The sequence below is a fragment of the Parabacteroides caecihominis genome, from assembly GCF_023656785.1.
Taxonomy (GTDB): domain Bacteria; phylum Bacteroidota; class Bacteroidia; order Bacteroidales; family Tannerellaceae; genus Parabacteroides; species Parabacteroides segnis.
Genome location: NZ_JAMOKS010000041.1, coordinates 1 through 57,452, shown reverse-complemented (window position 1 = coordinate 57,452; position 57,452 = coordinate 1). Strand labels below are relative to the sequence as shown.

The 57,452-nt window shown below is 44.7% G+C and carries 41 protein-coding genes; 25 read left to right on the top strand and 16 right to left on the bottom strand.

The genetic code is table 11. From position 1 onward, the window contains the following. Positions 1–203 precede the first annotated feature (203 nt). From NBH14_RS24530 to NBH14_RS24495, 8 genes are all read left to right on the top strand, one after another. Complete coding sequence (locus NBH14_RS24530) at positions 204–752, top strand: RNA polymerase sigma factor (RefSeq protein ID WP_186957822.1); 549 nt, start codon at positions 204–206, stop codon at positions 750–752. 65 nt (positions 753–817) lie between these two features. After that, positions 818–1,900, top strand: coding sequence for a FecR family protein (locus NBH14_RS24525; protein ID WP_186957821.1), 1,083 nt, complete (start codon positions 818–820; stop codon positions 1,898–1,900). Positions 1,901–2,021: 121 nt separating this feature from the next. After that, positions 2,022–5,501 (top strand): TonB-dependent receptor, encoded by a 3,480-nt coding sequence (locus NBH14_RS24520; RefSeq protein WP_186957820.1) that lies wholly within the window; start codon positions 2,022–2,024, stop codon positions 5,499–5,501. A gap of 19 nt (positions 5,502–5,520) precedes the next feature. Further along, on the top strand, positions 5,521–7,308 hold the full coding sequence (locus NBH14_RS24515) for a RagB/SusD family nutrient uptake outer membrane protein (RefSeq protein WP_186957819.1): 1,788 nt from the start codon (positions 5,521–5,523) through the stop codon (positions 7,306–7,308). Between the two features lie 160 nt (positions 7,309–7,468). Then, complete coding sequence (locus NBH14_RS24510) at positions 7,469–8,410, top strand: endonuclease/exonuclease/phosphatase family protein (protein ID WP_186957818.1); 942 nt, start codon at positions 7,469–7,471, stop codon at positions 8,408–8,410. 40 nt (positions 8,411–8,450) lie between these two features. Then, a complete protein-coding gene (locus NBH14_RS24505; protein ID WP_186957817.1) occupies positions 8,451–10,928 on the top strand; it encodes an outer membrane protein assembly factor BamB family protein in 2,478 nt (825 codons plus the stop codon). A 134-nt stretch (positions 10,929–11,062) separates the two neighbouring features. Further along, entirely contained in the window at positions 11,063–11,377 is a 315-nt protein-coding gene (locus tag NBH14_RS24500) for a nucleotidyltransferase domain-containing protein (protein WP_186957816.1), read from the top strand. After that, the gene (locus tag NBH14_RS24495; RefSeq protein WP_186957815.1) at positions 11,374–11,781 is read left to right on the top strand and encodes a HEPN domain-containing protein; all 408 of its coding nucleotides are present in this window, start codon (positions 11,374–11,376) and stop codon (positions 11,779–11,781) included. Before NBH14_RS24500 ends, NBH14_RS24495 begins: the two co-directional genes overlap by 4 nt. 38 nt (positions 11,782–11,819) lie before the next feature. Here NBH14_RS24495 and NBH14_RS24490 read toward each other — a convergent pair whose 3' ends face one another. The 8 genes from NBH14_RS24490 to NBH14_RS24455 form a co-directional block, all read right to left on the bottom strand. Then, a complete protein-coding gene (locus NBH14_RS24490; protein WP_186957814.1) occupies positions 11,820–14,057 on the bottom strand; it encodes a glycoside hydrolase family 3 C-terminal domain-containing protein in 2,238 nt (745 codons plus the stop codon). A gap of 4 nt (positions 14,058–14,061) precedes the next feature. Then, a complete protein-coding gene (locus NBH14_RS24485) occupies positions 14,062–15,327 on the bottom strand; it encodes a glycoside hydrolase family 5 protein (RefSeq protein WP_186957813.1) in 1,266 nt (421 codons plus the stop codon). A 5-nt stretch (positions 15,328–15,332) separates the two neighbouring features. Beyond that, entirely contained in the window at positions 15,333–17,573 is a 2,241-nt protein-coding gene (locus tag NBH14_RS24480) for a glycoside hydrolase family 3 N-terminal domain-containing protein (protein WP_186957812.1), read from the bottom strand. A gap of 82 nt (positions 17,574–17,655) precedes the next feature. Next, on the bottom strand, positions 17,656–19,371 hold the full coding sequence (locus tag NBH14_RS24475) for a RagB/SusD family nutrient uptake outer membrane protein (RefSeq protein WP_186957811.1): 1,716 nt from the start codon (positions 19,369–19,371) through the stop codon (positions 17,656–17,658). A gap of 21 nt (positions 19,372–19,392) precedes the next feature. Further along, a complete protein-coding gene (locus NBH14_RS24470; RefSeq protein WP_186957810.1) occupies positions 19,393–22,608 on the bottom strand; it encodes a SusC/RagA family TonB-linked outer membrane protein in 3,216 nt (1,071 codons plus the stop codon). A gap of 217 nt (positions 22,609–22,825) precedes the next feature. Further along, entirely contained in the window at positions 22,826–24,532 is a 1,707-nt protein-coding gene (gene susR / locus NBH14_RS24465; RefSeq protein ID WP_186957809.1) for a SusR family glycan utilization regulator, read from the bottom strand. Between the two features lie 94 nt (positions 24,533–24,626). Beyond that, entirely contained in the window at positions 24,627–27,440 is a 2,814-nt protein-coding gene (locus NBH14_RS24460; RefSeq protein ID WP_186957808.1) for a M16 family metallopeptidase, read from the bottom strand. A gap of 13 nt (positions 27,441–27,453) precedes the next feature. Then, entirely contained in the window at positions 27,454–28,050 is a 597-nt protein-coding gene (locus NBH14_RS24455; protein ID WP_186957807.1) for an HU family DNA-binding protein, read from the bottom strand. A 329-nt stretch (positions 28,051–28,379) separates the two neighbouring features. Here NBH14_RS24455 and NBH14_RS24450 point away from each other — a divergent pair, with 329 nt between their 5' ends. The 17 genes from NBH14_RS24450 (at position 28,380) to NBH14_RS24370 (ending at position 48,439) form a co-directional block, all read left to right on the top strand. Further along, complete coding sequence (locus tag NBH14_RS24450; RefSeq protein ID WP_186957806.1) at positions 28,380–29,267, top strand: Fic family protein; 888 nt, start codon at positions 28,380–28,382, stop codon at positions 29,265–29,267. Between the two features lie 474 nt (positions 29,268–29,741). Then, positions 29,742–31,529, top strand: coding sequence for a tetratricopeptide repeat protein (locus tag NBH14_RS24445; protein WP_244050530.1), 1,788 nt, complete (start codon positions 29,742–29,744; stop codon positions 31,527–31,529). Between the two features lie 162 nt (positions 31,530–31,691). Beyond that, positions 31,692–32,078, top strand: coding sequence for a DUF3244 domain-containing protein (locus tag NBH14_RS24440; protein ID WP_128134582.1), 387 nt, complete (start codon positions 31,692–31,694; stop codon positions 32,076–32,078). 114 nt (positions 32,079–32,192) lie between these two features. Next, the gene (locus NBH14_RS24435; protein WP_186957804.1) at positions 32,193–33,497 is read left to right on the top strand and encodes a BSAP5b family pore-forming toxin; all 1,305 of its coding nucleotides are present in this window, start codon (positions 32,193–32,195) and stop codon (positions 33,495–33,497) included. A gap of 40 nt (positions 33,498–33,537) precedes the next feature. Beyond that, on the top strand, positions 33,538–35,220 hold the full coding sequence (locus NBH14_RS24430; protein ID WP_186957803.1) for a BSAP5a family pore-forming toxin: 1,683 nt from the start codon (positions 33,538–33,540) through the stop codon (positions 35,218–35,220). Positions 35,221–35,236: 16 nt separating this feature from the next. Then, entirely contained in the window at positions 35,237–35,665 is a 429-nt protein-coding gene (locus NBH14_RS24425) for a BSAP-5i family immunity protein (protein ID WP_128134579.1), read from the top strand. A gap of 162 nt (positions 35,666–35,827) precedes the next feature. Continuing rightward, positions 35,828–36,709 (top strand): hypothetical protein, encoded by an 882-nt coding sequence (locus NBH14_RS24420; RefSeq protein ID WP_186957802.1) that lies wholly within the window; start codon positions 35,828–35,830, stop codon positions 36,707–36,709. A gap of 283 nt (positions 36,710–36,992) precedes the next feature. After that, positions 36,993–38,105 carry a 6-bladed beta-propeller gene (locus NBH14_RS24415; protein WP_186957801.1) on the top strand — a complete coding sequence of 371 codons (1,113 nt, stop codon included), beginning with the start codon at positions 36,993–36,995 and terminating at the stop codon, positions 38,103–38,105. 18 nt (positions 38,106–38,123) lie between these two features. Further along, positions 38,124–38,468, top strand: coding sequence for a hypothetical protein (locus NBH14_RS24410; RefSeq protein ID WP_186957800.1), 345 nt, complete (start codon positions 38,124–38,126; stop codon positions 38,466–38,468). A 147-nt stretch (positions 38,469–38,615) separates the two neighbouring features. Continuing rightward, positions 38,616–39,326 carry a hypothetical protein gene (locus NBH14_RS24405; protein WP_186957799.1) on the top strand — a complete coding sequence of 237 codons (711 nt, stop codon included), beginning with the start codon at positions 38,616–38,618 and terminating at the stop codon, positions 39,324–39,326. Between the two features lie 298 nt (positions 39,327–39,624). Beyond that, positions 39,625–40,893, top strand: coding sequence for an ATP-binding protein (locus NBH14_RS24400; RefSeq protein WP_186957798.1), 1,269 nt, complete (start codon positions 39,625–39,627; stop codon positions 40,891–40,893). Positions 40,894–41,121: 228 nt separating this feature from the next. Next, entirely contained in the window at positions 41,122–44,367 is a 3,246-nt protein-coding gene (locus NBH14_RS24395) for a DUF2723 domain-containing protein (protein WP_186957797.1), read from the top strand. 3 nt (positions 44,368–44,370) lie between these two features. Then, positions 44,371–44,982 carry a polysaccharide deacetylase family protein gene (locus tag NBH14_RS24390; protein WP_186957796.1) on the top strand — a complete coding sequence of 204 codons (612 nt, stop codon included), beginning with the start codon at positions 44,371–44,373 and terminating at the stop codon, positions 44,980–44,982. Between the two features lie 98 nt (positions 44,983–45,080). After that, a complete protein-coding gene (locus NBH14_RS24385; RefSeq protein WP_233567318.1) occupies positions 45,081–45,389 on the top strand; it encodes a GIY-YIG nuclease family protein in 309 nt (102 codons plus the stop codon). A 62-nt stretch (positions 45,390–45,451) separates the two neighbouring features. Beyond that, positions 45,452–46,381, top strand: a complete 930-nt coding sequence (gene queG, locus NBH14_RS24380; RefSeq protein ID WP_186957795.1) for a tRNA epoxyqueuosine(34) reductase QueG — start codon at positions 45,452–45,454, stop codon at positions 46,379–46,381. A 3-nt stretch (positions 46,382–46,384) separates the two neighbouring features. Continuing rightward, positions 46,385–47,674 (top strand): S28 family serine protease, encoded by a 1,290-nt coding sequence (locus NBH14_RS24375; protein ID WP_186957794.1) that lies wholly within the window; start codon positions 46,385–46,387, stop codon positions 47,672–47,674. 51 nt (positions 47,675–47,725) lie between these two features. Then, complete coding sequence (locus NBH14_RS24370) at positions 47,726–48,439, top strand: DUF5036 family protein (protein ID WP_250817821.1); 714 nt, start codon at positions 47,726–47,728, stop codon at positions 48,437–48,439. A 15-nt stretch (positions 48,440–48,454) separates the two neighbouring features. On the opposite strand, the gene NBH14_RS24365 is transcribed toward NBH14_RS24370, so the two are convergent. The 8 genes from NBH14_RS24365 to NBH14_RS24330 all read right to left on the bottom strand — a co-directional run bounded on the left by NBH14_RS24365 (position 48,455) and on the right by NBH14_RS24330 (position 57,046). Next, positions 48,455–48,904 carry a YqaA family protein gene (locus NBH14_RS24365; RefSeq protein WP_010801064.1) on the bottom strand — a complete coding sequence of 150 codons (450 nt, stop codon included), beginning with the start codon at positions 48,902–48,904 and terminating at the stop codon, positions 48,455–48,457. Then, on the bottom strand, positions 48,889–49,899 hold the full coding sequence (locus NBH14_RS24360) for a hypothetical protein (RefSeq protein ID WP_186957792.1): 1,011 nt from the start codon (positions 49,897–49,899) through the stop codon (positions 48,889–48,891). Before NBH14_RS24360 ends, NBH14_RS24365 begins: the two co-directional genes overlap by 16 nt. Continuing rightward, a complete protein-coding gene (gene purD, locus NBH14_RS24355; RefSeq protein ID WP_186957791.1) occupies positions 49,900–51,168 on the bottom strand; it encodes a phosphoribosylamine--glycine ligase in 1,269 nt (422 codons plus the stop codon). A gap of 128 nt (positions 51,169–51,296) precedes the next feature. After that, complete coding sequence (locus NBH14_RS24350; protein ID WP_186957790.1) at positions 51,297–53,513, bottom strand: S9 family peptidase; 2,217 nt, start codon at positions 53,511–53,513, stop codon at positions 51,297–51,299. Beyond that, complete coding sequence (locus tag NBH14_RS24345; protein WP_009860321.1) at positions 53,497–55,095, bottom strand: THUMP domain-containing class I SAM-dependent RNA methyltransferase; 1,599 nt, start codon at positions 55,093–55,095, stop codon at positions 53,497–53,499. Before NBH14_RS24345 ends, NBH14_RS24350 begins: the two co-directional genes overlap by 17 nt. Positions 55,096–55,120: 25 nt before the next feature. Beyond that, positions 55,121–56,020, bottom strand: coding sequence for a serine O-acetyltransferase (locus tag NBH14_RS24340; RefSeq protein ID WP_186957789.1), 900 nt, complete (start codon positions 56,018–56,020; stop codon positions 55,121–55,123). A gap of 58 nt (positions 56,021–56,078) precedes the next feature. Next, on the bottom strand, positions 56,079–56,549 hold the full coding sequence (locus NBH14_RS24335) for a hypothetical protein (protein WP_009860319.1): 471 nt from the start codon (positions 56,547–56,549) through the stop codon (positions 56,079–56,081). A 20-nt stretch (positions 56,550–56,569) separates the two neighbouring features. Continuing rightward, positions 56,570–57,046 carry a pyridoxamine 5'-phosphate oxidase family protein gene (locus NBH14_RS24330; protein WP_186957788.1) on the bottom strand — a complete coding sequence of 159 codons (477 nt, stop codon included), beginning with the start codon at positions 57,044–57,046 and terminating at the stop codon, positions 56,570–56,572. Between the last annotated feature and the right edge of the window lie 406 nt (positions 57,047–57,452).

Here is a 57,452-nt window from a genome sequence, read left to right as displayed (position 1 = left end):
AGTTCTAACAGAACTATTTCCTAACTCTTTTAAGAGATAGATATATGTTTTAAGATAAATACTATTTATGGGTTTATGAATGATACAATCTTAATACTAATGCTTACTTAATTTTGATGTAATATGAGTGAAATACTATGTATCTATTTTTGCGCACCAATTATAGTTGAGACGCTATAACAAAATTATAAGCAATTGTTTATATGCAAATATCCGATGAGAAATTATGGGAATCATGTTTGACAGGGGATAAGGAGGCTTTCAAGGAAATCTATTGTCGCTTTTATTCTTTGTTGTATAATTATGGCTCCAAACTGGTTTCCGATAAGGATCTGGTAAAAGATTGCATTCAGGATATTTTCATTAAACTGATTCAGAACTATCCCTCTCTTTCTCCAACTCCAAATGTGAAAGGGTATCTGATCAAAGCCTTACGTAACAAATTGTATGATGCATTGGAAAAGGAAAAACCGACCGATGATATCACCCTGTATGAAGAAGTTTTTATAACAGACGAGTTATTCCCTTTACTCTCTTTCGACGATTCGGAAGTAGATGACCGTGCCAGACGTCTCATGCAGGTTTTTTCTTTGCTGTCCTCCCATCAGCAGGAAATTATCTATTTGTATTATGTAAATGAACTGAAGCATGAAGAAATAGCGGAGATAATGGGTATAAATTATCAATCTAGTAAAAATCTGTTATTCAGATCTTTATCTAGTCTTAAGAAATTATATCTGAAAAAAGATTGATTTTATTCAAAAAAAGTGAGTACCAAATGAGACCTCTCCCGTAATAGGGATAAAAGAGGTTACTTGTGGATAAAAAGCAAAACATATTAAATAAAAGATCATTTGAGCAGGCCGGGAAAGACCTACTCCGGAAAGTTCATGATGCAGAGTCTGATAACTTGCAGGAGGCACTGGCGTCGTGGCAGGAGATTGAAGCCCGGACGACTCAGCCACGCACTTCATTCAGATTACGTTCCCGTTATATATTGTCTGTGGCAGCTTCAATAGCTGTACTTCTTTCTGTAGGTCTTTATTTTTGGATGGATACGAAGAGTGATACTTCTATGTCGCTTGCCTTGCTTGAAAACAACACATCGTCTTTGTCCGGCGATGAGATTGTTTTGATCGAAAGCGATGATAAGATGCAATTGAAAGATGAATCATCGATCAAATATGATGTGGATGGGAAATCGAATGTGGAGCAGCATGTCGTAAAAAAGGAAATAGCAGAAGAAAAGAAAGAGAAAAAAGAGGAAATCAATCAGATTATCGTGCCAAAGGGCCGGCGGGCGGACATTACTTTTTCGGATGGAACGAAAATGTATGTCAATGCCGGAACACGTGTTTTTTATCCGGCAGTCTTCAAAACGGATAAAAGAGAAATACTGGTAGAAGGTGAAGTCTATCTGGATGTGGCGAAAGATCCTTCGCGTCCTTTCATTGTTAAGACGAACAGCTTTGATGTGAAAGTGCTCGGCACGCAGTTCAACGTATGCGCTTATAAAGAAGATGTTTCCGCCTCGGTCGTGCTGGTCAATGGGCAGGTGGAAGTCAATGCCGGAAAGAATAACAAGTCGATACTCTCTCCCAATCAAATGATGAAGATAAATGATAAAAGTGTGGATATAAAGGAGGTGGATGTTTTCGAATATATCTGTTGGAAGGATAATATGATGATGCTGAACGACCGGAAGGTAGGGGAGACGTTGGACCGGTTGTCGCGTTATTACGGTCGTAACATTTGGTATAATGAAGAGATTGGAAATATTCCTATTTCCGGAAAGTTGGATTTGCGGGAAAATATGGAAGATGTAATCAATATCATTTGCCAGTTAATGTTCCTTCAGTATAAGACAGATGCAAATAATAATATAATAATATCAAAATAAAATGCCTATGTAAAAGCCCTAGAGTTAAAAAAGAACCGAACGATACGGCCATATCATCCGGTTCTCAAATTTTTTGTTTAATCTATTAAATTATGTATCAAAGAAAAAACATTACAAATGTATGAAAAAGAATGAAGAGTTCAGCCGAAAACCGGCTCATTTTCTTAAAAGTGCATGTTTAGCCTTATGTCTGGTAAGTTATGGAGGATCTGCTATCTACGCAGCTTCTACTTATGCGGAACAAACCACGTTGACTGTCCGCATGAATAACCGGACTGTAAAAGATGTATTTTCTTACATCGAAAAGAACAGTGAATTTATTTTTGTGTATCATGGTTCAAACATCAATTTGAACAGAAGGGTAAATGTGGACGTAGACAACCAGACGGTTGAAACTATCCTGAAAAATATGTTTGCGGGAACGGATATTGAATATATCATCAATGACCGTCAGATTATTGTCCGCAAAAATGAAAAAACTAACAGGCCTGTTAGTTTTGCTGATGCTGAGTCTCAGCATCAGCAGCAGCAAAAGAAGGTAACCGTAACGGGTAATGTGAAAGATGCGACCGGTGAGCCGCTGATCGGTGTGAACGTGATGGTAAAAGGTACTACTATCGGCAGCATAACTGATGCTGATGGTAACTTCTCCATTTCTGATGTTCCTTCGAATGCTGTAGTTGCGATCTCTTATATCGGTTATAAAACGCAGGAAATCAGTTTGAGTGGCAAAACTGCCATCAATGTCGTTTTGAAGGAAGATAGTGAAGCTTTGGATGAAGTGGTAGTTATCGGTTATGGTACGCAGAAAAAAGTGGATTTGTCAGGAGCGGTTGCAACAGTACCGACCAAGGTGTTGGAAAACAGACCTGTGCTGACGGTAGGACAAGCTTTGCAAGGTTCGGTGGCCAACTTGAACGTATCCATCGGTAGTGGTCAGGCAACAGATTCGCCTAGCTTCAACATTCGTGGTACAACCTCTATCAATGGCGGTGATCCGCTGGTGGTTATTGACGGTGTGGTATCTTCGGCAGCCGAACTGAACCGCATGAACCCGACTGATATCGGTTCGATTTCTGTGCTGAAGGATGCTGCTTCTGCTGCTATTTACGGTTCACGTGCCGCTTTCGGTGTTATTTTAGTGACGACCAAGACGGCCGGACAGGAAAAGCTGACGGTCAATTACAACAACAACTTCGGTATGCGCAAGCTGACAGGTATGGCAGATGTCATTACCGATCCTTATATTGTGGCTTCAACCCGTAATACCATGTCTTATCCTTGGTACAACCTCTATAATGAAGAACAATTGGCGTATGCTAAGAAAGTGTCGGAAGTGCCGGGTACTTCTCCTTATTATCTGAATCAGGACGGCACTTATTCTTATTTCGGTAGCACGGATTGGTTTGATGAAGCATATAAGAATTTGGCATTCTCTACTAACCATACGATTGATGTTTCCGGTAAGACAGACCGTGTGAACTACTTTTTCTCTGCCAACTACAACTTCCAGGATGGTATGGTGAAATATGGTACGGATAAGTACAATAAGTATAACCTCCGCTCCAAAATGGATTTCAAAGTGACGGATTGGTGGACATTCGGTAATAATACCAGTTTTGTTAATTCTGATTATGATTCACCAAACTATTTGGGAGATTCTTATTATTGGGAAGTAAACCGTATTAATCCATTGGATGTGACTTATAACCCGGATGGTTCTTGGACAAAGGCTGGTAGTAGTGTGTTTGGTCGTTTAGTAGACGGAGGCCGTTGGAACCAGCAGAAAATGACTTTATCAACTCAGTTTACTACCAAGATTGACATTATCAAGGATGTCCTTTTTGTCAATGGTTCGTTCAACTATACAACGAATAAAAATGCTGAAGAAGGATATTCCTTACCGGTCGATTATTATGATGGTCCGGACAGACCTGCTAAGCAGCAAGACCCTGTATCTCGGGCTTATTTGAATCGTACTAACGCCCGTACATTGACGTTTGACGCATATGCCACTTTCCATAAGGTGTTCAATGAAAAGCATGATTTTACGGCGATGGTTGGTTTCAACCAGGAAGACTGGCGTTCGAATTATGCATCTGCAAGCCGTAAGGAATTGATTTCTTCGTCTTTGCCTACGCTGGGGTTGGCTTCGGGCGATATGAACGTGGGACAGAGCATTTCTACGTTGGCGATGCGAAGCGTGTTCGGCCGTTTGAATTATACGTTCAACAACAAGTATATCTTGGCTTTTAACGGCCGTTACGATGGGACATCCCGTTTCCCGCATGATGACCGCTACGTTTTCAACCCGTCCGGTTCTGTGGCTTGGGTACTTTCGGAAGAAAAATTCTTCGAGCCGGTACGTGATTATGTGGACTTCTTAAAGTTCAGATTCTCTTATGGTCGTTTGGGAAACCAAGATTTGAAAGACAATTACTATGCTTATCTGGCTACCATGGGATCAGGAAAGATCGGAGCTATTTTGGATGGTAAGCAGCCGGTGGGTGTTTCTGCTCCGGGGTTGGTTGCCGGCAACTTGACTTGGGAAAAGGTAACTACAGCTGACTGGGGTATGGATGTTACCCTGTTGGATAATCGTTTGTCAGCAACTGTCGATGGATATATTCGCCGAACAAAGGATATGTTGACGGCCGGTGCGGAGTTGCCAAATGTTTTAGGTGCCAGTGAGCCATTGGAAAATGCGGCAGATTTGAAGACAACCGGTTGGGATTTGACTATCAGTTGGCGTGACAAATTGCAATTGGCCGGTAAGCCGTTGAACTACGGGGTTAGCTTCAATATTGGTGATAGTCGTTCTTGGATTACCAAGTTTTCAAATGAGACAGGTACTTTAAAAGATTACTATGAAGGATGGGAAATAGGTTCTATCTGGGGGTTGGTAACAGAAGGTTTCTTTACTTCTCAGGAAGATATGGACAACCATGCCGACCAGACACAGGTCGCTTCTTATATCGGTACACGGCCGATTGCTCCGGGCGATTTGAAGTTTAAGGATTTGAATAATGACGGTAAAATTGATAACGGTTCATGGACCATTGACGACCATGGCGATTATAAGATTATCGGTAACAGCCGTGCCCGTTATGGTTTCGGGTTCAATTTGAATGCTGATTGGAACGGTTTCGACTTGAGTTTGTTTGTACAGGGTGTTTTGAAGAAGAATTACAGTCCGAGTGGTGACTTATATTTCTGGGGTATCTATGCACAGCCTTGGACGAACATTACGTATGGTAATTATTACGACCGTTGGACGGAAGAGAATCCGAGTCAGGATGCCTATTTCCCGCGTTTCAAATCGTATGTGGCAGAAGGTGGTGCTGAAGCGGCTCTTACTCAGACTCGTTATTTGCAGAATGCGACGTATGCCCGTTTGAAGAACTTGACATTTGGTTATACATTGCCGAAACAGTGGACGGAAAAAGCGAATATCCAGCGTTTGCGTGTCTTCTTCTCTGGTGATAACTTGTGTGAAATAACAGGTTTGTATAAGTATTATAAACTGGATCCGGAATGTTTGGGTGGACAGATGTATCCGTTGCAGCGTTCTTACTCATTTGGTTTAAATGTTACATTCTAATTTATAATTGCTGAAAGTTATGACTATTATTAAAAATATGATAAAAATAGCTGCGATAGGATTCGTCAGCATGGTAGGGTTAAGCGGATGTAACGATTCGTTTATGGACAAATATTCAGAAACATCCATTACGGAAGATGGTTTCTTCAAAACGCCTGGTGATTTGGAAATCTATACGAATAACATGTATGGATATATCTCTGCCGATTATTGGGATGTCGCATCCGACAATGTGATGTATGTGGAAGAAGCCGGTATCTATTCTAAAATGCGTGGTGAGTTGAATCCTAATAAAGCAGGAGCATGGAGTTGGGGGAGTATCCGTAATGTCAATTTCATGTTGGCAAGAACCAATAACGTTGTAGGTGATGTTGCGGAAATCAACCATTACATTGGTTTGGCTCGTATGTTCCGTGCAAAGTTGTATTACGATAAAGTGTTGTCTTATTCGGATGTGCCTTGGTACAGCCGTGATTTGCAGACAACCGATACGGAAGAATTGTTCAAGCCGCAAGACCCGCGTGCATTGGTTGTTGATTCTGTCATGGCCGATTTGGATTTTGCTGTAAAGAACATGAAGGACAACAGTAGCGGACGGACACGTTGGTATAGAAGCGGAGCTTTGGCTATGCAGGCTCGCATCGCTCTGGCAGAAGGTTGTTGGCGTAAATATCATCCGGAGTTGGGGTTGAATGATGCAGACCGCTTTTTCAAAGTGGCAGCGGATGCTTGTAATGCGATTATGAATACGGGCAATTATGAATTGTCTGTCGGTGAAGGGGCTTACGGGGCATTGTTTAACAGTCAGGATCTTTCGTCCAATAAGGAGATGATTATTTTCGAAGATTATAGCAATGAATTGGGACGTTTGCACGGTGCTGGTGCCCGTTTTGACTGGACTACCGGTTTGTCACGTGACTTGATGGAAGATTATTATGTGATTGAGGATGGTAAAGCCAAAAGGTTCCAGGATGTGCCGGATTATGACAAGAAGACATTCTTGGAAATCTTTGAAAACAGGGATCCCCGTTTGGGACAGACGTTTATGACACCAGGTTTCATTCGTCCGGGGTCAAGCGAGCCTCACCGTCAGAAAATAACAATCGGAGGGTATCCGCAGGTGAAATTTTCTCCAGGTACATTTGATCAATTGGAATGGGGTAAAGCTTATACAGACCTACCTTTGATCCGGTATGCAGAAGTCTTATTGATGTATGCGGAAGCCAAAGCGGAGTTAGGAGAATTGACACAGGATGATATTGACCGATCCATTAATCTGATCAGGGATCGTGCCGGTGTGCCTCGGGCCACTTTGTCGGAATGGTTGGCAAATATCGATCCAGTACAGGCAAACCGTTATCCGAATGTTACTTCTTCACAGAAAGGGGCGATTTTGGAAGTACGTCGTGAAAGACGTATCGAACTGGCTTGCGAAGGATTCCGTTTCGACGATTTGATGCGTTGGGGTGCCGGTAAATTGATGGAAAAAGCTCCGGAAGGTATGTACATTGGTAAATTGGGTTATATCGATTTGACAGGTGACGGACAACCGGATTATGCAGTGGTGGCAACACAGGCAGATGCCGATGCTATTCCGCAAGCAGATAAGGAGAAATACAAACTGAATGTAGAAATTTTGGAAGGTAATACCATTGAGTTGACCGGTGGCGATAAAGGCTATATCCGTTTGATTGCTCAGGTGAATAAATGGAAGTTCATTGAACCGAAGTATTATTACAGTCCGATAGCTACCCAAGATATTGTATTAAATAAGAATTTGGTTCAGAATAAGTATTGGGTTGAATAGTCAGGATCATTTTTTACTCTTTGAGTAGGAATGAATATATTGTATATCTCAAAAGTTACATTTATTATCATAAGTGTGAACTTTTGAGATATATTTTTGAATCACTTTAATCTTTCTATCTTTGTAGTTGAATTACTACTACATATCAATAGTTATATACATGAAAACACAACTTTTTACTAGTATTACATTTGTAATATTACTTTTAAGCTTGTTCTCTTCTTGTTCTGAGCAGAAGAAAGAACAACAACTCACTGTCCTTTCTTGGAATATCTGGCATGCGGGTCATTCCAAAACGTATGGTCAGAAAGCTTGTGACGGTATTATCGGCGTATTGAAGAAAAGCCAGGCGGATGTGATTTTGATGATTGAAACATACGGGGCTTCTGACCTAGTAGCCGATTCGTTGGGGTTTTATCACCGTCTGTTGTCGAGCAATCTTTCTATCTATAGCCGGTATCCGATTGTAAAGACGTTTACTTTCCCGGACCAGATCGCTACATTCAATTTCGGGGGAGTGGAGATCGATATGGACGGGACGCCGGTCCGCTTGTTTGATACCTGGATCCATTATTTGCCTGATGCACGTTTGGTTCCTACTGACAAGTCGGAAGAAGAAATTTTGGCCTGGGACGATGCCGGAACACGCGATGAAGAAATCCGAAAGATACTCGGAGCTTTGAAACCAATGATTGCAGAATCAGACAGTATCCCTATCGTCATGGGAGGTGATTTCAATAGCCACTCGCATCTGGACTGGACAGAGGCGACCAAAGATATGTATAATCACGGTGGTGCCGTTGTGAACTGGACTGTCTCCAAAGAGATGCAGGCTGCTAACTTTAAAGATAGCTTCCGTGAGATTAATCCCGACCCGGTGAAGAATATTGGAACAACCTGGCTGACGGATGCCGATTCGCTGGAAACAGTCAATCGCCAGGATCGTATCGACTTCATTTATTACCAAGGAAAGACGATACAGGCGATAGAGTCCCAATGCTATGACAATATTCTGGGTGAAGCATTTTCTTTCAAAGGGGAAGACTTCTTTTATGCTTCTGATCACGGGTTTGTGCTGACAACCTTTACGATTAGAAAATAGAAAACTTACTACTGATATTCTAAATAAACACATTAATAACATGAAGAAAACAATCTTGAGCATCGCCCTGCTGAGCGGCATCGCTTCTTTTGCCAATGCAGCCTACACTGGGCATGTCTTTGTCGATAAAAACAATAACGGAGTATTTGATAAAGGCGAGAAAGCCATGGCGGGAATCCTCGTTTCCGACGGCCTCAATGTCGTGAAGACGGCCGGCGACGGCTCTTTCACCCTGCCCGGGCATGAACGAGAACGTTTCATCTTTATCACCACTCCTTCCGGATATAAAACAAACAATAAACATTATCGCCGCATCGAGGGCGACCAAATGTCGTACGACTTCGGGCTGCAACCGTACAGCGGTGGTATCAAATCTGACGGTAGTCATAAATATGTGCATATCGCTGATACAGAGATATTCAACACCGACAATCATGGTGATTGGGTATCCAACGTTCGTGATTACACGGCTAATGAGGAAGCTGCTTTTATCATCCATACCGGCGATATCTGTTATGAGAACGGTTTGAAAGCTCATATCAAACTCATGAACACGGCCAATATGAACTGTCCTATTTTTTACTGTATCGGCAATCACGACCTGGTAAAAGGAAAGTACGGCGAGGAACTGTTCGAAAGTATCTACGGCCCCGTCTTTTACTCCTTTGATGCCGGTAGCGTGCATTATATTGTGACACCGATGGCGGGTGGCGATTACCAGCCGGGCTATACGAAGGAAGATGTCTATCGCTGGCTGAAGAACGATCTGGCGCAAATCCCGCAAGGCAAGCCCATTGTCGTATTCAATCATGACTTGCTGACTTACGGCGACCAGTTTATCTTCGGTATCAACGACCAGGAACAAATTAACTTGAATGACCATAACCTGAAAGCCTGGGTATACGGTCACTGGCATATCAATTACATAAAGAAACAGGGTAACGTCTACTCTGTCTCTACTGCTACCCTGGACAAGGGAGGTATCGACCATTCTACTAGCGCTTTCCGCGTGCTGCACGTGGACAAGAAAGGTGATTTCACCTCTGAATTGCGTTACACTTATCTTGATAAAAGTATCCAAATCTCTACTCCGGCCGAAGGACAAGTTCCGGTATTGGCTTCGGGTGCTGTGCCTGTGACAGTGAATGTCTATTCGTCAGTCTCTCCCGTGAAAGAGGTTTCTTATTCTTGTCAGATAGATGGAAAGACATTTGTCAGCAATCGTAAGTTGAGCCAGGCTACGGACTGGTGCTGGAACTCCGAAGTACCCTTTACGGCTGCTCAACGTGGGAAGATGGCTACCCTGAAAGTAAGAGCACTCTTCAACAATGGCGAAGTGGCGGAAACCGAAACGGTATTCACCTATCAACCAACAAATGTAAAACCGGATTTGTCAGCCGACTGGAATAACCTGTTAGGAACTCCCGAGCATGTTGCGACTGCTTCTTCGAGCGTAAACCCGCCTCTCGAAATGGCCTGGGTGAAGAATATTGGAGCCAATATCTATATGACTTCCCCATTGGTTTACAACGGTATGATTTATGTTGCCTCTGTCGATGAGAACCTGCAAGGTGATGCTCATATTTATGCCCTGAACGGACAAACGGGCGAGTTGCTTTGGAAATACCAGACACGTAATTCCATCAAAAACACTATCGCCATTGACAATGGTCGTGTGTTGGCACAAGACGCCCAGGGATATCTGTATGCCGTAGATGCCCAAAGCGGTAAATTAAGCTGGGAGAAACAACTGCCGGTAGCCGGCCTGCCTTCTTTGATCGAAGGTCTGGTTGCCTCCGACGGTGTTGTGTATGCCGGGACAGGCAAAGGTCTTTGTGCCATCGACACTAAAGACGGACGTGAGATCTGGCGCAATAAAGACTGGGGGCAGGGCGAAGGCACCACCACCACCTTCTCCGTAGGAAAGAATATGCTGATCGCCTCTTCCCAATGGCGTGCCCTCTACGGCAACGACCTGAAGACCGGCGCCTTGAAATGGACAGCCGACACTAACGGTCTGCGTAACCGCGGCGCATCGGCAGCCGTTCATGGTGACCTGCTCTACCTTATCTCCGACAAGTCTTTCTTTATCCTCGATGCCAATACAGGCCGTGTGATTGTTCGCAAGGAACTGCCTTTCAGTGTCGATGTAACCTCAACACCGTTACTGACAGATAAGGAGATCATCTTCGGCTCCGCAAAAGACGGTTTGGTCGCATTGGATAGCGAAACACTAGAGATTAAATGGAAGTTTAATACCGGAGATGCGTTGGTATATACTTCTCCTTACTCCCGTAAAGTATCTGCAACCATCGAGACAAGTCCTGTTTTATCAGGCAATACGGTTTATGTAGGAGCTTCCGACGGAACTATCTACGGCGTGAATAAGGAGACCGGAAGATTTGCCTGGAAGCATGCGACAGGCGCTCCGGTATTTGGTTCGGTAGCCGTTTCGGGGAATACGTTGATAGCGGTCGATTTCGGAGGAAACGTTTATACGTTCGTTGCCTCTGAATAAAAGCTTGATACTAAGCTTTGAATAGAGAGGTGCGTTTCCAAAACGGAGGCGCACCTTTTGTTTGTATATGACTGGAGGATTCTATATCTTTGCATTATTACTGATTATAACTGTATTAAAGAAACCATTGAGATATGAAACGTTCTGAAGTTGTAGAGTTAATAAAAGAGACTGTACGTCGTATTGCTCCCGGTGCAAAGACTATCTTGTATGGTTCGGAAGCACGGGGTGATGCCCGTCCCGACAGCGATATCGATCTTCTTATTCTGGTTGACGGTGATACAATGACACTGGCACAAGAAGAAGAAATAACGCTTCCTCTCTATGAGTTGGAGTTACGAACAGGCATCTCTATCAGTCCAATGATCGTTTTAAAAAAGTTATGGGATAACCGTCCTTTCAAAACTCCTTTTTATGTCAACATTATAAATGAAGGGATTGTATTATGAAAGAAATATTGGATGAAGAAAGCCGGAAAGCTTTGATAGCTTACAGGCTTCAACGGGCTTATGAGACGTTGAAAGAGGCAGAGGTCATGATACGGGAATCATTTTATAATGCAGCCGTTAACCGTATGTATTATGCATGTTATTATGCAGCTGTAGCTTTATTACTGAAATATGATATTCAGACTCAGACTAATAATGGTGTGAAAACAATGCTTGGGTTGCATTTTATTTCTACAGGAAAGCTGTCATTAAAAATAGGCAAGACTTTCTCTACTCTCTTTGAAAAGAGGCAGAGTGGCGACTATGATGACTTTGTTTATTGCGACCAAAGCTTGGTCGAAGAATTATACCCACAGGCCAGCCTGTTCATTGATTCAGTAAAAGAGATACTTACCAAGCCTTAAGCCGGATAAGCATCTCTTAGGGAAAGTACAGGGGGTACTTATTTCAATTCAAATGCTACTTTATTGCGAATATCTGTTGAGGAAGCACCGATCCATGCTTCGAACTTACCTGGTTCGGCGACCCATTCATGGCGGGTGTCATCGAAGAAACTCAACGCCTCTTTTCCGATGGTGAAAGTTACCTCCCGGGTCTCTCCCGGAGCCAGTTTTACCTTGCTGAAGCCTTTCAGTTCCTTTACAGGACGGGGCAGTGATGATTTCAGATCACTGATATATAGCTGTATTACTTCCGAACCTTCGCGACTGCCTGTATTGGTGACAGGTAGGGTAATGGTAAGCGTTTCATCCTGTCCCATCACTTTCTTGTCGGCTATGGCCTTTCCATAGGCAAAAGTGGTATAGCTTAGGCCATGACCGAAAGAGAACAGCGGTTTTGTCTTTTCCTTGTCCGCCCAGCGATAACCGACGAAGATTCCTTCGTTGTACTTCTGATCCACGATAGGGCTGCCGTCGTTGCGGGGAGTACCCGGATATTCACCCAGTTTATGCGCACCTACATCCTGCAAAGAAGCGGGGAAAGTAAACGGTAACTTGCCGGACGGATTTACATCTCCCGTCAATACCGAAGCAATGGCGCTACCTGCTTCCGACCCCAGATACCATGCCTGCACGATGGCGGGGACTTCTTTCACCCATGGCATGGCGATGGCGTTGCCTGAGATATTTACTACAATCAGGTTCTTGTTTGCCTTTGCCAGGGCGGCTATTACCTTATCTTGGCCGTAAGACAGACCTAATTCCTTACGGTCTGCATCCTCGCAGTCCTGATGCGCGCTCTTGTTCAGGCCGCCGATAAAGATGACGTAATCGGCATCTTTGGCTACGGCAACGGCTTCGGCTATCAACTCTTCCGGCGAACGGTTGTCCTCCAGGTCCTGGCCGGATTTCACACCGTTGTATTCACCGCTCGGGTCGCCTACATAACCACGTGCATAAATGACCTCCGCCTGGTCGCCCACCCGTTTCCGGATGCCGTCCAGCGGGGAGAGTTCGTATTTTACTTTCAGGGAAGAAGAACCGCCGCCTACAGTCATCATTTTGATGGCATTCTCTCCGATGACGGCTATTCTTTTTGCCTGGTTCAGGTCGATAGGGAGCAGGTTATTCCGATTCTGCAATAACACGATACCCTCTTCACCGATACGGCGGGCTGCGGCAAAATGGGCTTCCGAGCAGAGCGAGCCGTACGGACGGTTTCTATCCATCGTAGTGCGGTAGGCGAGGCGCAGAATGCGTCTTACCTTGTCGTCCAGTTCTTTTGTTCCGACTTTGCCTTCACGAATCAGTTTCAGGTAAGGATCTGCCAGATAATAATTGTCGTAAGCGTTGCTTGCTCCGTTGGACAATCCGTTGGTCCAGCTTCCGAACTCCATATCGAGTCCGTTGGTGATGGCTTCCTGCGTGTTATGAACACCTCCCCAGTCGGAGACGACAACACCGTCGAAACCCCATTCGCCTTTCAGTATGTCGTTCAGGAGGTACTGGTTATGGCAACCGTGCTGATTCTTATACAGGTTGTAGGAACCCATGATGGCCCAGGCATTTCCTTCCTGAACGGCCGCCTTGAAGGCGGGCAGGTAGATTTCATAGAGGGCACGGTCGTCTACGATGACGTTGGTCGTGTGGCGGTTTACTTCCTGGTTGTTGAGTGCATAATGTTTCACACAGGCTGCTACACCGTTCTGCTGGACGCCTTGCACATAGGGGACTACCATCTTTCCGGCCAGATAAGGGTCTTCGCCCATATACTCGAAATTGCGGGCGTTCAGTGGCGAGCGGTAGATGTTTACACCGGGGCCCAGCAAGACCGTTTTATTCCGGTAACGGGCTTCTTCACCGATGCTTTTACCATATAACCTGGCTATCTCCGGGTCCCAGCTGGCAGCCAGGCAGGTCAGAGCCGGGAAGGCTACGCAGGAGTCGTTGGTCCATCCCGCCTGCTCCCATTCATCCCATAAGACTTCGGGACGAATGCCGTGGGGGCCGTCGGTCATCCAAAATTCGGGAATGCCCAGGCGTGCGACGCCCGGCGAACAAAACTTGGACTGGGCATGTGTCAGTGCTACCTTTTCTTCCAGCGTGAGGCGTGACAGTGCATCTTCCACACGTTCTTCAATGGGTTTGCTACTGTCCAGATAAGTGGGGACTTCCTGCTGTGCCTGCCCGAAACCGGGTAGCAACAACAGGCTGCAAGCGATGTATTTGATTAGTTTCATGTTGTTATTGTGTCTTTAAACCTAGTGAGCGGATATATTCGTTTTGTATGACGCATTGCTGTATGCGGCTGTTCTCTATAAACTCCGTTAAAGCTGCTTTGGCTGTTTCCTGGTCCGGCCGGGCATCACGGATTTCCTGGTATGTGCCCCGGGGAGCTTCGGAGAAGGCAACGACAGCGTCCCAGCCGGCTGGTGCTTTGATGCCGGCAAAGGAGGATTTGTCGATTTTCTTGTACGGCCAGAACGTCCAGCCGATGTTGTTCTCTTCCATCACATGGCAGAAAGCGTTCTGCCAGGCTTCTGTATTATGTCCGATTTCGCCCATATACATGGGGAGGTTTACCCGGTCGCGGAAGTCGATGATCTCCTGAATGGCTGCTTTGGAGGCATCGCCTCCGTAACGATGGCAGGTATACATGATTTTATTGTCGAAGGTGGAGTCGATGAACGGGCGGAAGTTACCGTTCCACTGCGCGCCGCCCAGCAGGATGATATGGTTGGTGTCTGCCTCGCGGATGGCGGCTGTGGCTCGTTTATACAACGATTCCAGCTTGCCGTTCAACTCTTCCATATTGCTGAAATAAGGAGCGATAGGCTCATTTGCCAGTTCGTAGCCGAGGATAACCGGCTCGTTCTTATAATAGCCTGCAATCTTTTTCCAGATGTCGCAGAATAGCTGCTGGCTGGCTTCGCTCTCGAACAACCAGGGATACCCGTAGCTGTCGTCGATGTTATCGCCGGTCTGTCCGCCCGGAGCATCGTGCATATCGAGAATCAGGTAGAGGCCTGTCTCGCGGCACCAGCCGACTACACTGTCTATGCGGGCAAAACCGTCCTGATTGGCCGTCAATCCCATATAATCCTCGTCGGTGAAGAGTTTATAATGGAAGGGAAGACGGATGGTGTTAGCGCCGGTCGCCGCAATGAACCGTATATCGTCGCGGGTAATATAGTTATCTTTGAACGCTTTCCAGAACTCAGCGGTGAAGTCGGGACCGACCAGTTCGCAGAGCATCTGGTTGATACGTCCCGGCGAATTTGTCTTGTTGAAGCCAAACATATACCCTTCCGGGTTCAGCCAGTTGCCAAGGTTCGTCCCTTTGATAAAGAACTTCTGCCCTTTGGGGGTAATCAGGTCGGTACCGGAGATACGCATGAATGCTTCCGGCGGCAGGTCGGCCGTATCCGCATCTGCAGTGCCGGTGTGCTGCCGGCATCCGGTAACGGATACCAGCAGGAGCATGAGTATTAAATAGATATTCTTTTTCATGTCTGTTATTTTACTGTGAATGTTGTTTGTAATCCTTCGGCGCTGTTAGGGCCGACCCAGAGGTTAAACTCGCCCGGCTCGACTACTCTCTGCCGGTCGATGTTCCAGAAGGCCAGTTCTTCGACGGGGAGTGAGAAAGAGACTGTCTTTGTCTCACCTTGCTTCAGAGGAATCCGCCGGAAGCCTTTCAACTCTTTGACCGGGCGGGTGATGGAACCGGCTTTGTCCTGTACGTACAGTTGCACGACTTCCGTGCCTTCATACTTACCGGTATTTGTCAGGTCGAAGCTGATTTCCAGTGTTCCGTCGACAGCCAACTGATTCGTTGCCAATTGCAGGTTGTCATAGCCGAAGGTGGTGTAAGACAATCCGTAACCGAACGGGAACAAAGGGTCGAAACCGGCATCCATGTAGAAGGAAGTACAGCCCAGGGAGGTCTGCCCGGCTTCCTGCGGGATATCGTCTATCAACGTTTCCTGGCGGGAGGCAGGGCGGCCCGTATTGTTATGTGCATAGTAAACAGGTATCTGGCCTACCATCTTCGGGAAGGTAACGGGTGTTTTTCCGCTTGGTACCGTTTTTCCGAAGAGCAGGTCGGCAAGGGCCGGTCCGCCCATTGTTCCCGGATGGAAAGCGTAGAGAACGGCGTCGGACTGTTCGACTTCCTGCCCGATTGTCAGCGGACGGCCTGCCATAACCACCGTCACAAGCGGTTTCCCTATCTTTGCCAGGGAGGCTATCAGTTCACTCTGCGCTCCCTGCAAATGCAGGTCGGCTAACGAGTGCGCTTCGCCTGAGAGGATAGACTCTTCTCCGGCGCATACCAGTACGGCATCGGCACGCATAGCGGCATTCACGGCTTTGGCGATGCCGGCTGTATGCTTGTCGCGGCTATAACCTAATCCGGGTTCGTAGATGATTCGTACTTTATCGCCATACATTTCCGTTAAGGCTGCCAGTATTGTTTGCGTATGTTCCTTTTCTCCGTCGAATACCCAGGTTCCCATCTGGTCGTGGGCGGCATCGGCCAACGGTCCTATTACGGCAAGGGTACGTATCTTATCGGTAAAAGGTAAGGTTTCGCGGTCGTTCTTTAATAAGATAACCGATTGTTCTGCCGCCTCTTTGGCTTTTGCCAGGTGGGTGGGCGCATATTTTACTTGTTGGTCTGTGTCTACATAGGGGTTATCAAACAGTCCCAGGCGGAATTTAAGACGGAGGATGTTACGGACTGCCTCATCAATCGCTGCTTCCGATACTTTCTTCTCCTTGACAAGTTCTTCCAGGTTGCGGATAAACGTACCGCTTACCATTTCCATGTCGATGCCGGCATTCACGGATTTCATGGCTGCTTCTTTCTCGTCTTTGCAGAAACCATGGGAAATCATTTCGGCCGAGGATGCCCAGTCTGTTACCACCAGTCCGTCGTAATTCCATTCGCCGCGCAGCACATCTTTCAGGATGAAACTGTTACCTGTCGAGGGAATTCCGTCGTTATCATTGAAAGAAGTCATGAACGTGGCGCATCCGGCTTTGGCAGCCGCTTCGAACGGAGGAAAATAGACGTTGCGCAGCTGGCGTTCGGGAATAAAGGTGGAATTGTAATCGCGTCCTCCTTCCGATGCACCATAACCTACAAAGTGTTTGGCACAGGCTGCAACAGCCGTCGGATTGTTCAGGGAATCGCCTTGGAAACCTTTCACCATGGCTACCCCCATCACGGAGCTCAGATACGGGTCTTCACCGCAGCTCTCGGCGATGCGTCCCCACCGTGGGTCGCGCGATATATCGATCATTGGGGCAAAGGTCCAGCGGATGCCGTCGGCCGACGCTTCGACAGCCGCCACACGGGCACCGTCTTCCACCAGTTGCGGGTTGAAAGTTGCCGCCTGTCCCAACGGGATGGGGAAGATGGTTTTATAGCCGTGGATGACGTCGCGTGACATGAGCAGGGGAATACCCAGGTGGGATTCTTCTACGGCTATTCTCTGCGCTTTGTTTACCAGTTCCGGATCGGTCAGGTTTAACAGCGAACCGACATTCCCTTCCCGGATGAACCCGGCCATTTCTTCCAGGCCGCCGAAAGGACTTAGCTGGTTCATCTGGCCAATCTTTTCCTGCAAGGTCATTTGCTCTAACAAGGCGTTCACCCGGCTTTCAATATCTCCTTCTTGCGTTCCCTGGGGTTCTGCGCATGATAAGAATGGCAAAAGCAGCAGGTAGACAGATAATCGTTTTATTTTCATGGCATAGTAAGATAAGCAGGGATATCCTCCGGGATGAAACAGACTATTTCATTCTGAGGATATCCCTCTGTTTTATATTCGATTAATATGGATTCTGAACAGTAGCTCCATGGGATGATTCGATTTCAATCTGAGGAATCGGAAGATACTTTTTGTTCTCGGTCCACTGCGGACGCTGCGGAATAGCTGCTCCTGTCCCTGTCCATTTCAGTTCGCCGTTGATAACCAGGTTGAGAGGTTTACCGTCTGCGTTGGTTTTAACTTCGCCTTTCGGCTTGTCCTGCGTAACGGTACCTTCCGTGCAGACAAAACGATGGGCATCCTTTGTCACATAAATAGCACCGCCACCCGGTTTCAGGACTTCAGCGGCTTTACCGAAACGAACCAGGTCGAAATAACGTTTCCCTTCGCCCAGCAATTCTACACGGCGTTCCTGCATGATGGCTTCTTCGGTAATCGCTTTGGGACTCAGACCGGCACGTTCGCGTACCTGGTCGAAATAACCTTGTGCTTCTCCCGAATTGGTGCGCCATGCCAGTTCTGCTGCAACCAGCAGTGTTTCTGCATAACGATACAGATGAAAGTTGTTTTCCCAGTTCAGGTCCGCATCACCAGCCTGGTCAGCCTTACCGCCCGGACGGCCTAGATATTTGCGCAGGAAATAACCGGTGTTCTGATAACGGCCCGTATAATTCACAGCGATTCCCCTGTTCATCATTTCCTCCTGGTACGTATCCAGGTTCAGGACTGCTACATCCCGACGGATATCTCCCGGTTCAAAGGCTTCATATGCATCCCGGGTAATCACACAGAAACCCCAGCCACCTTCAAATTCAGTATACGGGCCATGTCCTGTTTCCTGGCCGCCGACGTAAGTCAAACCATCCACACCAATCATAGCAGGGATGACAGTACCCCCACAGGCCCCAGCGTCTCCCCAGCCGCGTTTACCACCGGCAGAGATGTAGTTGATATCGAGGATGATTTCGTCGGACCATTCCGTAGCATAAGTGAACAGGTCGTCGTAGTCCGTAACCAGCTTATATTGTCCCGAAGCGATAACCTCTTTTACATAACCCAATGCTTTGGAGTAACGGCTTTCGTCTTTCTGGTACATGACATAATCGGCATAGATCATGGCAGCGGCTGCCTGAGTCATTCGTCCGGCCCATGTGAGTTCACGTTTCATCGGAAGAATTTTGGAATCCAGCACCTCTTCCAGGTCGGTTACCATGTTATTGTATACTTCGTCTGCTTTCAACTGTTCTGCGATATATGGGAAAGTCAGATTCTCCGTATAAAATGGAACATTTCCCCAGGTTTTCCACAATACCAGGTAATACCAGTCGCGCAGTACCCGTCCTTCCGCGTTGTAAGACTTTTTATCTGCTTCGGAGATGTTTGCCTCTTCAGCATTGTCCATTAAGCGGATGGAGCGGTTGATGCCGGAGTAGGCAACGGTCCATGCTCCTTTTATGTCATTGGTAGGGCTACAGCCATACCAGGAGATTTCGTGAAGATAACCCTGGTCGGACGTGTCGCTGCCACCCGGGTAAATATCATCGCTTGCAGCATCCCAGGCAAGGTTCAGAGGGAACCAGCCGTTAAAATAATCGAACCACTGCATCGGGTCGTAAGCGGCTGCCATGGCTTCTATCATTTTGGCATTGTCAGTATAATACCCTGTGATGGGCACACTGCTTGCCGGTTCTTCGGTTAAGAAACTGTCGCCGCACGAAACAAGTCCTGATGCAAGTAGTATGGCAGCGGCGAAAGTATATAGTCTATTCTTTTTCATATCGATTCCGTTATTAAGTGATTAGAAATTAAGATTTAAGCCGACAGTGAATGTACGTGCCTGCGGATAATAGCCGCGGTCGATGCCGTTTGATTTATCTCCGGCTGCGTCTGTCGCATTTATTTCCGGGTCAAGACCTTTGTAAGAAGTCAGTGTCAACAAGTTCTCGGCAGCGACATAGAGACGAAGTCTGTCGACAAAGAATTTGCATGTCAGGTTCTTCGGCAAAGTGTAACCTATCTGCATATTTTTAATGCGGGCGAAACTGCCGTTGTGGACGTATAAATCGGATACTTTCTTCCAGTTGCCGTTCATATCGTCACCCGGGTAACAGAAGCGGGGCATTGTGTTGGAAGTACCTTCTCCATGCCAGCGTTTCATAAATTCCTGGGGTACATTAACGGAAGACACATCCAGGCGGCGGGTTACGTCCATAATATCCTGTCCCAATGAACCGGAAAACAAGACTGAAAAGTCAATGTCTTTATAAGCGGCCGTCAGGTTCAGACCGAAAGTCCAGTCCGGAGTACCTTTACCAATCATGGTTTTATCTTTATCGTCGATTGTACCGTCTTTGTCAAAGTCTACGAATTTCACATCTCCGGGAACGGCAAGCGGCTGCAATTTCTCTCCCTTGCTGTTTGTATAAGCGTCGATTTCCGCCTGATTCTGGAAGATACCGGCTGTCTTGTAACCGTAGAAGTAAGGATAAGGCATACCGTTCTCCGCACGGCCGACATTTCCCAGGATATGTACCTGGTCCATCATCTCGAAACCGTCGGCTGTGCCTAAGTCTACCAATTTGTTTTTCAAATAGGAGAGGTTGGCGTTGACGCCGAAACGGAAGTCCTTGTGGCTATATTTATAACCGACTTCAAATTCAACCCCTTCGTTTTTCATCGAACCGACATTCCCCCAGGGTTTGGATTCGCCCAGATAATTCGGTATGGCCATTTCTTTCAGCATACCGTTGGTCTTCTTCTGGTAGTAATCGACCGTAAAGGTCAATGCGTTACCCAGGAAGCCGAAATCGATACCGGCATCATACTGTTCTGATTCTTCCCACATCAAATCGGCATTAGGAGTGCCGGAAGGCTTGGAACCCATTACGATTTGTTGGCCTCTGCCATAAGCGCCGAAAGGATAGTTGTTATTCATCGATACATTCGCCGTGTAGCGGAAGTTACCGATAGCCTCGTTACCGTTCTTACCCCATGAAAGGCGTATTTTCGTATTGGTCAGCCAGTCCGGGCGTTTTTCCATAAACGATTCGTTCGTTAAATTCCATCCTAAAGAAACGGAAGGGAAAGTACCCCACTTGTTGTTTTCACCGAAGCGTGATGAACCGTCGCGGCGTACGGTGAGCTGCAACATATAACGTTCGGCGAAGTTGTAGCTTAAACGTCCGAAATAAGAAGCCAGCGAGTTCGGGTCGGTTAATCCTCCTTCGGTATTCCGGTTTCCGTTGTTCGGCAGGGAGGTCGTAAAGTCTATATTGGCCTTATCACCCATGTAGGCAATCAAATCTTTTGCCATACCGTACAGGCGGCGGCCTGTGTTGCGTTCGGCAGACTGTCCTAATACCACATTGAAAGTATGCTGGCTGATTGTTTTGTCGTAAGTCAACACATTTTCAATCTGCCAGGTATAGCCGCGGTTCATTTCGGACATCACGCTGGAACGTCCGTCTGCAATGGATTGGTTGCAGTTTCTGCCCAGATAATAAGGGTGATTCCATTCGTCATATCCCCAGAATGCAAGGTCGGAACCCCAGGAGAACTTATATTTCAGGTTATCCCAGATGCCGAGTTCGGCCGTCAGGTTGGCAATGACTTTGTCTGAATTGTTTTTTCTTCCGGGCTGTGCGGACATGCGGCCCAGCGGATTCGTAATTTCGTTGAAGTTTTCCGGAATCTGCAATACCTGTCCGGTGAGCTGGTCGCGTACAGGGTCGCCGTACTTGCTGCGGATATCTGCCGTATAGCCGTTTACGTGATCCTCATCCTGTGCATATACTTCCATGGTCGGGTCCAGGAAAAGGGCATCCCCCAGCGGAGAACCGGTCAGGTTACCGGCGCTTACCCCTATATTGTTTATACGGGAATAAGACATATTGACACCGACGGTCATTTTTCTTAACCAGCTGCGGTTCTTCGTTTCGTCGAATAAGGTATAAAGGGTATTGCTGCGGAATGAAAGGCGTTCGTAGTTGGAACGGTCGTAGTTTCCACCGATAATACCTTCCTGGTTATAATAACCGGCGGAGAAATAATAGCTTACTTTCTCGTTTGCCCCACTGATACTTAACTGATGGTTCTGTACGGGAGCGCCGTCGTTAAACAATACATCCTGCCAGTCGGTGCCTACACCCAGATTGGTGTTTGAAAAACGGTCGGTGCCGTTGGAATACTGTTGTGCTTCGTTCATCAGGGTCGCGTATTCGGACGCATTCAGCATACTGCGTTTTTTCCAGGCGGATTGCCAGCCATAAGAGAAGTCGTAAGACACTTTCACTTTGCCGATGGCCCCTTGCTTGGTCGTAACCAAAACAACCCCGTTGGCGGCACGTGAACCGTACACAGCTGCCGAAGCAGCATCTTTCAATACTTCGATAGAAGCAATGTCGGCCGGATTGATGTTGTCGATACCTCCGTTGATGGGCATGCCGTCTACGATATAAAGAGGGTCGGCGGTGTTGATGGTGCCTGTTCCGCGTACACGGATAACTGAGCCTGTACCCGGTTGGCCGTTCTGTGTGGTCACCTGTACACCGGCTGCCAGCCCTTTCAACGCATTATCGACACGGACGGGAGCTGTCTGGGCCAATTCGTCCGCACCTACTTTGGCGATGGAGGCCGTTACCACACTCTTTTTCTGCACACCGTAACCGATAACGACCACTTCATCCAGCGCCTGGTTGTCTTCCGCCAGCGTAACGGATAATGGCGCATTGCCTGAAACAACGATGGATTGGGGTAAATAACCGATAAAAGAAACGACGATGGTAGAGCCTTTTTCTACCTCATTGATGGTGAACATACCGTCCAGGTCCGTCATGGCCCCGTTGGTGGTTCCTTTTACTACTACATTGGCGCCGATGACCGGTTCGCCGAGGGCGTCTTTGACCTGTCCACTGACTGTCAGTTTTTGGGCAAACACAAATGTCGGAAATAACAATAGGCACAACAAAGGTATCATACCTTTAAGAAGCCTCTTTTTTAATAAAATGTTTTTCATAAGACGAATACATTTTTTAAAGTTAACGTACTAATTTGTTCTACACTTTTTGTACTTGCAAAAGTATAGCGCGAATAACCGGTACCAATGGACTGGTAAACCGGATCGGTAAATCTATAAAATTGTTATATTGTTGATATATAGTGGTTTGAATATGTGGTTTGATGTGTAAAAAGTAAGTTCCCGAATGTAGTCGGGGAGGCTTTTCCGAGTGGTTTCAACGCTCTATCTTCCCTAAAGATTTCACAATATCTGCAAAATGTTCTTTAGGAACGATTGCTTTGCTGCGCGTTTTTAGCCGGTTATTGTAGACTGTTTGAGGGGAGCAGTGCAGGAACTCGGCAATCTTCACACTGTCACTGATGCCAAGGCGTACCAGGGCGTAGATACGAAGTTCGGTGTTCAGCAGTTCTCCCTCTTTGGGCATGATTTGTTTGTCCGGTTGCAGCAGGGCATTGAAATCGGAGACAAAATCAGGATAGATATGCAGGAAGATGGCATCGAAATTACTGTAAAACTCTTTCAGTTCGTTGGCAGCCAGTGTGGATGAATCCGTCATCTTTTTGACTTCATCGATCATACCGGTCCTGATTTTCCGGTTGATATTTTTTCGGTATTCGTCCAGTTTACTGATATAGCTGGAACAGATATTGAAGACGTAACCGATATATTCTTCCTTGACATAATTGGATTCCGTCAGCTTGGAGTTCGTGTCGAGTAATTGTTCATTTAGCGACTGGAGCTGACTGTTTACTTCTGCCAGTTGCGTATGCGCTTTTTCCAGTTCGCCTACATGTTTGTTCAGGGTCTGGTTGGCATCGTTCAGTTTTCTGCGGGACTCTTTCAGTCGTTTTATCTGTAGTCCGATAAAGAACAGTGCAGCCAGCAGGATCAGCGACAAGGTGCTGACGATGTACAGATACCGGCGCAAGTCGGCTTCCTGTTTTTTGTTTCTTTGTTCGTATGTCTTATGAATGGCGTCTAGTGCGGACGAAATGCCGACCATACGTATCCTATTCTTATAGAGTTGTGCACATCCCAGGCAGTAGTTCAGATAAGAATATGCCTGATCGATGTAACCTCTTTCATACAAGGTTTTTCCGAGCTCTTCCAGCGAAGCGATATCATGGTTGGCCGACCGTATATCAGCCATGGCTGATAAAATGAGGAAACGAAAATAATCATCTTCGTTTCCTTCGTCTCTATACATGATTGCCAGGATATAAGCGTTCATTGCGTCTTTCCTGGAATCGAAGGAGGCGGAAGCAAGTTCTTCTTTCAATTGCTCTTTTACTTCTGCTGCTTGTGGAGTTTTGTTGTATTGCCAGCCTTTGTACCATAAACCATATGGATGGTTGTCAGGAATACTGGCGAAGATCGAATCCCGATAGGTTTGTTCTTTCGCATAGTAGAAGGTACTTTGAGCGGTGTTTTCTCCGGAATATTGCCCGTAATGAGAGTAAAGATACATCATTTGTCCATAGTAGTCCGTTTTGTAATAAGGCGACAGGTTTTCGGGGTTTATTTCATTCAGGGCATCCAGTCCCTCTTTCAGAAAACCAGTGGCTGTCAAAATGAACGACTGTTCGATCTTCCACTGTGCAGCCCATTGGGGATTATTCAGACGCTGTGCTATTTCCAGATTTTTATGGATATAACTAAATGCAGAGTCGCTGTCATAGACCATATATTCTTCATAAAACAGTTTGTTCATCCAGTATTGCTCTTCCTCTGTTGCAACTTTCTGTTCCATTTTCCTCAGGTCCTCGATTCTTTTTTCTTTAGCAATGACAAAAGTCTCATTTTTAGCCAACAACGAGTCCAGGCTGGCCAGCATTTTCTCCGTGTTGTCCGATATTGTTTGCCCGGTCATGTTTCCGGAAAGGACGAGTAACAGTAAAAACAAAAGTATTCTGGTGCACATCTTATTCGATTTAAGGTTTATCCGGTTCAAAGATAAAAAAAGAGGATGAAACACACCCTCTTTTTTTGCTTTTTATAAATGTCGGTTATCTGCTTTACGGCTCCATCACCACCTCGATACTGTTTCCCTGGTCGAGTAACTTTTTGGCGAAGGCCTGTATTTTGGCGGGAGTGATGCTGTTGACTGTTTCGACGTATTTGGTCGAACCGTCGAAGCCTTTGTAATAATAGTTGTCCAGCGTGTTTAACCAGTAACCGTTCTCCTGAAGGCTTTCTGCGTGACGTTTCAGGATGTTGTCCTGCGTCTTTTTGAAATCTTCCGGGGTCGGGCCGATGTCGGAGATACGTTTTAATTCGTTGCGGACAATCGTGTTCATTTTTTCCCGCTTATCCGGGTCAGTGTCGAAATAGGCCTGCAGGAATGTTTGTCCTTTCGGGAAGGAAGAGATGCGGGCGGATGTCTGTACGCCGTACGTTCCGCCTTCGTCTTCGCGGACCTTTTCGGTGTAAACAAGGTCGAGTACCTGCTTCAACATGGTGGCTGTAACGATATTTTCCAGGTTATAGTCCATCTGCCCGGAATAGAAATTCACGACGGAGGCTTTCGGCGTCTCCATCTGGCGTTTGAAACGGTTCACGTAGTCGCCTTTGCGGATGGCGGGTACTTCTTTCGGGTTGCCCTGCTCTATCTTGCCGTTTGCAGGTAATGTAGCCAGGTATTGTTCTACCAGCGGACGGATACTGTCGGTGTCGATGTTTCCTACGAAGGTAAAGACGAAACCGGAGGCATCGCCGAAACGTTCCTTATACATTTCCATAATACGCGGATAGCTGATATTTTTGAAATCGGTCGGGTCGATGCGCATCGCACGCGGATTGTTATTGTAAATGGCTTTCGTCAGCGAGTCGCTGAAGGCAACCATCGGATTCAGTTCCAGGTTCTTCAGCTGCGCTTTCATGCGGTTTTCAAAGGAAGCGTATGCCTCTTCGTCTATGCGCGGAGCAGTGAAGCTGAGATAGATCAGTTCGAACAGGGTCTTCAGGTCGGACGGGGTGGAGGAGCCGTTCACGTTTTCGCTGTCCAGTCCCAGGGAAGTGGAGCAGGATACTTTCTTTCCGGCCAGCATCTTGCCCAGATCGGTAGCCGAGAAATTGCCCAGGCCGCCCAGCTCGATTACCTCATTGAACACTTTCAGATTGTCGATGTCTTTGTTGCCGAACAGTGTGCTTCCTCCCGGGCTGGTAGCCGTCATTTGTATTTCATCCTTTTTGAAGTCCGTGTGTTTCAACACGACTTTGATGCCGTTGCTCAATGTCAGGACGGTAGCGCCGAAGAGCGGATCTTCCTTGCTTTCCGTGATCTTGCCGGGCGCCGGCAATGAGGGGATCAACGGTTCGTCCGATAAGGTCTCCCGGTAAGGTTCGACAGGAATCTGCTGTGCTTTCATAAAGTCGCGGAGCAGTTCTTCGTCGGTAGGATAGGAGAGGCCTTCCTTTTCCGGACCGGTCAGGCTGATCACGATGTTGGTATCGCCGATCATATCCTGGATATACTTGTTGACCTGTTCTACCGGGACGGCCTGTGCAACCTGGCTGATCAGGGCGTATTCCGTTTCGATTCCCGGAATATAACCGCCTTCGGTGAAGTGACGTACGTATTCCTTGGTGAATGCGCTGTTCCTTTGTTTGTCGCGGTCATTGTAAAGGGACTCATATTGTTTCAGCACATTGATGCGGGCGCGATCGTATTCCGACGGGGTGAAACCGAACTGTTTCACACGTTGCGTTTCCGTTACCAGCGCATTCATGGCCGAATCCACTTCGTTATCTTTCACCAGTGCGGCTACCGACCAGGCGCCTTTCGTTTTTGAGATCATAAAATCGCCGTCGGAAGCCTGGGCGGCAACGAACGGAGGATTGGCTTTCTGTACCATCTCGTTGAAACGTTCGTTCATCATCGTGGCTGCTACGCTCTGGATATAATCTTTCACCAATCCGGCAATCGTTCCGTACATATCCTGCGGCATCTTGTCGTGTTTATAGGAGATGGACAGGATTGTATTCGAAGCCTCTTTGTCCGTAGCCACGGAGATCAGCGGCATGTCATTGTCGGGCACTTCAAACATAGGGCGCGGAGCCGCGTTTACCGGTGCCGGGATGTCGGCAAAAATCCGTTTGACGGCCGTTTCTACCTGGTCGACATTGATGTCGCCTACGATGATGATCGCTTGCAGGTCGGGGCGGTACCATTTGTGATAATAATCGCGCAGTTCATCCGGTTTGAAATTGTCGATCACGTCGATTGTGCCGATCGGCATCCGGTGGGCATAACGGCTGCCCGGATAGATTTTCGGAAGCTGTTGTTCCCATATGCGGGCCTGTGCGTCCTGGCGTGTGCGCCATTCCTCGCGGATCACGCCGCGTTCCTTGTCGATCGCAGAATCGGCAAGCGTGATGAAGCCAGACCAGTCATGCAGGATCAGCAGGCAGGAATCGACTACGCTTTCGCGTGTCACCGGGGCATTCATGATCATATAAACCGTTTCGTCGAAACTGGTATAGGCATTGAAATTTTCACCCATACGCATGCCGATGCTTTGGGTAAATTCGTCCATCCCTTTGTCCGGAAAGTTTTTCGAGCCGTTGAAGGCCATATGTTCCAGAAAGTGTGCCAGTCCGCGCTGGTTCTCTTCTTCCAGCATGGAGCCTACGTTTTGGGCGATATAAAAGTCAGCCCGTTCTTTGGGTTGTTCATTATGACGGATGTAATAGGTTAATCCGTTCGGCAACTTTCCATAACGAACCTGCGGGTCGATAGGTAACGGTTGCAATTCCTGTTGCTGGGCAGCCAGCTGGAAAAGACAGAAGAAGCTCAACAGGAATGAACTTAAAAATCTTTTTTGTCTCATTTGGGATATTTATTTATTTTGTTTCTTCATTATCAGCCGGCAAAACATACATAACATGCGTGCCGCCTCCTATTTTGGATACAACATTTTTCTCTGTGAATAGTTTCAGGTCGGCGGTAGCACGATAGCGCGAGCAGCCGTTCAGTCCGGCGTAATCCGGGGTTGTAATCCGTTTGTTTCGTTCCAGATAATCCAACATTCGCTTTTCGCGTTCCTCGAACGTTAATTTTTTAGGTGTTTTGGTATGTTTCAGTTCTGCATTCCTCAGTTCTTCTTTTAGCTTTTCCGAACAACGGAAGTTTACGCTGTCTACCGTTACGGTTATTTTCTTTCCGTCGGCAGATGGGCGGGTACGCAGTGAAGGCGAGAAATGTCCCAGTTCTTCCAACTCCACATGTTGCCCGCTTTCCAAAGAAAATCCGATCGCCCATACGAACGAGTCGAGTACAGCCTTCACATCGGCCGAAGAGATCGTCGATCGTGAGCAGATCATTTTGCATAGATGATCCATTTTTACCGTGCTGTCGCACAATGCCCGTGCATGGATTAACTTCGGACCTTTCCTGCCTTTCGGCCGTGGCGTTTCGTGGATTTTGAATCTGATTCCCATTTTTATTTTGTTTTATACTGGTGTGCCTGAAAAAACAACACGTAGCCTTCCCGTTTTCCTGCCGACGGAATTGCCTGTCGACAATTGTCTGCAAGCCTGTCGATAATCATGAGCAGGTCTGTCGATGATTATGCGCAGGCCTGCTCATGATTATCGGCAGGAAAAAAGGTTGAGGGCAAATATACGATGCAATAGCAGGAATTGTACTCAGGGTAGGTATAATTATGGAATATTTATACTATACCTTATTTCTATATCTTGCCGGTATCGGCAAGATGTGCTATCTTTGAAGTGAAAATCGGTGTAAAACTTGCCGATAGAATTTGAATATGAAATATATTTCAGTCGGAGAATTTGCAGGAAAGTACGGTGTTTCAGAGCGTACGGCACGTAATTATTGTGCAGTCGGAAAGATTGAGGGTGCATTCCTCACAGGCAAGACATGGAACATACCGGAAGACGCGGATTTGCCTTCACAGAAAAAGTCGAAAGCGAAGATTATGCCTTTGCTTGCTGTGTTGCGCGAACAGAAACAGATGAAATTGAAAGGTGGTATCTACCACAAAACGCAAATCGATCTTACCTATAACTCGAATCACATCGAAGGCAGTCGTCTGACTCATGACCAAACCCGTTATATTTTTGAGACTAATACCATCGGAGTAACTGATGAAAGCATCAATGTGGACGATATTATCGAGGCCACCAACCATTTCCGGTGTATCGATCTTATCCTTGACAGGGCTGAGGAGAATTTATCCGAGACTTTCATTAAAGAATTGCACAATATTCTGAAATCCGGTACATCGGATAGCCGGAAAGATTGGTTTGCCGTAGGCGATTATAAACGTTTGCCAAATGAGGTTGGCGGTGTTGATACAACACTGCCGGAGAACGTTCATAAAGAGATGAAGGCACTGTTGAAAGCCTATAATTCGAAGAAACAGAAATCTTTTGATGACCTTTTGGACTGGCACTATTGTTTTGAGGCGATTCACCCTTTTCAGGATGGTAATGGACGTGTCGGTCGTCTGATCCTGTTTAAAGAATGCCTGGCAAACGGACATGTCCCCTTCATTATCACCGAAGAATTGAAAATGTTCTATTATCGAGGATTACAACAGTGGGATCATATCAAAGACTATTTGCGGGACACTTGTCTGACTGCGCAGGATACTTATAAAGAGGTACTGGATAAGTATAGGATTAAGTATTGAGATTCGAATATTTTATGGAATGCCGGATGGTGTAAAGTCCCTTTTCGCTATATTTTTCACAAATGACAATATGATTATTATTTGAGTGTTTTGTAAACGCATTGATACGTTAAAAAATATTACCCTGTGGGGTATTTCATTTTATCCGGTATATTAATCCGGTTTACCTGGTAGAGTAGTGACATTTTGATAATGGAGGAAATCTTTTATAAGAAGTAAGATTACGGAATGTTGTTCGGTTAGCTTGTTCGGTACTTGTTCGGTCAACTTGTAGGAGGAAGTGATATTTTTGTGTTAGACTCACGTTAATTTAATTCTTTAATAGATATAATTATTTGTTTGTAGCTGTATTGAAAAAATTGATTATTAATAGCTTTGGATTGAATTGTTTCATTATCTTTGAGGCTATAACAATTATGCCATGCAGCGATGAGATACCTATCTTACATAGTATTCTGTCTGTTCTCTTTCGCGATGTGTACTGAACAACCAAAAGAGTTATTGCCGGAACTGTCTTATGCAGAGTCGCTTATGCAACGTTGCCCTAACAGTGCCCTGGTGGTATTGGATTCAATGGAAGTACCCTCTCCGTCAGATAAATTTCAATATGCTACGTGGTGTTTGTTGATTACCCAGGCACGTGATAAAAACTATATAAAGCATACTTCTGATTCCTTGATCAATATTGCATTGGCTTATTTTGAAAAACAGGATGATCCGGTATGGAAAGCGTCAACTCTATATTATGAAGGACGGGTTAACCAGGATATGAATAATGTAGAGGAGGCTACTGATTTTTATTTACGGGCTAGGGATGTGGCGAAGAATACGACGGATTATAGATTGCTTTGTTTGATAAATACTCATCTGGGAACATTGTATGCTTATCGTAATTTGCCAGATTTGGCTTTTGAGGCTTATAAAAACGCACATACTTATTCAATGCAATTAAAAGATAGCACTTTTATCTCAAATACATATTCTGCTTTAGGACGTGTTTCAATGCTTAACAATAATCTGCAGGAAGGGTTAGATAATTATAAGAAAGCGATAGAGATTGCAGAGCAATCTGGTAATTTAAAATCTTTAACATTAGCTTATGGGGAAATATCGACAGTGTATCAAGCTTTATCAATGCTTGATTCTTCCATGTATTATCTAAAGAAATCAAAGAAGATAGAAGAAAAGTATAATGCTTCTGCTTTATCACAAACCTATTTAGGAATCGGGGAAACCTATTATTATATGGGATTATCTGATTCTGCTTACTACTATTTGGAAAAAGCATTGAATACTATTAATCCTTATACAAAGCAAGATGCAATACATGCTTTATACTATTTATGTAGGGACTTAGGGAAATATGAAGATGCTATTAAATATAATGAGCAATATTGGGTTTATAAAGATTCTATAGATAACATAAATCGTAGTTCAGAGATAGCAAAAATTCAGGCAAAGTATGAACGGGAAAAATTGTTGAATATTAATAACGGATTAGAAAATAGAATATTATGGGGCTCAATAATACTATTATTAATAATATTTGTATTAATATTTTTTTATCAACGTGAGTTGCTCAAAAAAGAACGTATAATTAAAGAATCTAGAAAACAGTTGCAGATTCGTTTAAATCAATTGCATGAAAATGAATCTATAATTCATGAAAATGAAAATCTGATAGGAGTCTTATCCATTCAAATGGAGGAGTATGTTGGTTCGCAAGAACATATAAATAATCAAATGGATGAAATGGAACGAATCCGCCAAAATAATGCAACATTGCAGACTCAAAATGAAATATTACAAGGAGATATAAAGAAATATATTTCCAGTTTGAAGGAAAAAGGAGAGGAGTTAAAAACGTATGAATGCCTGACTACAGAAAATACTTATTTGTTTGAGCGACAAAGATACCTATGTTCTCAATTAATTAAGCATATAAATATACTCGATTGTTTAAAGTCTGATCCGAAATATATCGAGGAATCCCAATGGCCTGAAATTTTTGAATCGATAAATATCGTTTATCCGAATCTGATTGAGCGTTTGAGGAAAGACTTTTTTTTAACAGATAGTGATCTCCTAATGTGTTGCTTGATAAAATTGCAATTGAATAATTCTATTATAGCTGAATTGGCGGCCATTTCTCCCTCTTCCGTAACTAAGCGTAAACAACGTTTAAAAGAGCGGATCAATCAGCATCTAAAGACTCCGCTAGGGGTTGAAACTTCCATTGATACTTATCTTTGGAAGTACTGAGAAAATCCTTGTCCACATTTTACCTTTGACTCATACTTTAAAAGTGTTTATTATTAAGCTTTAGGGTGTTTTTTTCTGTCCACCTTGCTGTCCATTAGTTTTTACCCATTTCTATTATAAACCGCATACCTTTGTAGTGTAGAAATTTATAAAATTATCGTTATGAAAAAGATCCTCAAAAAGCTTGCATGGGCAATATGTGTATTTTTTGTTTTCAGTAGTCTATTACTACAGAGTGTTTCAGCGAAGGGAAACAATAGTGTTTCACTTTATGGAAGATGGAAAGAAGATGTTCGTTCCATTTCTTCTCCAATTCCAATCTCTGCTTTTGTTAGTGATGGTGTTTTATCCATTCATAGTAGTACTCAACGTTCCGATATAACAATATGTATATCGAAAGACGGAAAGATACTTTATGAAGAAATGATTCCGGCATCGGAGACGGATTGTGTTACAATTGATTTGAGTGAATTTGAACCTGGAACTTATTCTGTTGAGTTGAAAAATCAATGGGATGATTGCCTTGGGGGTGAATTTATTCTTGGATGAATTGATACTAAAACCATGGGATAAAATATTCCAAAGGAAAATCGCTAAATAAAATTAGTGAGTGAAAGTATTGTATAACGCTTTTTAGTAAGAAGCATAATAATTATCAAAGGTATGAAAAAGAGTTTTTATTATTTTTTCGTAGTAGCCGTACTTCTTGGAATGTTTGCCTGTTCACAAGATGAAGTTGAAATCTTCCATGAAAGTGATGTGTTTAAAATAGAAACAAAAGCTCTGAATGGTGAGGATTCATTATCTGTTATCATTCCACTAGTTATTGATTCTAATTTAATTGAAATGGCTAAAGCAAAAAAGGCAGCTGTCTATTATAATGCGGATGATCCTGATTATTCCTCCAATATGTATGCAATCAGAGAAATGCCAATATATATTCGGGCTAGAGGGAATGAAGGTTTTTTATCATCAAATGGTATAGGTAAAGAAATCACTTTATCTTCTAGGATAAACTTCCGTACTTGTCGGTTCTATTTAAAGGTGTTACCAAGTTCGTCTGGTATACCTTATCTAATTTATTCGAATGATACAGGTACACCTTTATCTGTCGGACAGTACGAAAATGACCCCAATAATAAAGTTTTATTTGCACGATCAAATAATACCGGATCTCTAATGTCAGCCGATTGGGACCTTATTCCTTCATCGTCATATAAGGGATATTTTGTAATTGAAAGTCAATCTTATTTAGGGCAGGCAGATCCCAATAATCCATGGTCAATCTTTAATTATGTGCTTGAAACAAAGAGTGATGTAAAGCTAGGTTTTGGTCAGTATACAAAAAAACCTGAACAAGAGTTTTCTATTTCACCTGTTGATGATTTTACATTACATCACATAGAGTTTCACAAGGATGGCTCTACTGTAACAAAACGTGCTCCAATGAAACTGATTACATATGGTAAAAATCAAACAGACGAAAAGAGACCTTTTACTATTAAGGGAGCTCTTTATGCAAAAGATGAATATTCTTTTACTGAAAACAGTGCTTTAAAAATCATTCCGAATAACGCTAGTGATATGTATTATCGTCCAACAGTAGAAGCTGAGAGCCTAGTTTTACCTCTTCCTGTTGCTCCGAAGGATGACCCAGACCCTATTCGTGAAAAAACGGATATGCTTTATTCTACTACAACCCAAATAATAGAAAGAACTTTATCTTTTGATATCGAAGGTTTAGCCCCGGCTAACTGTAAAATAGAAGCAACGAGTTTTTTAGAGAACTACAATGTATCAGCTAAATATACAGCATATATGACATGTAATTATGGTGGAAGTGAAAGACTGGTTAAGATTAACGGAACATGGCGTGGAGTCATCTGTACAACATTAAGAGACGATAAATATCCGAAAGACCTTTTTAGATTCTTAGACTTGGATACAGGCGAAGAAATAAAACCCTGAAATCAGTTTTATCACGAATAATTTTTTAAGTAAATAAAGTATGAAAAATATTATTATTTCTCTGACAATATTAATGACAGCGATATTAGTATCCTGTTCTGATGAATTAGATAAAAGTAGTAATGTTCCCGGAAATCAGTCTTCGGAGAAAGAAGGGAACGTTATTATTCAGCCTAGAAACCCTAATTTACCTAAGATAAAACCTTTTGATATCAATAAATTACAGACTAAAGGAGATATATCAGGTGAAACAGGAAACTCTGACGCATTTCTTGGGCGAGCTTATAATCTTAAAAATGGAAATTACATTTTGGGAGATTTTAGTAATGTCAGTCATCCGGTGATAGACCTGAATGCTGTAAAAGCATACGATCCGAATTATGTTGATGGCATAAAATTAAATATTACCGAGACAAAGAGTTTTGCCTATGATACGTTTGAAAGATACCAGTATAATTCGACAATCACGAAAAAAGTAACATCTGGTTTTTCTCTTAACTTGAAGATTTTCACATTAGGTAAAACGAAAACAACTACTGATGTTTTCAAAACAGTAATAGATAATACGAAGGAAGCAACATATGGTGAACTTAGTATTAATTTTACGAATAGCCAATTCTCACTGCAAAATTCAGAAGCTACGAGAAAATTATTTGCCAGACAGTTTTTAACAAAATCATTTATCAGAAGTTTGTATAATTCTCCTATATCGTCAACACTTGATAGTTATGGTGATTTTGTTTTGACTGGTTATTTAACCGGTGGAAAAGCTTATGCTATTTATGCAGGTAATGCAACATCAGAAGACCGTACGGATGTTAAAGAAAAAGATATGGATAAGTCGATGAATGCATCACTGAATTATAAAGGCAATAGTACAAGTGGTAACTTGGGGATTACGGGATCTAATCATAATGATGAGACAAACACTTTTAAAAGTAACAATACCTATGTTAGTATAAAAACATACGGAGGAGTACGAGATGGAGGAGAGGCAGTTGTGAATGTTAAAGCCATTAAAGACCTGAATGTAGATTTAACATCATGGATGCGCTCGCTTAATAATGTATCAAATCATACAATGATAGATGTAAAAGATAATAGTTTATATCCATTATCGGATTTTGTACTGGAGAAAAACTTCAAACAACGTTTTGATGATACTTTTAATGAAGTGTTGCCAACCTATACAAGTTTAGTATATCCTTATATTGAAATTGTTAGAGTAATGGTTCGAGCAACATCTTCATACGAGGCTGTATATGATGTTGCTGCCGTTTTGGTAACAAGACAAGCTGATAGGATTATACTTAGTGATGGTTTAGCAGCCACCGCTACAGATGAAGAATTAAGAAAGAATGAAGATGATGCGGTATTCATGAAAAAAGTCGAGAAGATTTCTGCTGAGAAATCTCAATTATTTAGCTCTGATATAGAAATCGGATATAATAAAAGAACGAGGTTGAATCCTAATTTGAGATCACCTCTTTGTATTAATCTTGCAGGATTCAAAGAGAAAAACTTTTACAAATTTTATTATGAAAAGACGAGTATGCAATATATTTATGATCCGTCTACTCGTATTTGTTTTTCTTATTTTGTAGATGAAGGTGATGATGAAGTGCTTGATATATATGGGATAAGAAATTGGGTGGAATCATTGCCGGATAAAAATATCTCGATAGCATCTTTAGCTAATTCATATAATATTATTGGGTTATAAATTAAAAAATTTCAGTATGAGACTTGTTCAGATTTTATTGTTATTCTCATTGAATTTATTTTTATCTGGTTGCGATAGCGATGATCATAAAAATAGTCTTAACTTTAGTGCAGCCTCTCTAAAACAAACACAGTGGAAAGGTACATTCGATGAATCTTACATAGCATCGTTTGGGGAGCCTGTATCAACAACTGCAAATGCTGGGATTTTCTTTGAGTCAGAAACCAAGGGACGATATAGTCTGAAATGGGAAACTATGGATCAACCGACTGAGAGTACCTTTGAGTATCGCATTGAGGAAAAAGTTTTAATTGTTGAAAATGGAGGGGTTTTAAACGGTCATTGGTTGCTGATTCAATCAGATAAGGATACAATGGGATTGGAAAAAGGAACAAATGGAGAGGGGGCTTATAAAGGTATTTTGACTTTGAAGAGAGTTTCTTAAATCTCTAATCGGATCATAATGTGTCAGATTTGTATGTAAATAACATAATTTTAAAAGTGTAAATCAAATAATGAAATTGATCCTACTGTTATTACAGTTTATCTCGTATAATCTATAAGATTAATACATTTTATTCTAATATAATTATAAATATCTACAATTATGAAGAGAGGCTTAATTTATTTATCGGTAGCATTAATAGGACTCCTTATGTGCCAATGCGAATTTAATACAACTGAATCTCCTAAAACAGAAAATTCAGAAGTAACAACAGAGATCAATGCGGAAATATTGACGATTGATCAGAAAAAGAATGATGAGATAAACCAGAAAAACCAAGAATCATGGCGGGAAGCTAAGAAACTCCAGTTTGCTGATTCTGACTTTTTACAAACAAAACAGCAGATGTCAGATGATGCCATTGCACCCTATGATTACCATACTGGTCTTGTTGGAGATAAAGCATATAATAATATTGTTTATATGAAGGCTTTGGAAAGAGTAAAAAAACATTTGTCAGTAGTGGATGGCCGGCTTGTTCCAAAGTTGAAATCAGGGGCGGAAATCAGAATAGCAGAAGATTTGTATAAATTTATACTCAATGTTATTGATTCTTGGAATCAATGGATAAAAGAAGGTAAATTTGAAATTATAAAAACAGATAATGGATATGATATAGCGCCTGTTATTGATGATAAAATGCAGCCTTTATCTTATGCAAAAGATCTTACACGAATGGGACATAGTGAACGCTGGACTGCCATAAAAGAAGTTGTCGATAGGGCTCCGGCAGGAACATATATACATGAACATTTTTTATTAAACTTTGGAACAAGTACCCTTTATGGAGAGTATACTGGAACAGATTCTAAAAAAAGAAGATACTCTGTTTCCGATGGCTGTGGTACATGGGGAGAATCAGATCCTAATTGTATATATAACTATATTGCATATGATGCTGATATTAATGATTCGCAATTTTATATTTATAGCTTAAGAAACTCAAATCATCAAAGCCTTGCAAGTTATCAATTACAAAAATAGTATAATCGTACAATTATTCCATAGAGAGATAGGGCGTCTGGTTTTCGACGCCCTTCTTTTGCCTCAGTTATGGTCTAGCAGTAGACATTCTATAAACTGGGGGCAGATATCGTTCTGATTGTTGTGTCATCTAATACAAATTGGTGGTATGCCAACAATCCCAGCGGGAATATGCGCTTTTGGGATTTTTGGGGATAATTATAAAAAGCTTGAAGTCTTTTGAAGCAGGAGAAAAAATAATTGCTATATTGCAGGTCTTAATAATTAATAGATCTCCGTATTTATGAAAAAAACTGTATTAGCTTTGTTAAGTCTTTGTCTGCTTTTTTCGTGCGGTTTATCTCGGAATGAGAGTGAAGAGCATGTCTATACTCTTAATGTGGACGAGGCGGAGAAAAAAGGCTTTAGTTCGATGTTCGACAGTGTCGCTTATATTCCTTTGGAAACAACCGAAGAATGTGAAATCGGTCGGATCAGTCGGGTCTTATATCATAATGGGAAATATATTGTTGCGGACGAGTTGACCAATACGGTTTTTATTTTTACAGAGGATGGTCGATATTATTCTAAGATACAGGCTACTGGCAATGGACCGGGAGAATATGCGCAGATGGCCGATATTGCCATCGATAAGTTTGAGGAAAAAATTAAAATCTTGGATGCTATGCAGGTGAAAGTTGTTTCTTTTGATTTGGATGGCCACTTTACGGGAGAAACGAAACTACCGGTATCTCCTTCACCCATACGCTTTTGCCAGGTAGATAGAGATAAATATGCATTCGATTTTGAGCGTTCTTTTTATGAAAAGGAATGGCAATACAATTTATCAGTAAATCAAGAGGATTTTACTGGTGAGATCAGTAAATTTATACCTTATGATAAACCTTTGAGCATTTGTTTTTCTTCGCGTGTTACTCTTCAGGATGTAAACGGTGAGGTCCTGTTTATACCCTTATATAGTCCTACTGTATACACTATTGAGTCGTCGGAGCTAAAGCCTCGTTATATGTTTGATTTTGGGGATAAATGGGTTAGCCAGGAATTTATAGATACTGAATGGAAAGATGCTATTGAGTTTATGAATAAATTAAACAATGCGAATTTTGTTCACTACTTCAATATGTTGGAATCCGGATCACATATTTATGGTGAATTTATGTACGGGGAAAACAAGTACTATCTGCTGATAGATAAGGAAACCGGTCATCAGTTTCTGCAACAGGGGATGAAGGACGAGAAATACCAATATGAGAAATTTTCTATGTGTTGTGTCGGAAATCAGTTTGTCATTCCTTTATCTTCTGTAGAATACAATTCGATGTCCGGTGAAAAGGGTGTTCAATTGCCGGAAGATAATAATCCGGTGCTGATGTTTGCTACTTTTAAGAAGTTCTAATTATAAACTGGTGTTGATATGAAACTATTACTGTTGTTATTTATTTTAATGCAAGGTTTTACGGGGGATGAACCTGACTGTAAGGCTTTTTATGAGAAAACATTGTATCCGATAGCTATCAAAGGCGATCTTATCAAAAAAGAAAAGACGGACGAATACTATCTGTTGTATGTGAAGAATGAGGAAGATGGCGGGAAAGAACTTGTTGTCCGGCTTCTCAAAAACCAAACGGGAAAAAGTATATTCATCTTTGCTTCGGATAAGAGTTTGATCAGTAAAAGAAAAGGGGAAACGGCTCTTCATGTCCTGGCTCCGATGAATGGCGGTTTCAATGGACGTATATTTCCGGATCTTTGCGAATGAGAATCTCTTAAAAATACGAAACGTTCTCATAATTCGGGTATTATCTGTCCGGGAATTCTAACATTGGTGTATCTTTGCTCCGGAACGAATGAAAGATAAGGTTTGTGGGTGGAAGTAAGAAAAGTATTAATTTAAGAAAATACGATTATGGATACTCTGAATTTAAAATTTCGTTTATTGCTTTTATTGGTTACGGTAGGTACTGTTTTAGGTTCATGCGCATATGATGACGATGAAAAGATGTACTCTTCGAGGAGTTATGATGAGACTTATGCATTGCTGCGTCCTTATATAATCGTGAATGAATATGATGAGTTTGAGCTTAGTGCAACCAAGGAGGTTACCGATCCGTTGAGAATTTATCCGGGGCATATTGCAAGACTAAAAGGTGATTTGCATAGTATAAATCTACAAACGAAAAAAGCATTGAACGATTACCAATGTTCGCAGGTTCTGATGGTTACGGAACTCCAGGGCGTCCTGGTTAAGAAAACAGCTTTTAACCTTACATATGAGATTGGTTCGAATGATCCGGGTCTGATAGCCACGCGGGCCGATGCTTCTATGGTTATTGATTCTGAAGAGGGGGGAAGTGCCTCTTTCACCGGTGGAACTCAGGTAAGGACAGATATTTCCATTTTTCCGGGTCGGAATTCTCCCTATGTGTTGACTTTTGATTGCAGTACCGGGAAGCTAAGTAATGATCAGGATTATATTTATTGGGTGGGTACAGTCGGTACAACACTTACAAACTGGTGGCATGCCAACAACCCCAACGGGAATAATACTCAGTGGCGTTTCAGTGCGAATGGTTTAAGCAATGGAGCTCGCGGACATGTCTCTTTCCAATCGCGATAAAATCGCACTCACCCCGGTCTTTGTAATAGAATATGTGTTTGTATCATTGTTAGGTTATCAAACATAACTTATACAGGATGATATTTTCTGATGTTTATAAGTTATGACTTATAAAATTATGAAGATAATTGAACGACCTGTTTATAGCAAACGGATAAAACCTTTTATCGGATTTTTTGAAGAAAGAGGATTTCTAAAATAGTCTAATCAAAAGAGTAAGACCGAAAATGTGATTTTAGTAGTGCGAAATTTTCGAGTGTGGAAGAATATTCTTACATTTGAAGAAATATTTTCGAGTATGGAAGAAAATTTCGCATTGTTGGCAAAGTATAATTTTTGGAATGGGAATGTTCCTGAATTAGGTTTTATACGGGTTGGTTATGCGGATAAAATTTTTGATTATATAGGAAATAGGTTAGTCAAAGTGCTTGTCGGTCAACGTCGTGCTGGTAAAAGCTATATACTTAGGCAAATTGCTTACAGATTGGTTCAGGACGGTATTAATCCTCAGAATATATTTTATATCAATAAAGAGTTTACGGATTTTGATTGCGTAAAAGATTATCATGATCTGGAAATCTTGTTGAAACAATATAAAGAAGCATTAAAACCTGTAGGAAAAGTCTGGTTGTTTATTGATGAGATACAAAATGTTACAGGATGGGAGCATTTTGTGAATTCTTATTCTCAGAATTTTGCTGATAATTATGAAATCTTTATAAGTGGTTCTAATTCAAAGATGTTATCAGGAGAACTTGCCACTCTTTTGTCCGGACGATATGTGAATTTTGAGATATTTCCGTTTAGTTATCAGGAATATATCGGGATAACCGGAAAAGACGATCACAGGCAAAGTTATTTAGACTATATGGAAAGTGGGGCGTTACCTGAATTATTTATCTTACCTAACAATGAGACGAGGCGTAATTATGTTGCGGCAATTAAAGATACCGTATTATTAAGGGATATTATACAACGAAATAGCATAAAGGACCCTAAGTTATTGGAAGATATTTTTATATATCTTGTGAACAATGCCTCTAACCTGATTTCGATAACCAATATTTTGAATTTCTTTAAAAGCAAGAAGCGGAAAACAACCTATGATACTATTTCTAACTATATTGGCTATATAGAAGATACGTTTCTTATTCATAAAGTTGAACGTTATGATATAAGAGGAAAGGAGACGATTTCCGGCAATTGCAAATATTACATTAATGACCTTGCTTATAAAAATTATCTTTATCCGGGTTTTGCCTACGGAATCGGTTATAAGCTGGAAAATATTGTCTATTTACAATTGCGGCGTTCCGGATATGATGTGTATGTCGGTGCTATGCGGGATAAAGAAGTTGATTTTGTCGCTATGAAAGGGGATCATATTCTTTATTTGCAAAGTACCTACTTGTTGTCAGATGAGCAAACGGTTCATCGTGAATATGCGCCTTTGGAAGCAATTCAGGATAATTATGATAAGTATGTAGTTTCTTTTGATGAGATTTCGTATCCTTCCAATAAGGGCATAAAACATATTCAAGCCTGGAAACTGGCAGAGGTAATCTGATCAAGGTAACCGATGAAAAGGCGGTTTTTGCTATATGACATCCGTGTCATATTATTGTCATCTTCAGTCAGCTAAAAATCAGACTTTTTTTAATATAATTCTAATCTCTTCAATACAATTTATGGAGTATTAAGGCGTTGGTATTAAACGTAAATGCTTACCTTTGCGGCCGACTGTCCGTGTGAGGATGGCGTAATTTGACAACTAATTATCACACTTTATACAAACATGAGAAAGTATAAACTAATCAACAACGTGTTGGGATGGATCGTTTTTCTGATCGCTTCAACCGTTTATTTGATGACTATCGAACCCACTGCCAGTTTCTGGGATTGTGGTGAGTTCATCTCTTCTGCTTTTAAACTGGAAGTTGGGCATCCGCCCGGAGCACCGTTCTTTATGTTGACGGCCAACCTGTTCACGCAGCTGGCGTCGGATACTTCCACAGTGGCTAAAATGGTCAATTCGATGTCGGCACTCTTTAGCGGGCTGACAATCCTGTTCCTGTTCTGGAGTATCACGCACCTGGCCCGTAAGATTATGGTGGACGATGAGAATGAAATCTCATTGGGTCAGATGATCACAATTATGGGTAGCGGTCTGGTAGGAGCATTGGCTTATACATTTAGCGATACATTCTGGTTCAGTGCCGTGGAAGGTGAAGTATATGCTTATTCTTCTCTGTTTACTGCATTGGTTTTCTGGCTGATCCTGAAGTGGGAAGAGGCGGCTGACCGTCCGCATGCCGACCGCTGGATCGTACTGATCGCTTACCTGATGGGGTTGAGTATCGGTGTTCACCTGTTGAACTTGCTTTGTATCCCGGCTATCGTGCTGGTTTATTATTATAAGAAATTCCCGAATCCTACGATGAAGGGGACTATCTATGCATTGCTGGTTTCGTTCGCAATTGTCGGACTGATGATGTATGGTGTCGTACAGGGATTGGTTGAAGTCTGCGGCTATTTCGAACTGTTGTTTGTCAATGTGTTGGGAATGCCTTACAATTCAGGTGTATTTGCCTATGTGATTGTATTGGCCGCTGTGCTGATCTGGTCTATCTGGGAAACGATGCGCGATGAAATTAACCCGGTACGCATGAAGGTGGCGTTTATCCTGTCTATCGTATTGGTGGGTGTGCCGTTTATCGGAAGCGGCTATGTGCTGGCGGTTATTCTGACAGGTGCCCTGACTGCTTATTTGTTTATGAGCAAGAAGGTGAATATCAAGATGCTGAATACCGTATTGGTTTGCCTGATGGTGATCGTTGTCGGTTATTCTTCTTATGCGCTGACGATGATCCGTGCGACGGCCGATACGCCGATGAACCAGAATGCACCGAGCGATATTTTCACTTTGCGTTCTTATCTGGCTCGTGAACAGTATGGTAAAACACCGTTGTTGTACGGACAGACGTTTGCTTCGGAAGTACAGCGTGAGAACCAGGGCGGTAACTGTGCTCCTGTAACCAAGGAAGGTGAAGCTGTATGGAGCCGCGTTATCAAGAAAGATCCGAGTGAAAAAGACAAATATTTTGTTTCGCGCCACGATGTTGAATATGAATATGTAGACGAACTGAATATGCTTTTCCCACGTATGTACAGCAATGTGGATGCGCATGTGGGAGCTTATAAGGAATGGTCGCAGTTCAAGGGAGAACCTGTGAAGTTCAACCGTTGTGGTGAGAACGTGACGGTGATGAAGCCGACGTTTGCCGAAAACCTGCGTTATTTCTTTGCCTATCAGCTGAACTTCATGTACTGGCGTTACTTCATGTGGAACTTCTCCGGCCGTCAGAATGATATCCAGGGAAATGGTGAAGTGATGAACGGAAACTGGATTACCGGTATCAAGGCAATCGACGAGGTGCTTGTAGGTCCGCAGGACAACATGCCTTCCGATATAGCTGACAATAAAGGACATAATGTATATTATATGTTGCCGCTCCTGCTCGGTATCCTGGGGCTTTTGTATCAGGCTTATTCCGGGCAGCGTGGTATCCAGAGTTTCTGGATCACTTTCTTCCTGTTCTTTATGACAGGTATCGCTATCGTGCTCTATCTGAACCAGACGCCGTATCAACCGCGTGAACGAGACTATGCGTATGCAGGCTCCTTCTATGCCTTCTGTATCTGGATCGGGTTCGGTGTCGCGGCCCTGGCGAAGCTGATGCAGAAATACGGCAAGTTGTCTCCGGTGGTGGCAGGTTCTGTTGCGACGGTGCTGTGCCTGTTCGTGCCTATCCAGATGGCGGGGCAGAACTGGGACGACCATGACCGTTCGGGACGTTATGTTTGCCGTGATTTCGGTGCTAACTACCTGGAATCGTGCGAACCGAATGCCGTGATCTTTACCAATGGCGATAACGATACTTTCCCGTTGTGGTATGCACAGGAAGTGGAGGGTATCCGTACCGATGTCCGTGTATGTAACACCAGTTATTTGCAGACAGACTGGTATATCGACCAGATGAAGAAACAAGCGTACGAATCGGCTCCGCTGCCTATTTCATGGGACCGTGCCGATTATATACAGGGTACACGCGATGCTGCCTATATTGTCCCGATGATGGATAAACCTATCGACCTGAGTACCGGGCTGAACTTTGTACGCAGCAATGATCCGAAATTCAAGAAGATACCTGGTTTCAATCAGGAACTCGACTATATCCCTTCGGAAACGCTTGTTTATAAGGTGGATTCGGCGACAGCCGTAGCTAAAGGCCTGGCTACCGATTCGACCGGTTTATTGAAGGAAATGACAATCAGCCTGAAAGGCAAGACTGCTTTGGGCAAACAGGAACTGATGATTCTGGATATGTTGCAGACCAATAATTGGGAACGTCCTATTTATTATGCGATTACCGTAAATCCTGACCAGTTTGTCGGTCTGGACGGTTACTTCGAACAGACCGGTCTGGCTTACCAGATCGTTCCGAAGCAGGCGAATAAAGGAACCAACACGGAAAAGATGTACGACAACGTGATGAATAAGTTCAAATGGGGTGGCGTAGACAAACCGGGCGTTTACATCGACGAAAACGTGATGCGTATGTGCAAGAGCTACCGTATGGCATTGTTCAATAAGTTGGCTGAAGACCTGTTGAAGGAAGGTAAGAGTGAAAAAGCGCTGAATGTACTGAATAAATGTATGGAAGTACTGCCGCCGGAGAATGTTCCGTTGGATTATACCGCTCTTACGACAGGCGAATTGTATTATGCGCTCGACCAGGATGAAAAGGCCGAAGAGGTCTTTACCGGAATTGCAGAGAATGCAATGCGCAATATCGACTGGTTCTTCCGTCTGAGACCTTCTCAGCTGGCCTCTGTAACGAGAGAGTTGGAACATAACCTGGCTGTCATGAATCAAGTGTTGACGGTCAGCAAACATTATAATCCCGAATTCGCTGCTAAGTATCAGGAAGAGTTTGACAACTACCGGATGGCTTGGGGTTCGGTGCGTGGAAATAAATAACGTATGTTTATAGAACAACCGCCCTGGTTCTACAGGGTCCTGTTCCCAGGGGTAATCTGGCGGATACCGGCCAAGGAGAAGTGTGTATATCTCACCTTCGACGACGGCCCAATTCCCGAGGTTACCCCTTGGGTTTTGGATATACTCGACAAATATGGTGTGAAGGCTACCTTCTTCTGTGTAGGGGATAATGTCCGCAAACATCCGGATATCTATCAGATGGTGCTCGACCGCGGCCACCGGGTAGGGAACCATACTTACAATCATATCCAGGGACTTCAATACTGGACGAAGAATTATCTGGATAACATAGAGAAGGCTGCCGAATATATTCAGAGCGATTTATATCGTCCTCCCCACGGGCATATGCGTTTTCCGCAGGTTGTTGCCTTGCGCCGGAAGTACAAGATCATCATGTGGGACGTGGTGACCCGCGATTACAGTCCTCACATGACTCCGAACGGTGTCTTCAATGTGGTAAAGAACTATACCCGCAACGGCTCCGTCATTGTCTTCCACGACTCCCTGAAAGCCGAAACGAACATGCGCGAAGCCATGCCCCGCGCTATCGAGTGGTTGCAGAAGGAAGGGTATGTGTTTAAAGTGTTTGAATAATCTGTCATGGCGGGTCAAGCCCGCCATCTCATCCTACATGACATATTTGTTTAGGGTGAGATCCCGGATCGAGTCCGGGAGGACATAATTAATAAGCTGTGATAAAAAATATACATCAGTATTGGATATACATGTTAACCAATGAGCATGGAAATGTTTTATATACTGGCGTTACCAATAATTTGGAACGGCGGATAAGGGAACATAAAAGTGGTGAGATACCGGGTTTTACCAGTAAGTATAATTGTGTAAAACTTGTTTATTTTGAAGAGTTTAATAGTATAGATGAAGCTATAGCCCGAGAAAAACAGTTGAAAAATTGGAAAAGATGCTGGAAGAATGCACTTATTGTGGATATGAATCCAGAGTGGAAAGATTTAGCAGCAGATTGGGATATGTGTATTTGAGTAGGATGCGGTGGCGGGTCAAGCCCGCCATGACAGAATGTTGAAGTTTCTATTTAGTCGAGATGCATAGTTTATCCATATTAATAAAGAACAAAGCGAAGGAATTAGGCTTCGATGCCTGCGGAATAGCTGAAGTGGCTTCTGCAGACACCGAAGTTTTGTTTTTTGACAGGTGGATAGCCGAAGGATGTCATGCCGGCATGAAATATATGGAGAACTACCGTGATATCCGGCTCAATCCTGCGGGACTGGTGGAAGGTGCCCGTTCCGTTATTTCCGTCGCCCTTAATTATTATCCGGCACAGAAGCAATCTCCTGATTCCCCGCGTATTTCCTATTATGCTTATGGGAAGGATTATCATATCGTTGTGAAAGACAAACTCCGGCAGCTTTGGGAATACATAACATCCCTTGTCCCCGTGCTTGACTCTACCCTTCCTGTCGCCCGCTTCTTCACCGACTCCGCTCCCATCCTGGAGCGTTACTGGGCCTGGAAAGCCGGCCTTGGCTGGATCGGGAAGAATACCAACCTGATTATACCCGGTAAAGGCTCCTTTTTCTTTCTCGGAGAGATCGTCACAACCCTGGAACTGGATTACGACACCCCTCAGAAGAACCGTTGCGGTACCTGCCGCCGTTGCCTCGATTCCTGTCCGACAGGTGCCCTGGAACGTCCCGGCCACCTGAACGCAAACAAGTGCATCTCTTACCTTACGATCGAGCATAAAGGCGATATCCCTTCCGAACAGGCTTCCCGCCTGGGCGACCGCCTCTACGGTTGCGACACCTGCCAGGAGGTCTGTCCCTGGAATCGCTTTGCCAGTCCTACCCGTGAAGTGGCTTTTTCTCCTTCACCGGCTTTCCTATCTTTGAAAAAAGAAGACCTTCGCTGCTTTACCCGCGACGATTATAATCGTATCTTTGCCGGGTCGGCTGTGAAACGAGCCAAATATGAAGGACTGATAAGAACAATAAATAACAAAAAAGAATAAGCCATGAGAAGAACATTCAATCTTCTGCTTCTCTCTTTTCTCTGTACCCTGGCTGCCTTTGCCGCGCCGGGCGAACTGAAGGAGAAGCTTGCCGCCCTGAAAGGGATCACTAGTATCGAACAACTGGAATCGGACGTCTATCCCGAAAAATATCTTGTACGTATCAACCAGCCCGTCGACCCTAAGAATCCGGAAGCGGGAACTTTCACCCAGCGTGTTGTTGTAGGCCATGTCGGTTTCGATCGCCCGACCGTTATTGTCACCGAAGGGTATGGTGGTGCTTATGCCTTGAACCCCAAATACGAGGAGGAACTGACCAAGCTGCTGAATGCCAACCTGGTCTTTGTGGAGTACCGTTATTTCCTGGAATCCACACCCGAACCCTGCAACTGGGATTATCTGACTGCCGAAAATTCCGCTTACGACCTGCATAACATCAACCAGACTTTCAAGCAGCTTTATACTGGCAAATGGATCAGCACCGGTATCAGCAAAGGCGGCCAGACTACCATGCTTTACCGTGCCTTTTTCCCGGACGATGTGGACATCTCTGTCCCTTACGTCGGTCCGCTGTGCAAAGGCGTTGAAGACGGTCGCCACGAACCGTTCCTCCGTAAGGTCGGTACAAAACAGGAGCGCCGCAAGATAGAAGCGTTCCAGAAGGAGGTCTTGAAACGCAAAGAAGAGATTATCCCTTTGCTGGAGGCTTTTTCCAAAGAAAAGAACCTGGAATACCGTATCCCGATGCCCGAAGTACTCGATTATTGCGTGCTGGAGTATCCTTTTGCCTTATGGCAGTGGGGAACGTCTGTCTCTGTTATTCCTTCTCTTCATTCCGATACCCCGACGCTGTTCAAACACCTGATGGATATCAGCAGTCCCGACTATTTCGCTGAGAACCAGCCTACTATTTCTTTCTTTGTTCAGGCCGCCCGCGAACTGGGTTATTACGGATATGACACGAAGCCGTTCAAGAAATACCTCACCATCGACAGCAGTAAAGGTTATCTGAACCGCATCATGTTGCCCAAAGAGTTGGTCGGCAAGGTCGAGTTCCGCCCCGCCCTTTACCATAAGATTTATGATTTTCTGAAGGACAATGATCCGAAGATGATCTTTATTTACGGTGAAATCGATCCGTGGAGTGCAGCCCATGCTCCGGTTTTCAAAGGAAAGAAGAATGAACAGGTCTACTTCCAGCCCCGCGGCAGCCATCGTGCCCGCATCGGTAATATGCCTAAAGATATTAAGGAAAAGATCTTGACGCAGCTGAATCAGTGGCTGGCGGAATAACATAAACACTTTGTGTGTGTTTCCTATTGTAAAACTATTAATTGATAAATGATGAAAAAGAAGCTATTATTTCAACTTCTGTTTGTTGCGAATATATTTTTCGCAACATCTTGCTCCGATGATGATTCAGTAGAATTGGAGGATGTCACCACATTGAATATGCTCAATGAGGATAACGGAAAAACGTATCTGGGCAATTCGGATATTTATATCACGGATGAAAACAATTTCAGCGGCTCGTCGTGCCTGCTTGTGGAACTCGGTGGTGCAAACGGGATTGGAAAGGTTGTTCCTCCCAGGGTCGGAGACGGGCTCGTGCGGAAGGCGGCCGTGTTGCCGGGATGCCTTTACCAGGCCTTCAATCGCAATTCGATACTCGAATTTCCTTCCGGAAAACCAGCGATTGCTCTCGAAGCCTCTTATTACCAGTTTTATGTTGAATCTGAAATCGTGAAGGATATAGCGAATACGGGAACGGCTGTCAATGTGGGAGCCGTAGTCAAATATGCCCCCGTTTATCCCGATCCGCAGGGCTTGCCGGAATACGGCAGCGTGATCGGTGAGGTGAGTAACAGTGGTGATGTTGTGGAAATGGATTTTCCGAAAGATGTCGAGTTCTTATACTCAACTTCCGATGGATTTGAGATAACGACCGATGGTGGTAAATTGACAGTTACCTATTATTATTGGACTGATTCGAAAGAATACTCCATCTATGTGCGCCGCGGTAGTATCTTTACGGAAGTCATCATTCAAGTAGTATAATAAGGGAAAGAAAGTTTAAAACATTCCCTGCACCTTATATACAAACTCCATCCATACCCAATAGCGGATGGCTTTGCCCAGGAACATGGAGATGGCGACGATCCAGACGTTGGCGCGCAGGAAACCGAGCGCTACCGCGATAAAGTCGCCGATGCCGGGGAGGAAGACGAAGAAACCCATCCAGGAACCTTTACCGGCAATCCAGTCCTGTACCTTTTGCAGCTTTTTGGCATCCAGTTTGAGGTATTTCTCGATCCATTCCACTTTTCCCAGCATGCCGAGCCAGTAACAGCTCATGCCGCCCAGAAAGTTACCCAATGTGGCAGCGACCATGCAGGGCCAGTAGGCAGAACCAGCCAGTAAAACACCGGTCAGGACGACTTCGCTGCTGAAAGGCAGGATCGTCGCTGCGAGGAAAGAGGCGATGAACACCCCGATATATCCGTATTCTATAAGAAATTCCATAGGCGTAGAAACAAGAGAGCGATAAATAGAACAATGGTGGAATAGAAGGTCCAGAAAACTATCTTACCCCGCATGACGGTGAAGAAATGGGCGATCAGTATGGCAGAGGGGATACAGGCTGTCTCCAGAAACTCTTCCGATGCCTGCTCGTACAGGAAATAGAGCGCAAAGGCCCATACCGACATGCAGATCAGGAAGGACAGGAACTGGCGTGTACGCAGTACATCTTCGTATTCGTGCGTGATGATGTTGATGGCGGATACAGCCGTCAGCATGGCGATGGCGATGATGCCGACCCAGTCAAGCAACCCGATGCCGGCAGCGGCCAGGATGCGTATCTTGAACAGCGTGGCAAACGGAATCGTGAACGGCGTGAAGTCGCGGAACCAGATACACCAGCCCAGCAGGAACCAGTAGACGGTACCTACACCCAGCAGGGAGGCTAGAAAGGTACGAATACTCAAGCTCCTGAAGTTATACATCCCTATCCAGAACAGAGGAATGAACCAGAGGATATGTACCCATAGCAGGCTTCCGATCCCGATCAGCAGAGAGGCATTGTAGGCTTTGCCCTTGGCACCGGGGTCGTGGTAAGATGTGAATAGCTGATAGATGGCCAGAATCAGGCAGAATACGCCGACTGAGGTGGATTTCAGCGGCAGAAAATCCGGGTTGGTACTGATGAACAGTACATAAAACAGGAAAGGTAACAACGTCTTCTCGCGGATCAGCACCAGGACATAGTTGGCACGGTGGAGCAGAAAGGCGCCCCCGAACATCAGCAGCATGCCGATAGCATAGGTGAAAGCCTTGCCGGGCAATACCTGGCAGATAGCATTCCACAGAGGCGGTGCCGTCACTTCTCCATACACCGGATAGCCGACCGAGTTCAGATAACTCACGATCCAGCAGGCGACACAGGCCATCAGGGTACAGGCAAAAGTTGCCGGTCCCGAAATGGTGTGTCTGCGAGAATAGCTGTATGTATTGTTCATTTACAAATCGAACCCGATGTCGCTTCGGAAATATTTCTTGTCGAACATGATGGTTTTTGCTCCGGCGAATGATTTGGCCAGGGCTTCTTCCTTATTGGCTCCGTAGGAACTGACAGCGATGACACGTCCGCCGTTGGTCATGATCCGGTCGCTGGCGGAGACGGTGCCGGCGTGGAAGATGATGTTGTCGGAGGTGATGTCGTTCAGCCCGTAGATCAGTTTGCCTTTTTCGTAGGCTTCGGGATAACCGCCGCTTACCAGCATGACCGTAACGGCTGCACGCGGGTCTATTGTCAGGGTGCGCTTGTCGAGGTTACCTTCGGCCACGCCTTCCAGCAGGTCTACCAGGTCGCTCTGGATGCGGAGCATGACCACTTCCGTTTCCGGGTCGCCCATACGGCAGTTGTATTCGATCACCTTGGGATCGTTCTCATTGATAAGGCCCAGGAAGATGAAGCCTTTATAGTCGATACCTTCCGCTTTCAGACCTTCGATGGTCGGACGGATGATCTGTGTTTCCACTTTCGCCATATAAGCCTCGTCGGCAAAAGGAACAGGGGAAACGGCACCCATACCACCAGTGTTCAGGCCGGTGTTACCTTCGCCGATCCGTTTGTAGTCTTTGGCTACGGGGAGCACCTTATAGTTCGTACCGTCGGTCATGACGAATACCGAACACTCGATACCTGTCAGGAACTCTTCGATAACCACTGTCTTGCTGGCATCGCCAAACATACCGTTCAGCATGTCGCCCAGTTCTTTTTTCGCTTCTTCCAGCGTTTCGAGGATCAACACGCCTTTGCCGGCAGCCAGTCCGTCGGCTTTCAGCACGTAAGGGGCCGGCAGCGATTCGAGGAAGGCATATCCTTCGGCGATGTTTTCGGCTGTGATGCTCTTGTAACGGGCGGTCGGTATGTTATGGCGCATCATGAATGCTTTGGCAAAGTCTTTGCTGCCTTCCAGCTGCGCACCGGCTTTGGACGGACCGATCACGGGGATACCGGCCAGTGAGGCGTCGTTTTTGAAGAAGTCGTAAACACCTTTTACCAGCGGGTCTTCCGGACCGACAACAACCATATTCACATCGTTAGCCAGTACAAAGTCTTTGATGGCGGCGAAATCGTCCGCCTTGATATATACATTGGTTCCCACCTGTGCAGTACCTGCGTTGCCGGGGGCAATGAATAACTTATCCACTTTCGGACTTTGGGAAATCTTCCAGGCTATTGCATGTTCGCGGCCGCCGGAGCCTAATAATAAAATGTTCATATCGTTATGTTTATTATATTATCTGATGGTAACTTTTCCCCTCTTGAGAGGGGGCAGGGGGTGTGTCACTGTCCCGCCTTATAACTAGCTTTAACACACCCCTTATCCCCTCTCAAGAGGGGAAGCAGTTACTCTTTGTTCGTATTTTTCAAGTAGTCATCGAAATACCGTGTTATCTTCTCGTAGAGATGCGGGCGGTCTTTGCCTGTCACGTTGTGCTCGTGACGGGGGTAGACGAAATAATCGGGATAGGTATCTGCATCCACGCAGGCTTTCAGAAAGCCCAGGCTATGTTGCCATACCACTACCGGGTCGATATCGCCGTGTATCTGGAGGAGATGGCCTTTTAGGTTGCCTGCCTTCAGTTTCAGGTTGGCGTTCTTATACCCTTCCGGATTATCCTGCGGACGGTCCATATAACGCTCTCCATACATGATTTCGTAGTTGCTCCAGTCGATCACCGGGCCGCCGGCAACACCGACTTTGAAGACGTCGGGATGCGTCAGGATCAGGTTGGTCGTCATGAAGCCGCCGTAGCTCCATCCGTGTACACCGATACGGTCGGCATCCACGTAAGGAAGCGATTTCAGATATTCCACACCTTTCATCTGGTCGGCCATTTCATTGACGCCCAGGTTACGGTGGATCACGCTTTCGAAAGCGAATCCCCGGTTGGACGTGCCCCGGTTGTCGACCGTGAAAACCACGTAGCCGCGTTGTGCCATATAGATATCCCAGCCTCTTACACCGTTCTGCCAGCCGCCCGTTATCAGTTGCGAGTGGGGGCCGCCGTAGACGTAGACGATGGTCGGATATTTCTTGCTTTCATCCAAGCCGACAGGTTTGACCAGGCGGAAATGCAGGTCGGTCGTACCGTCGGCAGCCTTTATGGTGCCTGCTTCTATTTCAGGCAGTGTGTAGCCTTTGTACGGGTCCCGGGCGGTCAGGAGGTTTTTGATCTCCTTGCCGTCTTTGGTCCGGATCAGGTTGATGATGCGCGGGATTTTCGGTGCGTCGTAATTGTCGATTGCATATTTGCCGGAGGCGCTGACTGAAAGGTTATGCACACTTTCCAGGGCGGCATTCGGAGTCAGCAGGGATGTCTCCCCCTTCTTCAGATTCAGCTTCCAGCCGTTTACATTCATCGGAGTGCCGTAATTGAACGAACTCCGTATATGCGGTTGGGTGGAAGTGATAAACAGGTTCTCGCCTTTGGCGTCGAAACCGATTACCTGGGTGACTACCCATTCTCCCTGTGTCAGCTGCTTTAGTTGTTTGCCGGTGGTGTCATACAGATACAGGTGGTTGTATCCGTCTTTCTGGCTTTGCCAGATGAATTTACCGGGATCGTTCGGGAGAAAGAGTATCGGATATTGCGGTTCAACGTAATGCTCGTTCGTTTCTGTGAAAAGGACGGCTTCTTTCTTGCCGGTCAGGGCAGAATAGCGAACCAGGTTCATCTCATTCTGTTCGCGGTTCAGCTCGGCAATATAGATGCTCTTTTCATCCGGGCTCCAGGCGATGTTGGTAAGGAACTTTTCTTTCGGGGTTCCGGTTTCCAGCCAAACGGTTTCGCCTGTCGAGAGATTGTACACACCGACTGTCACCTCATGGCTCTTCATGCCGGCCATCGGATATTTAACCGGTTCGGCTTTTGCCTGGCGGGCGTCGATATTGACGATAGGATAGTCTGTGACCATGCTCTCGTCCATCCGGTAGAAAGCGAGGGCGGAACCTGCCGGTGACCAGAACAGTCCTTTGCTGATGCCGAATTCACGTTGATGGACTGCCTGTCCGCATACGATTCCGTCTTTTGTTTCACGTGTAACAATACTCGTCTGATTCTCCGGTGAAAGAATCTGTATGTTGTTCCCCACCGTGAATGCCAGACAGTTATTGGCCGGGCAGAAGTTATAGTTCGATCCTTTGCTGTCCAGCAGGTAATTGCCAATTATCTTGTTTTCGGCAAAATTGTAATGCAAACGGTGGCCTTTACTGGTAAAAGCCAGTACCGGCTGGTCCTTATAGGGAACCGAAAATCCGGGCAGGCTGCCTACCGTCGGAAGTCCGGCTGCCGAAAGCGCCTTATTGAGTCGGCTGCGTGTAAAGGCAACTTGCTCTTTCTTTTCAGGTACGCCGCTTATCATGCTGTCTCCTTTGACATACAGGTAAGTGTCCCCACACCATTGCAGCTGTTTGAGACTGGCCGGGACGAACTTACTGTGTGTCTTCCCTCCCGGAAGCAGGTCGTGTAATGTGAGTTGTTTGTCCTGTGCCATCAGCGTCATAGTTGTAGATAAAGCGAACACGCAAAGAACCAGGAAGTGTTTAATCTTCAAAGTCATCGTTGTCTTCTCTTCTGAATGGTTTCTTGAATGGACGGCCTTCTCCGCGTTTTCTGTCTCCGAAGTTCTTTCTGTTTTTAGAGAACCTGTCGTCTTCGTCTTTGTAACGCATTTTGACGGGGCGTTTTTCGCCGGCTTTGTGCAGAATCGGGCGAACCGGGCGTTCACCACGTTCGCCTCCGAACTGTTTGCGGGCAGGACGGCCGTCACCGCGTTCTTCGCCGAAGAAACGTTTTCCCGGTGCTGCGGATGTACGTTCGTTTTCGTCTTCACTATGAGCGGCGGCAAAACGACGGTCGGGACGGTCCATGCGGTCGGTCTTGAAGTTCGGGCGACCAGCAGGACGGGTGTCATATCTTTTTTCTGGGAACGAGGGCCTTGGGCGTGAGGCGGAATCTTCCGTTCTTTCCGCGCCTTCCTCGTTCAATGCTTTCTTATAGTCTTTGTTCTTTCCTTCAAATATTTCGTAGCAACGGTATTCGCAGTCGAGCGAGCCGTTGATCAGCTTCATCCGTTCGCTGGGACGCAGGCCGATCTTGTCGAAACATTCGTCTTTGTAGCTGAGTATCCATACTTTATATCCGGTAAACACATGTTTGACGCGTTCGCCGATCATATTATAAAGTCCCAGCAGGTCGCGGGAGGAGATACGTTCGCCATAAGGCGGGTTGGTTACCAGGATACCCGGTTGCGGTGCTTCCGTATATTGCTGGAACGGCATCGTTTTCAGTTCGACGTATTTGGCCAGGCCTGCGCTACGGATATTCTTCTGGGCAATCTCGATAGCGGCCGGGTTGATATCCGAACCGTAGCATTTGAAAGTGAACTCGCGTTCCTGGCTTTCGTCGTTATAGATGCGGTCGAACAGTTCCTGGTCGAAGTCGATCCATTTCTCGAAAGCGAACTCCTTGCGGTGGATACCCGGGGCGATGTTCAGGGCGATCATAGCCGCTTCGATCAGCAGCGTACCGGAACCGCACATCGGGTCGACGAAATTGGATTCACCTTTCCAGCCTGTCTTCAAAATCATACCGGCAGCCAGTACTTCGTTCAGCGGCGCTTCGGTCTGTTCCACGCGGTATCCGCGTTTGTGAAGGCTTTCGCCCGAACTGTCGATAGACAAGGTACAATCGTTGTGCGAGATATGTATATTGATGTATAAGTCGGGATTGTTCACACGTACGGAAGGACGTTTGTTGTGCTTCTCCATAAAGTAGTCAACGATCGCATCCTTTGTACGGTAAGCCACGAATTTAGAGTGATTGAAATCTTCTGAATAGATCACGGAGTCGATCGCGAACGTCTTGTCCAGTGACATATAGTTTTCCCATACGACCTTTTTCACTTCCTTATAAACCGTATCGGCATCTTTTGCCTTGAAATGATAGATCGGTTTCAGGATGCGTAAGGCGGTGCGGCAACAGAAGTTGGCTCTGTAAAGCACTTCTTTGTCTCCTGTGAAGGATACCATCCGGCGGCCAATTTCTATATCGTTGGCGCCTATAGCTAATAACTCACCGGCCAGTATTTCTTCTAACCCGTACAGGGTTTTGGCCACCATTTCAAATGTCTCGTTATTCATTTGCGTGCGTTGTAAGAAAAGATATTTATTTAGTTACTTTATTTTGTGTAATGACAGCACCGGGGGGAACATCTCCGGTGATCCAGACGTTGCCACATATCGTGGCGCCTTTGCCGACGCGTATTTTCCCCAATAGCGTCGCGTTGGAGTAGACGGTCACATTGTCTTCCAGGATGGGATGGCGGGGGACACCGCGGATCGCGTTCCCGTTCTCATCGGGCGGCAGCTTTTCTCCGGCAAGGCTGACACCCTGGAAGATGCGTACGTTATTCCCGATCACACTGGTTTCGCCGATCACGGTACCCGTACCGTGGTCGATAGAGAAATAATGTCCTATCTGAGCTCCCGGATGAATGTCGATACCGGTTTCGGAATGAGCCATTTCGGTGATCATCCGGGGTATAAAAGGAACGCCCAACTTATAAAGCTGGTGCGCTATACGATAATTGCCTATTGCCCGGAAGCCCGGGTAACAGAAGATAACTTCATTGATGTTTTGTGCTGCCGGGTCACCGTTGTAGGCGGCTTCGGCATCGGTGGCAAGCAGACAGCGCATTTCCGGCAGTGTGGAAATGAACGCTTCGGAAAGTTTTTTTGCCTGGCTGAAGATCAGCTCTTCCGCACAGGAAGTACAACTGGTGTCGGCCAGGCAAAGGCCCGCATAGATTTGACGGCTGAGCAGCTCGTGCAACTTTTCAATATTGACCCCGGTATGGAAACGGATCGTCTGCGTACTGATCCGCGCATTCCCGTAATAGCCTGGAAACAGGATTGCACGACACAAGTCAATGATCTCCTCCAGTACTTCACCTGAAGGCAATGCCTCTTCATCGCGGTAGGCATGAAACAGTTGTTTGTATGAACATTCGTCCGACAGCTTTTCTACTGTTTCATTCAATACCTTGCTATGCTTTTGCAATCCCATTATTTCGAAAGTCTTATTTTGGGCAAAAGTACATTAAATATCTGATATATGTGTACTTTTAATAGGTTATAACTGCTTTGAAATGCGTTTCCGGCGGCCGTTGATCAGTAAAGAAGTCGGAGAATGTCACCTTAAAGATGATGAATCCGTCTTTTGTATATTCGGCAGCATAGGTTTCTGTCCATATGTTATTCTCTTTATCTATTCGATTGACAGGGTTGGGTAATGCAGTTTGTGCTTCTTTGTCTTCACCGTGATCCAGATACATGTAACAGGTAATTAAGCCTTCTTTATAAGCATCCTGATATATGTCGAAATCTTTATCGGCAATTCTGTACTCATACATGTAAAAAGGTTCGTTATTACCATTGTCGACTAATTCCCAGTCGCTTGACTTAACTTGTATATCCTTGTCAAATATCCAGTAGGTTATACCGCCATCTTCCCCGTCTCGTCCCGGAGGGCCCATCGGTCCTTCGCATGAAGCGAACAGGAACACCATTAAAAATATTGCTAACAGATTTTTCATATATTCACTCTCTTAAATGTTTAGTATTTCTTGTGCGGTGCCCCGAACTCTTTGCATGTTACTTCATCGAGGTCTACCAGCCATATTTTTACGTTTTTCACAGCTGGGTCGGAATAACGGAATTCCTTGTCCGAATACTGTTTCATAATTATATCCAGTGCTTCCGTTTTCTTGTCGAAGTCTTCTTCAAACCGCACTTCGCCCCATGCGATAACGCTTTTGGAACGCATACGGTAACTGCAAGCCACTTCGGGATGCTGGAATACCAGATCATGGTCGGTGCTGAAGGTGATACAAACCTTCGGGTTACGTTCCAGGATTGAGATACTTCGGCCTTCCTGCGCTGAATGTAAATAGATAACACCGTTCCGATAGCCAAAGTTCATGGGAATAACGTAAGGCGTACCATCCGTATCAGCCAGTCCGACGAAACAGACATCGCAACTACGGATAATCTCCTCGATATGTTCTTTCTCTGTGTGTACCAGTGTCTTCATTACTATTTTTAATTATGCTTTTGCAAACATAGTAAAAAAGTTCAACTTCTCGGACTTACTTTTGCGACTAATTCTTTCTTTTTAAAATATAAATGAGAATAACAGTCCCCCCAAGATCGTTCATGACTAAAAATTAGACTTCTTAATTGGCAAATAGCTAGAAAAAATTGAGCTATCTGCTAATTATTGAATTGAACCAATTATCGACGGTGTCTTCAGGCTGTAGGCCTGTAACAAACTAGCCCAGGGTTCTAACCCTGGGTCCCTTGAATCCTTCTCTTTCTGAGGCACCCTGTAGGGTAGGGTGTTCAGTAAAGTGTTCTCATTTTAGCATACTTTTTTTAGTGTTTGATTCCGCATGGAGACTAGGTTTGGCGATAGTTTTTTTGATGCCCATTCATTGATA

Excerpts from the sequence above, each read along its gene's own strand:
- NBH14_RS24395 (WP_186957797.1), top strand. The coding sequence starts at position 41,122 with ATGAGAAAGTATAAACTAATCAACAACGTGTTGGGATGGATCGTTTTT.
- purD (WP_186957791.1), bottom strand. The coding sequence starts at position 51,168 with ATGAACATTTTATTATTAGGCTCCGGCGGCCGCGAACATGCAATAGCC.
- NBH14_RS24410 (WP_186957800.1), top strand. The coding sequence starts at position 38,124 with ATGAAACTATTACTGTTGTTATTTATTTTAATGCAAGGTTTTACGGGG.
- NBH14_RS24480 (WP_186957812.1), bottom strand. The coding sequence starts at position 17,573 with ATGAAAATAAAACGATTATCTGTCTACCTGCTGCTTTTGCCATTCTTA.
- NBH14_RS24460 (WP_186957808.1), bottom strand. The coding sequence starts at position 27,440 with ATGAGACAAAAAAGATTTTTAAGTTCATTCCTGTTGAGCTTCTTCTGT.
- NBH14_RS24485 (WP_186957813.1), bottom strand. The coding sequence starts at position 15,327 with ATGAAAAAGAATATCTATTTAATACTCATGCTCCTGCTGGTATCCGTT.
- NBH14_RS24360 (WP_186957792.1), bottom strand. The coding sequence starts at position 49,899 with ATGAACAATACATACAGCTATTCTCGCAGACACACCATTTCGGGACCG.
- NBH14_RS24430 (WP_186957803.1), top strand. The coding sequence starts at position 33,538 with ATGAAAAATATTATTATTTCTCTGACAATATTAATGACAGCGATATTA.
- NBH14_RS24365 (WP_010801064.1), bottom strand. The coding sequence starts at position 48,904 with ATGGAATTTCTTATAGAATACGGATATATCGGGGTGTTCATCGCCTCT.
- NBH14_RS24510 (WP_186957818.1), top strand. The coding sequence starts at position 7,469 with ATGAAAACACAACTTTTTACTAGTATTACATTTGTAATATTACTTTTA.
- NBH14_RS24455 (WP_186957807.1), bottom strand. The coding sequence starts at position 28,050 with ATGGGAATCAGATTCAAAATCCACGAAACGCCACGGCCGAAAGGCAGG.
- NBH14_RS24405 (WP_186957799.1), top strand. The coding sequence starts at position 38,616 with ATGGATACTCTGAATTTAAAATTTCGTTTATTGCTTTTATTGGTTACG.
- NBH14_RS24350 (WP_186957790.1), bottom strand. The coding sequence starts at position 53,513 with ATGACTTTGAAGATTAAACACTTCCTGGTTCTTTGCGTGTTCGCTTTA.
- NBH14_RS24435 (WP_186957804.1), top strand. The coding sequence starts at position 32,193 with ATGAAAAAGAGTTTTTATTATTTTTTCGTAGTAGCCGTACTTCTTGGA.
- NBH14_RS24505 (WP_186957817.1), top strand. The coding sequence starts at position 8,451 with ATGAAGAAAACAATCTTGAGCATCGCCCTGCTGAGCGGCATCGCTTCT.
- NBH14_RS24415 (WP_186957801.1), top strand. The coding sequence starts at position 36,993 with ATGAAAAAAACTGTATTAGCTTTGTTAAGTCTTTGTCTGCTTTTTTCG.
- NBH14_RS24445 (WP_244050530.1), top strand. The coding sequence starts at position 29,742 with ATGTGTACTGAACAACCAAAAGAGTTATTGCCGGAACTGTCTTATGCA.
- NBH14_RS24370 (WP_250817821.1), top strand. The coding sequence starts at position 47,726 with ATGAAAAAGAAGCTATTATTTCAACTTCTGTTTGTTGCGAATATATTT.
- NBH14_RS24470 (WP_186957810.1), bottom strand. The coding sequence starts at position 22,608 with ATGAAAAACATTTTATTAAAAAAGAGGCTTCTTAAAGGTATGATACCT.
- NBH14_RS24345 (WP_009860321.1), bottom strand. The coding sequence starts at position 55,095 with ATGAATAACGAGACATTTGAAATGGTGGCCAAAACCCTGTACGGGTTA.
- NBH14_RS24375 (WP_186957794.1), top strand. The coding sequence starts at position 46,385 with ATGAGAAGAACATTCAATCTTCTGCTTCTCTCTTTTCTCTGTACCCTG.
- NBH14_RS24520 (WP_186957820.1), top strand. The coding sequence starts at position 2,022 with ATGAAAAAGAATGAAGAGTTCAGCCGAAAACCGGCTCATTTTCTTAAA.
- NBH14_RS24515 (WP_186957819.1), top strand. The coding sequence starts at position 5,521 with ATGACTATTATTAAAAATATGATAAAAATAGCTGCGATAGGATTCGTC.
- susR (WP_186957809.1), bottom strand. The coding sequence starts at position 24,532 with ATGTGCACCAGAATACTTTTGTTTTTACTGTTACTCGTCCTTTCCGGA.
- NBH14_RS24335 (WP_009860319.1), bottom strand. The coding sequence starts at position 56,549 with ATGAAAAATCTGTTAGCAATATTTTTAATGGTGTTCCTGTTCGCTTCA.
- NBH14_RS24440 (WP_128134582.1), top strand. The coding sequence starts at position 31,692 with ATGAAAAAGATCCTCAAAAAGCTTGCATGGGCAATATGTGTATTTTTT.
- NBH14_RS24390 (WP_186957796.1), top strand. The coding sequence starts at position 44,371 with ATGTTTATAGAACAACCGCCCTGGTTCTACAGGGTCCTGTTCCCAGGG.
- NBH14_RS24425 (WP_128134579.1), top strand. The coding sequence starts at position 35,237 with ATGAGACTTGTTCAGATTTTATTGTTATTCTCATTGAATTTATTTTTA.
- NBH14_RS24490 (WP_186957814.1), bottom strand. The coding sequence starts at position 14,057 with ATGAAACTAATCAAATACATCGCTTGCAGCCTGTTGTTGCTACCCGGT.
- NBH14_RS24400 (WP_186957798.1), top strand. The coding sequence starts at position 39,625 with ATGGAAGAAAATTTCGCATTGTTGGCAAAGTATAATTTTTGGAATGGG.
- NBH14_RS24500 (WP_186957816.1), top strand. The coding sequence starts at position 11,063 with ATGAAACGTTCTGAAGTTGTAGAGTTAATAAAAGAGACTGTACGTCGT.
- NBH14_RS24450 (WP_186957806.1), top strand. The coding sequence starts at position 28,380 with ATGAAATATATTTCAGTCGGAGAATTTGCAGGAAAGTACGGTGTTTCA.
- NBH14_RS24330 (WP_186957788.1), bottom strand. The coding sequence starts at position 57,046 with ATGAAGACACTGGTACACACAGAGAAAGAACATATCGAGGAGATTATC.
- queG (WP_186957795.1), top strand. The coding sequence starts at position 45,452 with ATGCATAGTTTATCCATATTAATAAAGAACAAAGCGAAGGAATTAGGC.
- NBH14_RS24475 (WP_186957811.1), bottom strand. The coding sequence starts at position 19,371 with ATGAAAAAGAATAGACTATATACTTTCGCCGCTGCCATACTACTTGCA.
- NBH14_RS24530 (WP_186957822.1), top strand. The coding sequence starts at position 204 with ATGCAAATATCCGATGAGAAATTATGGGAATCATGTTTGACAGGGGAT.
- NBH14_RS24495 (WP_186957815.1), top strand. The coding sequence starts at position 11,374 with ATGAAAGAAATATTGGATGAAGAAAGCCGGAAAGCTTTGATAGCTTAC.
- NBH14_RS24340 (WP_186957789.1), bottom strand. The coding sequence starts at position 56,020 with ATGGGATTGCAAAAGCATAGCAAGGTATTGAATGAAACAGTAGAAAAG.
- NBH14_RS24420 (WP_186957802.1), top strand. The coding sequence starts at position 35,828 with ATGAAGAGAGGCTTAATTTATTTATCGGTAGCATTAATAGGACTCCTT.